The following is a 57,671-nucleotide window of genomic DNA, read 5'->3' as shown; positions in this document are numbered from 1 at the left end:
ACACCAGCGTAGATAAATATTTCGTTGTTGGTTCAACACTGCAAACCGACCGTACCATCGAATGGAAAGACGGTAAAACATACCCTTACTTCACACTAGATGTGTCGTCAGAATCTCATCCGTATTACACAGGCAAACAACGTGTGGTTCAGACTGAAGGACGTATTGCTAATTTCAATCGTCGTTTTGGTCAGTTTAAGAAGGACTAAGGAATAAATCATGAAAGTAGTTAAATCTCTAAAAAGTGCAAAGAATCGTCATCCGGATTGTCAGATAGTGAAGCGCAGAGGGCGCTTGTACGTTATTTGCAAAACGAATCCTAGATTCAAGGCGGTACAGAAATAGAGAGAGCTTATCGGTTGGCTGTCGTTTTGTTTAATTGATAGTGTTGCTTTGTGTGTTTTATATGGATGAAATAACTGCATTTTTAAGTATTGTTGGTTAAAAATTTGTCTTTATTTTACACTTTGTAACGTTTTTGACTTTTAATTGACTTATAACTCAATTACCCTTCGCTCGCTTTTTGACACCTTTGTCACATTTGCATAGGAATAAAAACAAGGAGGGAACAGATGAGTTCATCTGCTTCAATTAAACAAAACACGCCTAAGAAACCGCTGTTTACGCGTTTCTTAGATACTGTCGAATATTTGGGGAACCTATTACCCCACCCGATTACACTATTTGCCATTTTCTGTTTAGCCATTTTGGTGATGTCGGGTATAGCTGGTTACTTCGAAGTTTCAGTTATGGACCCTCGTCCTGAGGGCGCAAGTGGTCGTTCGGCAGACGGTATGATCCACGTTGTCAGCTTACTTAATGCTGATGGCCTACAACTTATCGTTACTAACCTAGTGAAAAACTTTGTTGGTTTCGCACCGTTAGGTACAGTACTTGTAGCAATGCTTGGCGTTGCAATTGCAGAATACTCAGGCCTACTTTCAGCAGCGATGCGTGGTCTTGTAATGGGTGCTTCTCAGCGCATGGTTACAGTGACGGTCGTTTTTGCGGGTATCATTTCTAACACAGCATCAGAGCTTGGCTACGTGGTATTAATTCCACTGGCTGCAATGCTTTTCCATTCATTAGGTCGTCATCCTCTTGCTGGTCTTGCAGCTGCATTTGCTGGTGTATCCGGTGGTTACTCTGCAAACCTACTTATCGGTACGGTTGATCCACTGCTTTCAGGTATCACTGAAACTGCAGCTCAAATGATCGATCCAAACTACACAGTAGGCCCAGAAGTAAACTGGTACTTCATGTTTGTCTCTACTTTCTTTATTGCAGGCATGGGTGCATTTGTTACTGAAAAAATCGTTGAGCCAAAACTTGGCAAATACAACGAGGAAGAAGCCTCAGAAGATCTGTCTAAAGACAAAATGGGTGGCCTGACAGACCTAGAGAAGAAAGGTCTGAAAATGGCGGGTATTGCTATTCTGGCAGTATCTGCGCTATTGGCTTGGACAATCGTTCCAGAAGACGGCGTTCTACGCTCTGACGCAGGGACTATTGCAGGCTCACCATTCCTGAAAAGTATCGTTGCTTTCATCTTTGTATTCTTTGCTATCCCTGGCTTTGTATACGGTAAAGTTGTAGGCACGATGAAAACTGACCGCGATGTTATCGATGCGATGTCTAAATCTATGTCTTCTATGGGCATGTACATCGTACTGGTATTCTTTGCAGCGCAGTTTGTTGCTTTCTTTAAATGGACGAACTTTGGTCAGGTATTCGCAGTTGCGGGTGCAGACTTCCTGCAAAGCATCGGTCTGACTGGTCCAATGTTGTTCTTTGCATTCATTCTAATGTGTGGCTTCATCAACCTGATGATCGGCTCTGCATCGGCACAGTGGGCAGTAACAGCGCCAATTTTCGTACCAATGCTTATGCTGGTTGGTTACGCTCCTGAAACTATTCAGGCTGCTTACCGTATCGGTGATTCGACAACCAACATCATTACACCAATGATGAGCTACTTTGGTCTGATCCTAGCGGTTGCAACTCGCTACATGAAGAACCTAGGTATCGGTACGTTAATCGCGACCATGTTGCCTTACTCAATCTGCTTTATCGTAGGTTGGAGTGTGCTGTTCTACCTATGGGTATTCGTATTTGGTCTACCAGTAGGTCCAGGCGCGGCAACTTACTACACGCCTTAATAAAAAGCACCTCACACAGCTCCAAAAAAAAGCCTGCGAACTTCGCAGGCTTTTTCCGTTTCTAAGGCCTGATTAACGCTTGGCGAGAATTCTATCTAAGTGATTGGCAAATTCTCTACGTTCTGTTTGTGACAGTGAAGCGGGACCACCGGTTTGGATACCACTAGAACGCATGGTGTCCATAAAATCACGAATGTTGAGGCGAGCTTTAATGGTGTCTTTGGTATAAAGCTCTCCACGAGAACTCAATGCCAGTGCGCCCTTGGTTATCACTTCATCGGCGAGTGGGATATCGGAGGTGATCACCAAATCGTTGGCTTCCACTCGTCTCACAATCTCGTTATCGGCAATATCAAAGCCTGCCGGTACTTGAAGCGAATGGATATTTGCTCTTTTCGGAACCGGTACAACGTGGTTGGCGACGAAAGTACATTCAACACCAGTGCGTTCTGCTGCACGAACAATTGTCTCTCGAATGACTTTCGGGCAAGCATCTGCATCTACCCAAAGCTTCATGATTTTTTCTCGCTCAGTTTTTTTTCTAGCTCTTCTACGCGTGCAGTCAATTGTGCGATTGTATTTTCAAGCGTAGTCAGGCGATCTTCTTCCGACGTTTTTTGTGCGGCGATTTCAATTTTTGGAACACGATTAGCGTTCTTCCAGCTCTTAATCGTAGCGATGAGTGCAGGCATAGGAACGGGCGTTTTCATTCGTGCTTTAACTAGAGCCACACTCGGTTCTTTGCCCTCTTGTTGGAGCTGTTCCATTACTGTTTCCAGTTCTTTAGTGACGTCTTGGGTTAACATTTTCAATCCTTAACAACGATATTGTTATCATAATACGTTGAGCGGCCGCATTTAGCGAATGGCAATTTGGATTGTGCTTTGTAAGAGATCTCTTACAAGGGGTGTGAGAGAAAACGATTTCTTTAGCAGATAAACAGAAAGACCTCGCTTTAATGCATTGATATATATGGATTTAACCTTTATTTAACAATTAAATCCTGAAAAAATGTTAGTGGGCATGATTGTGATTGCAAAAGAAAAGAGTAAATTAAACCTTGTCAGCAGGATGCAGACACGGAACAGGAAAGCACCACGGATTAGGTCATCGTCAGGAAGACGATTTGGTCACTTGGGATGAGTGAACAAGCAAGGAGCACTGGACATTGTAAGGACACAATCATCAATAGGATGTTGATGACTAAGGACAGGCAATGGACCCCTCATAGGATTGAGGTAGGACAGCATCAGGACGATGCAATGGACACCGCTCAAGGAACAAGTGAAGTGCGCTAACGGGGAATGTTGGCTATCAGGATTGATAAGGACACCGCTAGGACGGCGACGAAGGACAGGACTGATGGATTCAGTCACTATTATGGATGATGCATGGAGCATTATTTAGTAGCCGGACTGCTGCGAGTAAGATCATGACCCCGATACTTATGTGTCGGGGTTTTTCTTATTTAAAGTAAATGCTTTAAATTTGGTCAGTATGACGTCATTGGTGAGAAGAGGCGATTAATTGCGCTCGAATGGCTGGTACAACCAAAAATAAGGAAGTCGTTAAGAACTGACAGCATTGTCAGACGATTCCTACGTGGCATTTAGTGACTTTAATAAAATCATTATCATAAGATAAGAATAATATAATAATAAATTGCAATTCAACATGTTGTTAATTAAGCAATTATCGAATAGTGCCCATTCCAATCAGTTGGTTTACTTTTGGCTTTTCTACATAGTTTTATGCCCCGCAGGTGATGAATCGTATCTTTAGAATATGCGATATGCGGGTATTTTTGGTTTGTTGTAATCAAGGAAATGATGTGGCCATAGTGACCAGAAGAATGCTTCTTCTACCCTACGATGAGTCGTTACAACTCGAGTTTGTAATGCTTAACTGCTGCGCAAAAAACCGCGCCGAAATGAACGGTCCGCATACTGTAGCGTCTGCTAAACAGCTATTTGAAAAAATACTGGATGATAGAAATATTTATAGTCTGGCTGTACTCGAAAGTTCCAGCCGTGATTATATGGGGCATATCTTTATTTCTCAGCTCGATTCCGAGCCAGAATTAGGATTTATCTTTGATAAAGTTTACTGGGGGAAAGGGTTAGCGACAGAAGCGTTGAAGGCTTTCTTCCCGAAAGCTTGTCGAGAGTTAGGCCTGCACAAAGTTACCGCGAATGTTAACAGTGGTCATCACGCTTCATTGGCGGTTTTGGAAAAGCTTGGCTTTGTTGTCACCCGTGAAAGTAAGGACTTATACGGTCCTTACTTTGAAATGACCTTTACAAGCGATGAGGCGGTAGGTGAAAGCTCTGCGGCCTGAAACCAACCATAGTTAATTCCCCTTGGTAACAGTCATCGCCAAGGGATGAAAACTCAAATTGATACACAGTATGCCAACGCCAGAGTCCATCTGGCGTTTTTAGTTTATGCGAACCAAAAGCGATGCTCACCAATTGGAGATCCAACTGTTCACATTTCCTTGTTATTGCTGCTTTTGCCAGTTCAGATTGATGGCGCTGTTGCCAAAATAGAAAACAGAAAAAGCACAGTCCTAATATTGCCAGTAGATCTCCGATCATCCCTAATCCTTTATTAACCCTTTGTCGCTTGCTGCAAATTGACGAGAGCTCGCGTCAACTCTTCGGATGGACTGGAGTGCAGTAATGGCAGTAAGACCATTCTCAGTTCTGGCAGCATGACTAAATCAGCAAAGAGTTGGTTAAACAGGGTTTGATTGCCTGTTTGAGCGAGGCGCAATAAGAACTGTTCTGCGATTTCTGCGTCTGATAACAGATGCCATGTACGGCCTGCAATGCCAATCAGTACTTCTTGGTGGCTGAGACGAGGGCTTTGCAGAATCGCTTTTAATACAGGAAGAGCGATGTTTGTAGGCGCTCCTGCTAATGCTCGAATGAGTGCAGACAGCAAGAATAGATCGGGTTCGTTACTTTCTATCTCTTTGTGCGCTTTTTCCGCGATACGCTCTGCAAGACGCTCTTGAAGAACTACGTGTTCTAGTGCCCCTAACAACGCATACAAAGGCTCATTTGGTAGGTGGTGAATCGCTTTACGCAGGGTTACGGCATTTTGTTCTTTGCCTAAGCGAGCTGCCATGTCGGTAATGCCTTGTAGACCGACAGTCTGCCAGTTTTCCCATCCAAGACCACCAGAAAAATAGTGCTGTGTATGTTCGTAATATTGGCTGGTGGGCAGATCCAAACTAGAGCGAATTAAACTATGGAATACCGCCATTTTGTCTTCAGAAGGTTTGAAGGTGTATGGGTTATTGGACAGCTTTTGTTGCTGATCTTCCGACATATCGTCACTTAGGCGTGTCCCCATGGCTTCAACCACGTATTTTATGAAGTTACCAATATCAGACTGCTTCAATACGCCGCGTTCATCGAGCTCGAACTTAAGAAACCAAATCCAAGGTTGCTTTTGCTCATTCCAGTAAGCAATAGCCAGATGTGCTTTGCGTTGCATCGGGAAAGGATACGGACACTGTCCTTTTTCCACATCGGCAAATACTTGTGGCTCAATGGCCTTGATGCGACGACCAAGGTCGAAGATTTGATAATCACAGTTGCTGTTGTGCAGCAATTGAGTGAGGGTCTGAATGTTTTCCATTAAATACGACGTCCTAACGTTCTTTTCACAAGAGATGGTATCATTCTCGGCTAATTCAAGGTTCGATATGTAAAAGTTAATGACTACAAGCACAAAATTGGCGGAATTACTTCACCAACTTGAAGCGCAACTGCACAAGCTCCAACTTTGGCAACAAACGATGCCATCGCCACAAGCATTACAAAGTGTGGAGCCGTTCGCGATAGATACCCTTCATCCACATGAATGGTTACAGTGGATATTTATTGCCCGAATGCGCGTTTTGGCTGAAAGTAACCAGCCTTTGCCACGTGGCTTTTCAATGGAACCCTATTTTTCAGAGGTGTGGAAACAAGAGCCGCAATACGCTGAGCTATTGAGAACCATCCAAACTATCGACGAACTATGCAAGTAACCTCAATGTCAGAACAAGAAACATCACAAGCCGTTTCTCCAGTTGAATTGGAGATTGTTTATCAAGATGACTACTTTGTCGCGGTGAACAAGCCTGCCGGTATGCTGGTACATCGTAGCTGGTTAGACAAACATGAAACCCAGTTCGTCATGCAAACGTTGCGTGATCAAATTGGCCAGCATGTTTTTCCGCTGCACCGTTTAGATCGACCAACGTCTGGAGTATTGGTATTCGCACTTTCCAGTGAGGTCGCATCTCAAGTGATGCCGATGTTTGCTGAGCATAAAATGGAAAAAACCTATCATGCCATCGTGCGTGGCTGGATTGAGGAAGAGGGCGTTTTAGATTACGCGCTTAAAGTCGAATTGGATAAAATTGCGGACAAGTTCGCTTCGCAAGAAAAAGAAGCGCAAGAAGCAATCACAGTCTATAAACCTCTGGCAAAAGTTGAAGTACCGTACTCTACTGGGAAGTTTCCAACCACACGCTATTGTCTAATGGAAATGAAACCCAAAACGGGGCGTAAGCACCAGCTTCGTCGTCATATGGCCCACCTACGCCATCCGATAGTGGGTGACACTTCTCATGGTGATGGTAAGCACAACAAACTGTATCGAACTGAATTTGATTCTCACCGTTTGTTATTGCATGCATCAGAGCTTCGTTTTGTTCATCCGTTTACCAATGCAGAAATCGTGATGAAAGCGAATATCGATGAGACATGGCAGCAGTTATTTGCTCGATTTGAATGGGATGAAGCGCTCGTTAGCAAAATGAGCTGACGTTTGCACTCATTCGCAAAAACAAAATGAAAAAAGGGGTTAGTGAATTTACCAACCCCTTATTATTTTTATCTATTTCAATCGTTACTTAAGTTTTTCTAGATCCGCTTCGATCTCTGCGATCTTACTGGATACGACTTTTTCTAAATGGCGAAGATCAGACAAGATTTTCTGTTTGACGTCGACTTCAGCCACCTTGGTTGGCTTGGTGATTTTATTTAGCTCATCGATAACTAAAGTGAGGTTGCGATTGATTTCGGTGACTTCTTTGTATTGGTGGCTGCCACTGTCTACAAGTACATTTTTGATTTGGCGTGGGTATTTAAATTTGACACTTTTGGCGAAGAGCTCGCCTTTTTGTTTTTGGAAGTAGATCTTCAGCACATCTTTATGTGCCTCTTGGCGAAGGGAATAACGTTCAATCTGTTTTGGGTCTTGAATGCCCAAACCAGTGAGGTGTGGAAACATAGGCTACCTCTATATACGGAAATGATACCAGTTTTACTTTAGCAGCCTATGTAGGTGCTAGATAGCTGATAATTAGTTAAATTGCTCAACTTGTGGGCAAGATCGCTATCGCTCTTGCCCACGTTATTAGAGTTCCTTTACTTAATCGGTTACCGCCTCAGAAAGTGTCTCAATGAGCTGCTCTCGCAACGCATTTTGTTGCTCTTCACTGAGTCTTCCGCCAGTTCCGCTGGTGAGAATGAATAAGTCTTCCGCTCGCTCTCCGATAGTCGTAATTTTTGCGCCATGAATATTAATGTTCAAATCCGCAAAAGTACGGCCGACTTTGGCCAGCAAGCCCGGGGTATCTAGCGCAACAAACTCCATCAAGGTGTGTTTCTTACCTCTGGTCGGTAAGAAGTCCACTTTGGTTTTGACATTAAAGTGTTGGAGTTTATGCGGTGTACGGCGGGTTTTAATCTTTGTTGGCCGACCGTCTTCTAACACATGAGTTAGGTGTTTGATTACCGCAGCATGGCGAGACTCATCGATCGCTTCACCGTGTTGGTCAAGAACAATGAAGGTATCGATGACATGTCCGTCTTTACTTGTCATGATCTGCGCGTCATGCACGTTGAAGTTACGTCTGTCGAGTTCTGCCACGACGGTAGCAAATAACGCAGGTTGGTCTTTGCTATAAACGAAAACTTCAGTACCACCACGAGTGGCTTTTTTACTGATCAACACCAATGGCTTGGTCAGATCGTCCATACGCAGTAAGTGTTCACAGTGCCACGCAATCTGAGTATGGGTGTGACGCAGGAAGTAATCGGCCTTGAAGCGCTGCCACAACACTTCTATCTCACGCGCTGAGAACCCTTCCTTGCGCAACATCGCTGACGCCATTTGTTGATTGTGGCGGATGCGTTCACGCACATCAACTGGGTTCTCCAAGCCACGACGGAGAGCACGCTGGGTAGAGTAAAATAGCTCCGCAAGTAGAGTACGTTTCCAGGCGTTCCAGAGTTCTGGATTGGTCGCGCTAATATCCGCGACTGTCAGACAAACCAAGTATTCAAGCGACTCTTCATCACGAACCTTTTTGGCGAATTCAGTAATCACGTCCGGATCGTAGATGTCTCGTCGTTGAGCGGTAACGGACATCAACAAGTGGTGTCTTACTAACCAGCTGACGAGTTTCGCTTCTGGTTTCGATAGACCATGCTCTATACAGAAATCGTACGCTTCTCCCTCACCAATCACCGAGTGATCGCCCCCTCTTCCTTTACCAATATCATGGAAAATTGCCGCAATGATCAGCAGTTCTTTCTTTTGCATGCGAGGGTAGATATCGCAACAAATTGGATGCTTCTCATGATTAGCTGGGTCGTTAAATGTATGAATGTGCTTAAGCAAGCGGATGCTGTGCTCGTCAACGGTATAAGCGTGGAAAAGGTCAAACTGCATCTGGCCAACAATTTGGCTCCACTGCGGCAGGTAAGCGGCCATGACGCCAAGGCGGTGCATCAAACTAAATGCTTTGTGCAATGCATTCGGATGTCGGCACAACGCTATGAATTTTTCACGCGCAGCGGGAATGGTATGCAGAAACTTGTTCAAGCGGCGGCGAGCGGTTCGCAACTGACGTAAAGTAGGGGGGCTGACCCCTTCAATACTAGAGTCATTCGCGATGTGTAAGAACATATCGAGGATGGTTTCTGGTCGAGCTTGAAACAAAGCTGGCTTTCGGGCTTCAATCAATGAGCCGCGTCGCTGAAAATCACCATCTAATATTTCTGCATTTTCCGTGATGCCACCATTGATGATGGCTTGGTCAAACAGTTTGAGCAACATTTTGTTCAGTTCTGCCACGCGACGAAGGGTGCGATAAAATTCCTTCATCATCATTTCGACCCCACGATTACCCTCGCCAACGTAGCCAAGGCTCTCTGCAACTTGGGCTTGATGAGCGAAAGTCAGACGGTTATCGTAGCGACGCAACTCTAAGTGCAAAGCAAAACGAACACGCCATAAGAAGTCCTGACACTCGACCAACTCTCGATACTCGGCATCAGTCAGAAAACCATAACGACTCATCTCTAGCAAAGAGGTAGCACCAAAGTGTCGGCGAGCAACCCAGCTAAGCGTATGAATATCGCGCAGGCCGCCAGGGGTTGACTTGATATCAGGCTCTAGATTGTATGTGGTGTCGTGATAACGAGCATGACGTTCTCTCTGTTCTTGTATTTTGGCGCGATAAAAGGTTTCACTGGGCCAAAATGAGTCAGATAACACGACTTTTTTCAGTGCCTCGAAGGTGTCTTCGCTTCCACACAGCAGTCGCGCTTCCTGAAGGTTGGTGGCGACCGTAAGGTCATTGCGACCAATTTCAGAACACTCACTAACGGTTCGAACGGAATGACCAACTTCTAGTTTAAGGTCCCATAAAAGCGTAATAAACTCGCTGATTTTTGCTTCTAGTGAGCCTGGTAGTTTCTTATTCGAAAGAATGAGGATATCAATGTCTGAGAGGGGGTGAAGTTCTCCACGACCATATCCGCCCACTGCAACCAAAGAGATATTGTAAATATCGTTGAAGCCAAAGTGTTGCCACAAACGCTTGAGAAGTAAATCCATGTACTCCGCTCGGGCGAGAACCAAGCTTGTAACAGGATGGTGATTAAGGAATTCTTGTTTTTGTTCCGAGCCAAATCTCTCTAGCTCTTGTTTTAGTTCCCCGATATTGATCTGTTCATCGGTAAACGTAAGAGGGGACTGAAGTGACATATTTGCTATCCGTGCAAGCTAAAACTATTAGCAATCTAACAAATTTGATGCAGATAAAAAATATCCCCGCTTGAGCGGGGATATCATTGATTGAAATTATTACGCGTTTTTCATCAGGCGAGGAATGGTATCGTCGCTGCGAAGAGTCAGGACTTCACAACCATCTTTCGTTACCACAATGGTGTGCTCATACTGAGCTGAATTTTTGCCATCACCTGTGTATACCGTCCAGTCATCTTGTGCATCGACACTGCAACCAAACTTACCTGCGTTAATCATTGGCTCGATAGTGAAACACATACCTTCTTTTAGGACACGACGATCTTTGTTCTTGTAGTGAACCACTTGTGGCTCTTCATGGAACTCATCACCAATGCCGTGACCACAGAAATCCTTCACAATAGAGAACTTGTTGCGAGGGTTGTTCTTATTGTTTTCTTTAATGTACTTTTCAATAGCCGTACCAATGTCACCAACCGTAGCTCCTGGTTTTACCTGGCGCATGCCAATGTAAAGCGCTTCTTGAGTTACCATGCAAAGACGTTTATTAGCAGGCGATACTTCACCAACTAGGAACATCTTCGAGGTGTCACCGTGGTAACCTTGAGGACGAACGCTCAGGTCTGCGTTTTCATCGTTAGGGACGATGACGGTAATATCGACGTTAATAATGTCGCCGTCTTTTAGTACCGCTGGTTTTAGTTGGCCGTTACTGCCAATCTCATCTTTCTCGGCTGGAATGCCGTGACAGACGATATGGTTGATAGAGGTACAAATCGATTTAGGGAATCCATGGTAATCAAGCGGTGCCGAGTACGCGCCTTTTTCTAGTGCGTATTCATGACAAATTTTGTTGAGTTCTTCTGTCGTCACGCCGACCTTGATGTACGGTTCGATCATCTCCAGAACGTCTGCGGCAAGCTTGCCCGCAATGCGCATGCGTTCGATTTCTTCAGCAGTTTTAATCTTGATTGACATTGGCTTTCTCTACTTATTCCTAAGCACGTAAACGTGCGAATGGCCGCATTCTAACAGACATCGGGCGATGAACCCAAGCCAGTTAAGAATATGAGTCATTCTTACTTGAAGTGTAGTAAGAGAGTTAAGGCTGAGTCGGGAAGCATCCTGCCTAAAATGAAAAGTATAAGAAACAATTTTTACTAGCCATCTTGAGCTAAAATATGATATAAAGCGCGCCGGAATAGAGGTCTGTTCTCTTTGCTTAGTGAAAGCTAAAGCAACGAAGCTGGTTTCATCCGACAAACTTTTATCTTTAAATCACACACATTCCGTCACATATTCCGGGGTGCTGAGCAGAAGCTTGGTCGGAGTTATGGGGGATGTGGAGGCCTAACCCCATAGAGGATTTTAAAATGGCAACTGTATCAATGCGCGATATGCTAAAAGCTGGTGTTCACTTCGGTCACCAAACTCGTTACTGGAACCCAAAAATGAAGCCGTTCATCTTTGGCGCTCGTAACAAGGTTCATATCATCAACCTAGAAAAAACTGTACCAATGTTCAACGACGCTCTAGCTGAACTAGCTAAAGTTGGCGAGAAAAAAGGTAAAGTTCTATTCGTAGGTACTAAGCGCGCTGCATCTGAAGCTGTTAAAGAAGCTGCTATCGCAAGCAACCAGTTCTACGTGAACAACCGTTGGTTGGGCGGCATGCTAACTAACTACAAAACGGTTCGTCAGTCTATCAAGCGTCTAAAAGACCTAGAGGCTCAGTCTCAAGACGGTACTTTCGACAAACTAACTAAGAAAGAAGCTCTAATGCGTACTCGTGAAATGGAGAAGCTAGAGAAATCTCTTGGTGGTATCAAAGACATGGGCGGCCTACCAGACGCTCTATTCGTAATCGACGCTGATCACGAGCACATCGCAATTAAAGAAGCTAACAACCTAGGTATTCCAGTATACGCTGTGGTAGATACTAACTCTAACCCAGACGGCGTTGACTACGTTATCCCAGGTAACGACGACGCGATCCGCGCAGTACAGCTATACCTAAACGCTGCTGGTACAGCAGTAACTGAAGGTCGTAACAAAGACGTAGCTGTAGTTGCTGAAAAAGACGGTTTCGTAGAAGCTGAATAATAGCGGCTCTAGTCACACTTGGTCTATGTGAAACCTTTGTGTAGCATAAACTAAGTTATAGTTAGTAATGGGGGCCAACAATGTTCGGCCCCTGTTTTTTACCTTATTTCGAATCAAACGAGGAATACAGAATGGCAACTGTAACTGCTGCTCTAGTTAAAGAACTTCGCGAGCGCACAGGCGCTGGCATGATGGAATGTAAGAAAGCGCTTGTAGAAGCAAACGCAGACATCGAACTAGCAATTGAAAACATGCGTAAATCAGGCGCAGCGAAAGCAGCTAAGAAAGCTGGTAACGTTGCAGCTGAAGGCGCAATCATCATCAAAGAAGAAAACGGCGTTGCTGTTCTTCTTGAAGTTAACTGCCAAACTGACTTCGTTGCTAAAGACGGTAACTTCACTGCATTCGCAGAAGACGTTGCAACTGCAGCTCTAGCTTCAAAAGCTTCAGTTGAAGAACTACAAGCTCAATTCGAAGATACTCGCGTAGCTCTAGTAGCTAAAATCGGTGAGAACATCAACATCCGTCGTGTACAGTACGTTGAAGGTGCTGCAATCGCTTCTTACCGTCACGGTGAGAAAATCGGTGTTGTTGTTGCTGGTGAAGGCGACGCAGAAACTCTTAAGCACGTTGCAATGCACGTTGCAGCATCTAAGCCAGAGTACGTTAACCCAGAAGACGTACCAGCTGACGTAGTTGCTAAAGAGAAAGAAGTTCAAGTTGAAATCGCTATGAACGAAGGCAAGCCTGCTGAGATCGCAGAGAAGATGGTTATCGGCCGCATGAAGAAATTCACTGGCGAAATCTCTCTAACTGGTCAAGCATTCATCATGGAGCCTAAGAAAACTGTAGGCGAAATGCTGAAAGAAAAAGGCGCTTCAGTTTCTACTTTCGTTCGCCTAGAAGTAGGTGAAGGTATCGAGAAAGCAGCTGAAATGAGCTTCGCTGAAGAAGTTGCTGCGGCTCAAAAAGGTTAATCCTTAGAGACTGCATAAAGATTAGACCGTAGCCAAGGCTGCGGTCTTTTTATGAGCGGTAGACGATTAGCCGTGATGAATAGCTATAAATGTATTTGTGTCTATTCATGACTGTTAATCAACAACTCTCTTTGGAAGGTAAACTCCATGACTACGAACCCTAAACCAGCGTATCAACGTATTCTATTAAAACTGAGTGGTGAAGCTCTTCAAGGTGAAGACGGTTTTGGCATTGATCCAGCGGTCCTAGATCGCATGGCCCAAGAAGTTAAAGAACTGGTTGAACTAGGTGTTCAGGTGGGTGTAGTTATCGGTGGCGGTAACTTGTTCCGTGGTGCAGGCCTGGCAGCTGCTGGTATGAACCGTGTTGTGGGTGACCACATGGGTATGCTTGCAACGGTAATGAATGGTTTGGCAATGCGTGACGCTCTTCACCGTGCTTATGTAAATGCTCGTGTAATGTCAGCGATTCCATTAAACGGTGTATGTGATGATTACAACTGGGCAGACGCAATCAGCCAATTGCGCGGTGGTCGAGTGGTGATTTTCTCAGCGGGCACGGGTAACCCATTCTTTACTACTGACTCTGCTGCATGTTTACGCGGTATTGAAATCGAAGCAGATATAGTTCTAAAAGCAACGAAAGTTGATGGTGTATTTACTGCTGACCCAGTAGCAAACCCTGACGCAGAGCTGTATGATAAGCTAACTTACGCAGAGGTTCTGGATAAAGAGCTTAAAGTAATGGATTTGGCTGCGTTCACACTTGCTCGTGACCACAAAATGCCTATCCGCGTATTTAACATGAACAAGCCAGGCGCACTACGTCGCGTGGTGATGGGTGAAGCAGAAGGCACGCTGATCAACTCTGGCGACGCATAATTCTAGACACCATCCAAGAGGTGTTGGATGGTGTTTCGCTTTGCTCAACCCTTTTAAGCTTTCTTCAGGAAAGATGATATTTTTAAGGTGAAACCGTGATTAACGAAATTAAAAAAGACGCTCAAGAGCGCATGGACAAAAGCGTTGAAGCGCTAAAGAACAACCTTGCAAAAGTTCGTACTGGTCGTGCACACCCAAGCCTACTTTCTGGTATCTCGGTAGAGTACTACGGTGCTGCTACTCCTCTAAACCAAGTAGCGAACGTTGTAGCTGAAGACGCTCGTACTCTAGCAATCACCGTTTTCGACAAAGAGCTAACTCAAAAAGTTGAAAAAGCGATCATGATGTCTGACCTTGGTCTAAACCCAATGTCTGCAGGTACTATCATTCGCGTTCCACTTCCACCGCTAACAGAAGAGCGTCGTAAGGACCTTGTTAAGATCGTTCGTGGTGAAGCAGAAGGTGGTCGTGTTGCAGTACGTAATATCCGTCGTGACGCAAACAACGATCTTAAAGCGCTTCTAAAAGACAAAGAAATCTCTGAAGACGAAGATCGTAAAGCACAAGACGAGATCCAAAAACTGACTGACGTTGCAGTTAAGAAGATCGACGAAGTTCTTGCTGCAAAAGAAAAAGAGTTGATGGAAGTTTAATACTCCCACCTACATCACTGTTGGAAAACGCTGTGCTCACAGCTCAGCGTTTTTTTATGTTAGTCTGTCCAACTGATGGAATTCAATTAACTCCTTATGCAAAATTCTCAAGCCTTCTCTGACTCCCTTCCTAAACATATTGCCATCATAATGGACGGTAATGGTCGTTGGGCTAAGTCCAAAGGAAAACCTCGTGTATTCGGCCACAAGAAAGGCGTGAGTGCGGTTCGTAAGACGGTCGCGGCAGCTTCTCGGCTCGGTATAAAATCGATGACGTTATTTGCTTTCAGCAGTGAAAACTGGCGTCGTCCCGAGGAGGAAGTTGGCCTTTTGATGGAACTGTTTATTTCAGTTCTGTCCAGTGAAGTAAAAAAATTACATAAGAACAACTTACAGTTGCGAGTGATCGGTGATACAAGCCGATTTAGCGAGCGTCTGCAAAAGAAGATTATCGAAGCAGAAAAACTAACGGCGGAAAACACCGGCATGGTGATTAACATTGCAGCAAATTATGGCGGCAAATGGGATATCACACAGGCAACCAAAGCTTTAGCACAAAAAGCACGTAATGGTGAAATACGTGTAGAGGATATAAACGAGCAATTAATCACCGAACATTTGACCATGGCTGACTTACCTGAGGTGGATCTTCTTATCCGAACCAGTGGTGAGTGCCGTATCAGCAACTTCATGTTGTGGCAAATGGCATATGCTGAGATGTACTTTACACCAGAATACTGGCCAGAATTCGATGAAGACAGCTTAGTAGAAGCGGTAACTTGGTTTATCAACCGAGAGCGTCGTTTTGGCTGCACTGGTGAACAAGTAAAGGCATTGATGGCAGCTCAATAAGGACTAGTTAGTTTGAAACAGAGAATAATAACGGCACTAATTTTAGCTCCCCTGGTTATTTTAGGCATTTTTAAGTTACCCCTGATGGGCTTTATCATCGCATTGACAGCGATAACCTTGTTAGGATTTTGGGAGTGGACCCAGTTTACAGGCAGTCGCTCTCGAATTGCAGCCCTTATTCCGGCAGCATTTATCACCGGACTTAGTTTTTTATACATTTCTCCTGAGGCAAATAGTCTCAACCACTTATCGACGCCTCATTATGTGATGCTTGGTCTTGGATTTGTATGGTGGATTATTGCCAGTTTAATGGCTATTACCTACCCAAAAACCACAAAAACTTGGCAGAGTAGCCTTGTTCTGAGGCATCTTTTTGGTTTCCTGACGTTACTTCCGTTTCTTTGGAGCGTCATTATTCTGAGAGCGACAGATATCACGGTAGATCCATACCACGGCGCAAAGCTCGTTCTTTTCGTTTGTTTCTTGGTATGGGCTGCAGACAGTGGTGCTTACTTTGCTGGTAAAAGTATGGGTAAGCGCAAAATGGCTCCAAATGTTAGTCCCAATAAGACCATTGAGGGCTTGATTGGAGGCATCATTGCCGCTCTGCTTGTTGGTTGGTTATTTGCTGACTGGTTTGATATTCACTTCACGAGCTCAGTTCATATGGTCATCATTACGCTTATCACGGTTGTCATTTCCGTGCTCGGTGATTTGGTGGAAAGTATGTTCAAACGCATCTCAGGCATTAAAGACAGCAGTAATATCATTCCAGGTCACGGCGGCGTGCTTGATCGCATCGATAGCCTAACCGCTGCATTTCCCGTCTTTGCTCTTCTTTACTACGTATTCTAATTTATCGGGAGCGGCTTTACGCTCCTGAGTTTTTATAACGGTCTTACAACATGCAAAAGTTAACGATTCTTGGTGCAACAGGTTCAATAGGTGCAAGCACACTGAAAGTGGTCGAACAGAATCCAGAGCTATTTTCTGTCGTAGCACTGGCTGCAGGTACTAACGTTGAAAAGATGGTAGCACTTTGTCGTAAATGGCAGCCTAAATACGCAGTAATGGCGGATCAGTGTGCGGCAGCTGCACTGAAGTCTGAACTGTATTCTTTAGCACCACGTACAGAGGTACTTGGTGGTGTTGAGGCTCTTTGTCATGTTGCTTCATTAGATGAAGTTGATAGCGTAATGGCGGCGATTGTTGGTGCTGCTGGTTTATTGCCTACGATGGCCGCGGTAAAAGCAGGTAAACGAGTGTTACTGGCAAACAAAGAAGCGTTGGTCATGTCAGGACAGCTATTTATTGATGCGGTTGAGCAGTACGGTGCAGAGTTACTTCCCGTCGATAGTGAGCACAATGCTATTTTCCAGTGTTTACCAGAAAAAATTCAAACCAGTTTAGGACGATGTAATCTAGACGAGCATGGGATTTCTCATATTTTACTGACAGGATCTGGTGGGCCATTCCGTTACACCGATATTGCTGAGTTAGAAAAAGTCACGCCAGCACAGGCGATTGCACACCCAAATTGGTCTATGGGGCCAAAAATCTCGGTTGACTCTGCGACAATGATGAACAAAGGTTTGGAGTACATCGAAGCGAAGTGGCTATTTAACGCGGCACGCGAGCAGCTTAAAGTGATTATTCATCCGCAGTCAGTGATTCATTCCATGGTGCAGTATCGTGATGGCTCAGTTTTGGCTCAAATGGGCGAGCCTGATATGGCAACGCCAATTGCACTTACCATGTCTTACCCATCTCGAGTTAATGCTGGAGTTAAACCGCTGGACTTCACACAGGTTGGAGAACTGACGTTCTTGCAACCTGATTTTGCACGATACCCATGTTTGAAACTGGCGATTGATGCTTGTTACGAAGGTCAACATGCGACGACTGCACTGAATGCTGCGAATGAAGTGGCTGTTGATGCATTTCTAAATAATCGCCTTGGTTTTACTGACATAGCTCGCATCAATGCATCTGTTTTGAATAAAATCAGTGCAAGCTGCAAAGCTGAGAATGTGAATAGCTTGGAAAGCTTGTTAGAGCTAGATAGAATGGCGAGAACTATCGCCCTTGAATTGATATGCGAGCGTGGCTAATGACTGGTATTTTGTGGAATCTCGTTTCTTTTATCGTTGCACTTGGCATTCTTGTGGCTGTGCACGAGTTTGGTCACTTTTGGGTTGCCCGTCGTTGCGGCGTTAAAGTTGAAAAGTTCTCAATCGGTTTTGGTAAGTCAATCTGGAAAAAGATGGGCAAAGACGGAACCGAATATAGTATCGCTATGATCCCTCTTGGCGGCTATGTCAAAATGGTGGATAGCCGTGTTGATGACGTTCCCCAACATGAAAAGCACTTAGCTTTTGATCAAAAGCCGCTTTGGAAGCGCACCTCAATTGTCGCTGCTGGTCCCATCTTTAACTTCTTATTTGCTATCTTTGCTTATTGGCTGGTCTTTCTCATAGGTGTGCCAGCGGTTAAGCCTGTAGTGGGTGATGTTACGCCCAATTCAATTGTTGCTGAGGCAGGAATTGAATCTGGGATGGAACTAAAAGCAATCTCTGGTATCAAAACTCCGGACTGGGAATCAGTCAATATGGGATTGATTTCTCACATTGGTGATGATTTGATGACGGTAACCGTGCAATCAAACGGTGAAATCGGCTCTGAGGTGACAAAAACGCTCGACCTTCGTGATTGGAAATTTGATCCGGAAACAGAGTCTGCGATGCGCTCTCTAGGTTTTGAACCGTATACGCCGGAAATTTATACAACGATTCAGCAAGTTACAGAGGGTGGTGCTGCTGAGAAAGCTGGTGTAATGCCAGGAGACGAAATCGTTTCGATTGCTGGTAAAACGGTTACCGTTTGGGATGATGTGGTAGAGGCAGTTCGCTCTAACCCTAATACACCAATCGAGTTGACTGTTCTACGTGACGGTTATCATCAGTCGTTAACGTTGACCCCGGGCAGTCGTGAGCTGGCTAACAAAGAAGTCATTGGCTTCGCGGGCATCGCCCCTGAAGTCGCAGAATGGCCCGAAAGTTATCGCTTCGATTTACAGTTTGGTGTATTCGAATCAATTGGCAAAGCGATTGATAAAACGGGTCAAGTTGTCGGACTGACAGTCAGCATGCTTAAGAAACTGATTGTAGGCGACGTTGGCCTGAATAATCTGAGTGGCCCTATTTCGATTGCGAAAGGGGCTGGGGCGACGGCAGACTATGGTCTGGTCTATTTTTTAGGTTTTCTCGCTCTAATTAGTGTTAACCTAGGTATTATTAACCTCGTGCCTTTACCAATGTTGGATGGCGGTCATTTGTTGTTTTTTGCAATTGAAGCGGTTATTCGACGCCCAGTTCCAGAAAGAATACAGGAAATGGGATACCGAATTGGTGGTGCGATCATCTTCTCGCTCATGGCGTTAGCGCTATTTAATGATTTTACTCGTCTGTGAGAGTTCAGAGACAAAGCAGTAGCAAGGAATAATTAGAACAAGTATGGCGATTAAGCGAATTCTATTTGCAAGTTTACTGGCGACCAGTGTGTCTGCAAATGGAGCAGAGAACTTCGTAGTTCAAGATATTGAAATCGATGGATTGCAGCGTGTTGCACTAGGTGCTGCGTTGCTGAAAATGCCTGTACGTGTCGGTGATACCATTGGCCAAGGCGATGTTGCAGAAATTATCCGCGCACTGTACGCATCTGGTAACTTTGAAGATGTAAGAGTACTGCGTGATGGTGGGGTGCTTGTTGTTCAAGTAAAAGAGCGTCCGACAATTGCCAGCATCTCATTTTCAGGTAACAAAGCAATCAAGGACGAGCAGCTACAAGAAAACCTGAACGCATCAGGTATTCGTGAAGGCGAAGCGCTTGACCGTACAACGCTGAGCAATATCGAAAAAGGCTTGGAAGACTTTTACTACAGCGTAGGTAAATATAACGCGACAGTAAAAGCGGTCGTTACTCCATTGCCGCGTAACCGTTCCGATCTGAAGTTTGTCTTCACCGAAGGTGTATCGGCAAAAATTCAGCAAATCAACTTTATTGGGAATGAAGTCTTTTCTGACGAAGAGCTATTGTCCCGCTTCAACTTGAATGTTGACGTACCTTGGTGGAACTTCCTAGCTGATGAAAAATACCAAAAGCAGGTACTTGCTGGTGATATAGAAGCTCTGAAGTCTTTCTATCTTGATCGCGGTTACCTGAAATTTAACGTTGATTCAACACAGGTTGCAATCTCTCCTGACAAGAAAGGGGTATACATTACTCTTGGCTTGGAAGAGGGAGAGGTATATACCGTTAAGGACGTAAAATTCCGCGGTGATCTTGTGGGTGAACAAGATGCGTTCGAAAGCATGGTGCCATTTCAAAGCAACGAAACTTACAATGGTTCGCTTGTAACTTCGATGGAAGAAGGCATCAAGCGCGTTCTTGGTGAGTCTGGTTATGCGTATCCGCAGGTAAATACCATTCCTGAATTTGACGATGAAAACAAAGAAGTCTCGTTGGTTGTAAACGTTGAGCCGGGTAATCGAATTTACGTGCGTGATATTCGCTTTACGGGTAACAACTCGACAAAAGATGAAGTGCTTCGTCGTGAGATGCGTCAGATGGAAGGCAGCTGGTTGAACTCAAAGTCGATTGAAACGGGTAAAACTCGTCTTAACCGTCTTGGCTACTTTGAAAACGTTGAAGTACAAACCGTTCGTGTTCCAGGAAGTGATGATCAGGTAGACCTTGTTTACTCAGTGAAAGAAGCGAACTCAGGTAGTGTAAACTTTGGTGTTGGCTATGGTACAGAATCTGGTGTGAGCTTCCAGGTTGGTCTACAACAGGACAACTTCTTAGGTAGTGGTAATCGCGTTGGCGTTAATGCCATGATGAACGATTACCAAAAGAACATCAGCTTGGATTATCGCGACCCATACTGGAACCTCGATGGTGTAAGTTTGGGTGGTAAAGTTTTCTACGATGAGTTTGAAGCCTCTGAAGCGGGTATTGTTGACTATACCAACCAAAGCTATGGCGCAAACCTGACATGGGGTTTCCCTTTCGATGAGCTTAACCGCTTTGAGTTTGGTGTTGGTTATACCCATAACAAGATTGGTAACTTATCGCCTTACTTACAGGTAGAGCAGTTCTTGCGTGCGCAGGCTGACAATATTGATTCAGATGGTTCATTGAAAACCAACGATTTTGACTTCAATATCTCCTGGACACGCAATAACCTGAACCGTGGTTACTTCCCGACCGCTGGTAATCACCAACGCGCGTTTTACAAAATGACAGTACCTGGCTCTGACGTTCAGTACTTCAAAATGCAGTACGATGTTCGTCAATACATGCCACTGACCGAAAAGCATGAGTTCACGCTCTTGTTCCGTGGTCGCCTAGGTTATGGTAACGGCTATGGCGAAACGAATGGTAATGATAATTTGTTCCCATTCTACGAAAACTACTACGCAGGTGGCTTTACATCGCTACGTGGTTTTGGCTCTAACTCGGTAGGTCCTAAAGCGGTGTACCGTGATTACTCGGGCTCAAACAATGGTGCTGATACGGCAACAGACGATGCTGTAGGTGGTAACGCCGTGGCATTAGCAAGCTTGGAACTTATCGTTCCAACGCCGTTCGCATCGGATGAAGTTCGTAGTCAAATTCGTACCAGCATCTTCTTCGATATGGCAAGCGTCTGGGATACGGAGTTTGACTATCGCGATTCAGGTGCGGAATATGGTGATAAATACTATTACGACTACTCAGATCCAACCAATTACCGCTCATCTTATGGTGCGGCGTTGCAATGGATGTCTCCAATGGGGCCTCTAGTATTTTCACTAGCGAAACCAATTAAGAAATATGATGGCGATGATGAAGAATTCTTCAGCTTCACTATCGGTCGAACCTTCTAAAGAGGAAAATATTTTGAATAAAATGATCAAAGCGGCTGGGATTGGCCTTCTTGTACTTAGCTCATCAATGTTTGCAAACGCGGCAGAAGCGGCACAGAAAATTGCATACGTAAATACAGCTCAAGTTTTTCAAGCACTTCCTCAGCGTGAAGTTGTTTTGCAAAAAATGCAGAAAGACTTTAAAGGTAAAGCCGACGAACTTAAGAAAATTCAATCTCAAGCGAAAACGAAGATTGAGAAGCTGCAGCGCGATGGCGAGCTACTAGGTCAAGACGAAATTGAAAAGCTACGTATCGATATCGCAAAACTAGACAGTGAGTACAAAGTGAAAGCGCAAGCACTAGACAAAGCAAGTGCTCGACGTGAAGCAGAAGAAAAAGCGAAGCTGTTTAAAACGATTCAAGATGCCGTGACAAAAGTTGCTAAGAACAAAGGTTACGATCTCGTTATTGATATCTCTGCTCTTCAATACGGAAAGCCAGAATACAACATCTCTGAAGACGTAATTAAAGCTCTAAAATAAGAAGTTATGAAGAAATTAACATTAGCCGAGTTGGCAACCATTACTGGTGGCGAATTATTTGGTGATGACACACTTGTTGTTAACCGTGTTGCTCCAATGGATAAAGCACAAGAAGGTGACGTGACCTTTTTGTCCAACCCAAAGTATGCAAAGCACCTATCTGAGTGTAAAGCAACGGTAGTGATGGTAAAAGCAGAGCACAAAGACAAGTGTACTGGTAATGCACTTGTGGTTGCGGATCCTTACGTTGCGTTTGCTCACGTTGTTCAGGCAATGGATACAACACCAAAACCTGCGCACGATATCGCACCAAGTGCAGTGATCGCATCCGACGTTAAGATGGGTAAGAACGTTGCAATTGGGGCAAACGCTGTCATTGAAACAGGTGTAGAACTTGGCGACAACGTGATGGTTGGTGCAGGTTGCTTTATCGGTAAAAATGCCAAGCTAGGTAACAACACCAAACTTTGGGCTAATGTGACTATCTACCATGAAGTTTCTCTGGGCGATGATTGTTTGGTTCAATCAGGCACTGTGATCGGCTCTGACGGTTTTGGTTATGCTAATGACAAAGGTGAGTGGATTAAAATTCCGCAACTTGGTTCTGTGCGTATCGGAAACCGTGTTGAGATCGGCGCATGTACGACAATTGACCGCGGCGCATTAGAAGATACGATTATTGAAGACAACGTAATTCTAGATAACCAGCTTCAAATCGCGCATAACGTTCACATCGGATATGGTACCGTGATGCCTGGTGGTACTATTGTGGCGGGCAGCACTACTATAGGTAAGTACTGTCAGATCGGCGGCGCGTCGGTTCTTAATGGCCACATCACCATTGCAGATGGTGTCGCTATCACCGGTATGAGCATGGTAATGCGCAGTATCGAAGAAAAAGGTCTTTATTCATCGGGGATTCCACTACAGACGAACAAAGAATGGCGTAAAACCGCAACTCGAGTTCACCGTATTGATGAGATGAATAAACGCTTGAAAGCCGTTGAGAAACTGCTAGAGCCAAAAGAAGAATCTTAGTTCCATATTCTGAGCAAAGACTCGCGAAATGCGAGTCTTTTTCTTCTATAATGACGCGCTATTAGTATATTAAATATCAATCACAGTAAGTAAGTGGTCAGAAATAGCGTATTAACGAGCTAGAAAGAGCATCTGTTTACTACGATTGATATAACATCAAGCTGGTATACACTTTGCAGGCATTTTATTTTTTTGCGGCTATTGCCGCTGCCGTGCCATCTTGGTTATAGAGAATTTATATAGGAATACGACTTTGACTACTGAAAAGAAAACGATGAACATCTCTGAGATTCAAGAGCTTTTACCTCATCGCTACCCATTCTTATTGATCGACCGTGTGACTGACTTCCAAGAAGAAAAATACCTTCACGCGCTTAAAAATGTGTCGGTTAACGAACCTCAGTTCACAGGTCACTTTCCTCAACTACCCGTATTCCCAGGTGTTTTGATTCTTGAAGCGATGGCTCAAGCTACGGGTCTATTGGCATTTAAATCATTTGGTGCACCAACAGAAAATGAACTGTACTACTTTGCTAGCGTAGATGGCGCGAAATTCCGCAAACCAGTAGTACCAGGTGACCAACTGGTGATTGAAGTAGAATTTCTGAAAGAACGCCGTGGTATTGCTGCATTTCGTGGTGTAGCAAAAGTAGACGGTGAAGTCGTATGTTCAGCTGAGCTGAAGTGTGCTCGTCGAGAGTTTTAATATGATTCATGAAACCGCTAAAATCCACCCAGCAGCGGTGGTAGAAGAAGGTGCCAAAATTGGCGCTAATGTGACTGTTGGTCCATTCACTTACATTACCTCAACGGTTGAAATCGGTGAAGGCACAGAAGTCATGTCTCACGTTGTCATTAAAGGTCTTACCAAAATTGGTAAAGATAACCGTATTTTCCCGCACGCTGTCATTGGTGAAGAAAACCAGGACAAGAAATATGGCGGCGAAGAGACAACGGTGGTTATCGGTGACCGAAATGTGATTCGCGAAGCGGTTCAGGTTCATCGTGGTACCGTTCAAGATAAAGCAACCACCGTTATCGGAGACGATAACCTTCTGTGTGTTAATGCTCACATCGCGCATGACGTTGTTGTAGGAAATCACACTCACATCGGTAACAACGCGATTCTGGGCGGTCACGTGACGGTTGGTGACTACGCTGGGGTCATGGCGCTTTCCGCTATTCATCCATTCTGTACAGTGGGTGCTTACGCTTATGTTGGTGGCTGTTCTGCGGTTGTTCAGGACGTTCCAGCTTATGTGCTTGCACAAGGTAACCACGCTACGCCATTTGGTTTGAACTTAGTGGGGCTAAAGCGTAACGGTTTCGAAAAGCCAGAAATTCGCGCTCTACAAAAGGCGTACAAAGAGATTTACCGTTCTGGTAAAACGCTGGAAGAAGTGAAGCCAGTTTTGGCTGAAATGGCGCAAGAGTTTCCTGCAGTGAAGCGTTTCTCTGACATTCTGGAAACCACGGAACGTGGTATCATTCGTTAATTCACGGATGTTCAAATAAATTGAAAAGATCGCGCCCCTAATTGGGCTGCGATCTTTTTGTGTTTTATGGATAGGGAATTACCTTATCCATAGTACATAGAGCGGGAACGATATGGAAAAACCATTACGTATTGGCATCATTGCCGGAGAGCTTTCTGGTGACATTCTGGGCGAAGGCTTTATTAAAGCGGTGAAAGCGCAGTATCCAAACGCCGAGTTTGTCGGTATTGGTGGCCCTAAAATGATTGCCCAAGGCTGCGAATCCCTCTTCGATATGGAAGAGTTGGCCGTAATGGGCTTGGTTGAAGTCCTGGGACGCTTGCCTCGCTTACTAAAAGTCAAAGCAGAGTTAGTTAAGTACTTCACTCAAAATCCACCAGACGTCTTTGTTGGTATTGATGCGCCGGATTTCAACTTACGACTTGAGTTGGACTTGAAACAAGCAGGCATCAAAACGGTTCACTATGTCAGTCCTTCTGTGTGGGCGTGGCGCCAAAAGCGTATCTTTAAGATTGAAGCCGCGACGAATCTGGTTTTGGCCTTTCTTCCTTTCGAAAAAGCGTTTTACGATAAGTTTAATGTGCCATGTGAATTTATTGGTCACACGCTGGCCGATGCTATTCCACTCCGTTCCGAGCAAGCTCCGGCTAGAGAGTTGCTTGGTTTAGAGCAAGATAAAAAATGGTTAGCAGTACTGCCTGGCAGCCGTGGTAGTGAATTAAAAATGTTATCACAGCCGTTTATTGAAACCTGCAAACTGCTGCATCAGAAATACCCAGACTTGGGATTTGTCGTGGCACTGGTAAATCAAAAACGTCGTGAGCAGTTTGAGCAAGCATGGCAAGAGCATGCGCCCGAACTGGACTTTAAGCTGGTGGATGATACTGCGCGTAACGTGATTACCGCTTCTGATGCGGTCATGCTGGCATCAGGTACCGTTGCATTGGAGTGTATGCTTCTAAAACGTCCAATGGTTGTGGGCTATCGTGTTAATGCATTAACGGCGTTTTTGGCTAAACGTCTGCTGAAGACCAAATACGTGTCACTGCCAAACATCCTTGCAGATGACGCTCTGGTAAAAGAATATTTACAGGATGAATGCACACCAGAGAACCTGTTCGAAGAAGTTTCCCGTCTATTGGAAAGCGATAATAGAGAGATGATCGACAAGTTTACCGAAATGCATCACTGGATCCGCAAAGATGCTGATCAACAAGCCGCAAGCGCGGTATTAAAACTGATTGAGAAATAGAGAACTACATGGTTGCCAAAGCTAAGTCTACCAAAACCAAGACGACAAAGACAAAGGTCGAACTACCACCGTTTGAAACGCCACAAGGTTACCAGCTTATCGCTGGTGTCGACGAAGTAGGGCGTGGCCCTTTGGTCGGGGATGTCGTGACCGCTGCGGTTATTTTAGATCCAAACAACCCAATCGAGGGATTAAATGACTCCAAAAAGCTCAGCGAGAAAAAGCGCTTAGCTTTGCTTCCGGAAATTAAAGAAAAAGCGCTCGCTTGGGCGGTTGGTCGTTGTTCGCCACAAGAAATTGATGAGCTTAATATTCTTCAAGCGACCATGGTCGCCATGCAACGTGCGATTGCTGGCTTAAATGTTCAGCCAGATCTTGTGCTTATTGATGGTAACCGTTGCCCTGAGTTGCCAATGGATGCACAAGCGGTGGTCAAAGGTGACCTGCGAGTCGCTGAGATTAGCGCTGCGTCTATCATTGCTAAGGTCGTACGTGATACGGAAATGGAAGAACTCGACAAACAATACCCTCAGTTTGGCTTTGCAAAGCACAAAGGGTATCCAACCAAAGCGCACTTTGAAGCAATAGAACAACATGGTGTGATTGATGAACATCGCAAGAGCTTCAAGCCGGTAAAGAGAGCACTCGGCATAGAATGCTAAACTAATTGGATGGGTGTTATAAACCCGACTCCCTTTAGGTTAGAATCCCAAACAAAATAGAGTTACACGGTACCTGTTAATGTCAGATCCCAAGTTCATTCACCTTCGAGTTCACAGTGATTTTTCGATGGTGGATGGTATCAGCAAAGTTCCACCGATAGTTAAGAAAGTCGCCGAGCTTGGCATGCCTGCAATGGCATTGACCGATTTCACTAACCTGTGTGGTTTGGTGAAGTTTTACGGCACAGCACATGGCTGCGGTGTAAAACCGATCATCGGCGCAGATTTCAAAATGCAATCTGATGAGTTCGGCGAGGAGCTGACACAGCTAACGGTATTGGCAGCAGATAATGTCGGTTACAAAAACCTGACGCTGCTTATCTCCAAAGCGTATTTACGTGGCCATATCCAGCATCAGCCAGTGATTGATAAGGCTTGGTTAGCCGAGATGTCAGAAGGGTTAATCGTCCTTTCTGGCGGTAAAAATGGTGATATTGGCAAAGCGTTGCTGAAAGGTAACCGCAATTTAGTCCAGAGCTGTGTAGAGTTTTACAAACAGCACTTTCCAGACCGTTATTACCTAGAATTACTCCGTACTGGCCGTCCGGATGAAGAAACCTACTTGCACTTTGCCGTTGAACTGGCAGAGCAAGTGGATCTGCCTGTGGTCGCAACAAACGAAGTGGTCTTCCTAAGCTCTGATTTGTTTGATGCCCATGAAATTCGTGTAGCGATTCATGATGGCTACACATTAGAAGATCCACGCAGGCCAAAAAACTACAGCCCACAGCAGTACCTTCGCAGTGAGGAGGAAATGTGTGAGCTGTTTGCGGATATTCCTGAAGCACTGGAAAACAGTGTTGAGATAGCCAAGCGTTGTAACGTCACCGTTCGTTTGGGTGAGTACTTCCTGCCGGCCTTCCCAACTGAGGGAATGAAAGAGACTGAATTCTTGGTCATGAAGTCGCGCGAAGGTCTGGAAGAGCGTCTGGAGTTCCTGTTTCCTGATGAAGAAGAGCGCAAAAAGCGTCGTCCTGAATACGATGAGCGTTTGCAAATCGAGCTGGATGTTATCAACCAGATGGGCTTCCCGGGATACTTCCTGATCGTAATGGAGTTCATCCAGTGGTCGAAAGACAATGATATTCCGGTAGGTCCAGGGCGAGGTTCGGGTGCTGGCTCTCTAGTGGCATACGCACTGAAAATCACCGACCTTGATCCCTTAGAATATGACCTTCTATTCGAACGTTTCTTGAACCCAGAACGTGTATCCATGCCCGATTTCGATGTCGACTTCTGTATGGATAAACGAGACCAAGTGATTGATCACGTGGCTGAAATGTACGGACGTGATGCGGTATCTCAGATCATTACCTTTGGTACCATGGCCGCCAAAGCGGTAATCCGTGATGTGGGGCGTGTTCTTGGCCATCCATTTGGTTTTGTCGACCGAATCTCGAAGCTTATCCCGCCAGATCCGGGCATGACGCTGGATAAAGCATTCAAAGCTGAGCCGGCACTACCTGAGCTCTATGAGGCAGATGAAGAAGTCAAAGAACTCATCGATATGTGCCACATATTAGAAGGTTGTACACGAAACGCAGGTAAGCACGCGGGTGGTGTTGTTATCTCACCAACGACGATTACGGATTTCGCGCCAATTTATGCAGATTCCGAAGGTCATTTCCCGGTTACACAGTTTGATAAGAATGACGTTGAAACTGCGGGTTTGGTTAAGTTTGACTTCCTTGGCCTTCGTACACTGACCATTATTGACTGGGCGCTTGGGTTAATTAACCCACGCTTAGAACGTGAAGGTAAAGACCCGATTCGCATCGAGTCAATCCCGCTCGACGATCAGGCATCGTTCCGTTTATTACAAAACTCCGAAACCACAGCCGTATTCCAGTTGGAATCGCGCGGTATGAAAGAGCTTATCAAGCGACTTCAGCCTGACTGTTTTGAAGATATTATCGCACTTGTGGCACTGTTCCGTCCGGGACCGTTACAATCAGGCATGGTAGATAACTTTATCGACCGTAAACACGGCCGGGAAGCGATCTCTTACCCTGATGAAAAGTGGCAACACGAGTCACTAAAAGAAATTCTCGATCCGACTTACGGCATCATCCTGTATCAGGAACAGGTTATGCAGATCGCGCAGGTTCTGTCTGGCTACACGCTGGGTGGCGCTGACATGCTTCGTCGTGCGATGGGTAAGAAAAAGCCGGAAGAGATGGCTAAGCAGCGTGCCACCTTCGAAGACGGCGCGGTCAAGAACGGCGTCGACGGCGAGTTGGCGATGAAAATCTTCGACTTGGTAGAAAAGTTCGCTGGCTACGGCTTTAACAAATCGCACTCTGCCGCATACGCATTGGTTTCCTACCAAACGTTGTGGCTAAAAATGCATTATCCAGCAGAGTTTATGGCTGCGGTAATGACCGCCGATATGGATAACACTGAAAAAGTGGTTGGTCTGGTCGACGAATGTTTCCGTATGAAGCTTACCGTGCTGCCTCCGGACATTAATTCAGGGTTGTACCGCTTTAATGTTGATGAAAACGGCGCTATTGTTTACGGTATCGGTGCGATAAAAGGCGTGGGTGAAGGGCCAATTGATGCGATTTTGGAAGCGAGAAACAAAGGTGGTCACTTTAAAGACCTGTTTGATTTCTGTGCTCGTATCGATCTCAAACGTGTTAACAAACGTGTCATTGAAAAACTTATTTACGCAGGCGCTTTAGACAGACTTGGTCCACATCGTGCCGCGATGATGGCATCACTGAATGATGCTGTTAAAGCCGCGAGCCAACACCATCAGGCAGAAGCATTTGGTCAGGCGGATATGTTTGGTGTACTGACTGATGCACCTGAAGAAGTGGAGCATAAATATACCCAGGTTCCACCTTGGCCTGAAAAAGTTTGGCTAGAAGGTGAACGCGAAACTCTCGGTTTATATTTGACTGGGCACCCCATTAACGCGTATTTGAAGGAACTAAATAAATACACCAGTTGTCGACTAAAAGACGCGACACCAACACGTCGTGATCAATCAGTGACGGTAGCTGGTTTAGTAATAGCCGCTCGTGTGATGACAACCAAGCGTGGAACACGTATTGGTATCATGACATTGGATGACCGAAGTGGTCGAATGGAGGTGATGCTATTCTCCGATGCGCTTGATCGGTATGCTGAACTTCTCGAAAAAGACAGAATTTTGGTCGTTTCAGGACAGGTCAGCTTTGATGACTTCAATGGTGGCCTTAAAATGTCGGCGCGTGAAGTTATGGATCTCGGCAGCGCGCGTGAAAAATACGCTCGTGGTCTGTCGGTATCGATTGATGCAAATCAGATCAATGATCAATTCTTTGAGCAGTTCAGTCGTATTTTAGAACCGCACAAAGCCGGAACCGTACCCGTCAATGTATACTACCAGCGTGCCGACGCCAGAGCGCGGTTAACATTGGGCACCGAGTGGCGAGTAACGCCAAGTGATACATTAATAGACGATTTAAAACAGTTACTTGGAACAAACCAGGTAGAACTTGAATTTAACTAAAAAATTCAGCGTATTATCTTAGGCGCTGAGTATACAAGGATTCATAGATGAGCCTAAACTTTCTTGAATTTGAAAAGCCAATTGCAGAACTTGAAGCAAAAATTGAAGCCCTGCGCGATGTATCTCGCCACGGTGGTGATGCTGCGGTTGACCTGGATAAAGAAATCGAACAGCTTGAGAAGAAAAGTCTGGAACTGAAGAAAAAAACATTCAGCAACTTAGGCGCTTGGGAAACAGCTCAACTGGCTCGTCACCCATTACGTCCATACACTTTGGACTACATTCAGCATGCATTTGAAGAGTTTGATGAACTAGCGGGTGACCGTGCTTTTGCCGATGACAAAGCTATTGTTGGCGGTATTGCTCGTCTGGAAGGTCGACCTGTGATGATCATCGGTCACCAAAAAGGCCGTGAAACCAAAGAAAAAGTGAAACGTAACTTTGGTATGCCAAAGCCTGAAGGTTACCGTAAAGCATTACGCTTAATGGAAATGGCAGAGCGTTTTAAAATGCCAATCATCACATTCATCGATACAGCTGGCGCATACCCAGGTGTTGGTGCAGAAGAGCGTGGTCAATCTGAAGCGATCGCGAAAAACCTGAAAGTGATGTCTGGCCTTAAAGTACCAGTAATTTGTAACGTTGTCGGTGAAGGCGGTTCAGGCGGTGCACTGGCGATTGGTGTGGGTGACTACGTGAACATGCTTCAGTACTCAACTTACTCAGTTATTTCTCCTGAAGGTTGTGCTTCTATCCTATGGCGTGATTCAGATAAAGCACCTCAGGCGGCAGAAGCAATGGGTCTGACAGCCCCACGTCTTAAAGAGCTTGAGCTTATTGATGAGATCATCGAAGAGCCACTAGGCGGTGCACACCGTAACCACGTTGAAATGGCTGCAAACATGAAAGCAACATTGCTTCGTCAGTTGGAAGATCTAGAACAGCTTGACGAAGAGTCGCTACGTGAGCGTCGTTACCAGCGTCTGATGAACTACGGTTACTGCTGATATCTGGTTAGATAACGGATAAAATAGAAAGGGTTGGATGTAAGTCCAACCCTTTTTTGTCTCGATCGGATTGCTTATGGAATCGCTTTATCAGCATTTTACACAATTACTTACTGCCAATTACCAGCCTCAGACGAAAGTTGTCTTAGCGTTCAGCGGAGGCGTGGATTCGCGTTTATTGCTGGCGCTACTAAGTCGCTATCAGCATGAATACGCAATACCATGCCAAGCGGTATATGTTCACCATGGATTAAGTATCAATGCGGACGACTGGGCTGATAAGTGTAAAGCTTGGGCAAAGCAAGCGGGTATTTCTTATTCAACAGAGTATGTACACCTAGATATTCATAATGGCGAAAGCATTGAATTACTTGCCCGCGAAGCGCGTTACCAAGCGTTAGCAAAATATATTGAGAGCGGCGACCTTCTTCTCACTGGGCAACACGCCGATGACCAGATTGAAACCTTTTTTTTAGCTCTTAAACGTGGGAGCGGCCCTAAAGGACTGTCATGCATGGCAGAAAGTGCGCCTTTTTCTGTTGGCACTTTAATTCGACCATTACTGACGACCCGCCGTGAACAAATCGAGCAAATTGCACACTCGTTAAGATTGGAATGGGTTGAAGATGAAAGTAATCAGGATACTCGCTACGACCGAAACTTTTTGCGTCACTGCGTGGTGCCCGAGTTGTCTCAGCGGTGGCCGAGTCTTCACCAAGCCGTACAACGCAGTGCGTCTTTATGTGCTCAGCAAGAAACGTTATTAGATGAACTACTTAACGACGTTTTTTATCGTGCGTTGCAAGCAGACCTCAGCCTGGATATTGCAGAGTTAGCATCACACAGTGAACTTGCCCGCGCTCGTTTGATCCGTATGTGGTTAGCGAAGCAGAACGCTCAAATGCCAACTCAAGTGCAGCTTGGCCTGATTTGGAAAGAAGTGGCGTTAGCCCAACAAGATGCCAACCCAAAGCTTAAGTTAAAACAGGGCGAGGTTCGTCGATTCCAGAATAAGCTGTACTGGGTCTGCGACAAACCAGATGTTGCCGGTTGGCAGGTTAATATTCGAGTCGATTGTGCGCTTGTGCTTCCTGAAGGTTTGGGTGAACTCACGTTAAGTACCACAACCGAACACCCCACTATTGCTCTACCGCCGCAGCCGGAACTGTTGAACGTCACGTTTAATCCTGAGGGGTTATCTGCACATCCAGTGACGCGTAATCACAGTCGTAAACTAAAAAAACTGTTTCAAGAGTACCATGTACCGAGCTGGCTACGTCGCCAGATACCGATCCTTATGTATCAAGATCAGGTGGTTGCGGTAGCCGACTTGTTTGTTGATAAGACATTTAGTGGTCAAGACTGTGAGCTAATTTGGCGTAAGCCTGTGTAATTCGTGACACAATCTTTAGCATAAAACGCACTTCTAAATAAAAATGATCAGGTGAAGCAATGAAGAAAGCAATCATGGGCGCAATGATGGCGCTAAGCATGTTATCAGGACAAGCATTAGCCGCGGGCGATGTCGCAGCTGGGCAGGCAAAATCGGCAGTGTGTGCTGCATGTCATGGTGCGGATGGTATGGCAATCATTCCAGGGTATCCAAATTTGAAAGGGCAGAATGCTCAATACATCATAAGCTCTATCAAAGCTTACAAAAATAAAGAACGTACAGGTGGGCTTGCTCCAGTTATGCAGGCACAAGCATCACTGCTTTCTGATGATGATATTGCCAACTTGGCGGCATACTACTCTAGCTTATAGTCGTTACCTAGAACTCACGATACCCAAAACCAGAACAATGTTCTGGTTTTATAATTTTCGTTCTAATAAATTTCATCAAACTCAAGATTTTACGATACCAAAACGAGACAAAGATTGAATGTTGTAAGACGGTAAACGATAATATCCGCATACGATTAAAGCTTAAGGGATGAACATGAAGAAGATTGAAGCGATTATCAAGCCATTTAAACTGGATGATGTTCGAGAAGCGCTAGCTGAAGTTGGCATTACAGGGATGACCGTTTCTGAAGTCAAAGGTTTTGGTCGTCAGAAGGGTCACACGGAATTATACCGTGGTGCAGAATACATGGTGGACTTTCTGCCTAAAGTGAAATTGGAAATCGTAGTTACTGAAGATGTAGCAGACAAATGCGTTGAGACCATTATTGAAACCGCTCAAACTGGTAAAATTGGCGATGGTAAAATTTTCGTCACTGATGTTGAGCGTGTTATCCGCATTCGTACTGGTGAAGAAGACGAAGACGCGATTTAACATTTCACTACAAATTTATTTTTGATTAAGCTAAAAGGGAGCCTGATATGGCTCCTTTTTTATTCTATAACCGTCAGTCAGGTTAAACACATTCAGGTACGCCTTTATGCTTAAGCGTTTTGTTCTGTCGATAGTCTTTTTTTTCATGGCCGTTGTTCTGGGTTTTCATATCATTTTCACGGTTCCAGACCGTCCGCAAATTATTACACAAACAGGCGAAGAGATTACTGAAGATATTCAATGCATCGAGTTTAACGATTCGCAAGTGTTAGATGATCAGGGTGAACTCAATGTCTTGATTTGGAATATTTACAAGCAGGGCAAAGACAATTGGCAAAGTGCACTTGATACGCTTTCAACTGACAAGCAATTGTTATTACTGCAAGAAGCCAGCATGACTGAACCGTTCAAGCGGTGGCTGGTGGACGGTGACTGGATGAGCAATCAAGTGAGTGCTTTTAAAGCACTGGGAAGTGGGGCTGGCGTTATAAACATTGCGCAAAGATTACCCGAGAAAGCTTGTGCTTATACTTCCACAGAGCCTTGGCTTCGTTTACCAAAATCCGCACTCTACAGTCAGTATCGTTTGAGTAACGGCAGTATTCTTGCTGTCGTTAATATACACGCGATTAATTTTACCGTTGGAACGGATGAATACCGCTCTCAAATAGCAGCATTGGAAGGGTTGCTTACCCAGCACCCCGGGCCAATTATATTTGCTGGTGATTTTAACAGTTGGAATGAATATCGTCTGGAAGCCATGAAGCAAGCGTTACAGAAAGCAAACTTACAAGAAGTGTCATTTTCACCGGATCACCGAACCCAGTTTATTACTGGTCAGCGTCTCGACCATGTGTTTTATCGAGGGCTTGTGCTCAAAAACGCGAAAGCGCCGCAGAGCGACGCTTCCGATCATAATCCATTACTGGTCTCGTTTACCCTAGACAATACCAATCACAGTGAGTAAATGGTCGGAAATAGCGTAGGAAAAATGCTTGAGAACAAGGCGGAGTTTTCCAATTAGTAGTCCGTCTACAATTGAAAATTACAACGCTGTTACCGAGTATTTTAACAGGCTAGGGCGGCCAGTTATTTACTAAGATTGGTATCTTTTAGGTTACGACGATATAAAGCGCCCAAATGACGTAAAACATTACCCATGGCAGACTTGCGATAACCAAAGCTTGTCCACGTTCAAACTCTGTCCAGGTCAGTACAACGCCGTAACCTAAAACGATGTACCAAGGTAGCAGCAATGGCAGTGAACTTGCGAAATGAGACCATTCATTGGTTAGCGGCAGTTTCAGCAGGCCATTGAGGCTGTTGAGATCGGCAGCGTATGTCATCACCTCACCATGTTTGAGTATCAAGCTCGCGTAGCTTGCAACATCACCAAGCACCGCTGGAAACAGAATCGCACAAGCTGCGGCGAACCACTTCCAATAGCCGTACTGCTGTGTACTGGCTTTAGTCGCGAGGAAAAACCAAAAAGCGAGTAGAAGCAGGGTGGCAAATCGGTTCACCACATCATTGATGATCGCGCTCGCCATTAACGTGTTTGGCTCCAACAAATCGATCTGCTGAGGATCGATTTGTTGTAACTGTGGGGTGAGCTGTTCACTTAGCCAAGTGAAGTCTACGTTAGAGAAATACGCTCCCCAGAACAGAAATGGGCTGACCATCAAAAGAATAAAGGGTTGCCAGCCCCAACCACCACGTTGGTATAACGCTAAAAAGCATGAGGTAGGTGAACGAAATACATCCAACAACATCACAAGCGGATTGCTTGATGGGCTCATACACTTACCTTAGTGACGTCAACGTACAACTTAAGCTTTTGACCTGGCTGTAGGTATTTTTTCTGTTGGAGAGAGTTCCATTTCACAATGTCAGTACTCTTCACTTTGAATTTGCTTGCGATACCGCTGATCGTGTCGCCAGAACGAACATTATAGAACACCGTACGAATGACTGAGTCAGACGCCGCTTTCTTCCAAATGACGATCTTTTGGCCCTTTCTTAACGTGTCCTTTGGTCCCATGCCATTCCATTTAGCAAGAGATTTGTACGACACGCTATTGTCACGAGCAATTGACCACAAGCTTTCACCAGATTGCACTACGTGCGTCAGCTTAAGCTGGCCGCGCGCTTTAGATTGTGTTTTGCTTAAGCGGTTGTTCGCCGATAATGCGTATTTCGAGTCATCTTTGGTGGATGTCGGGATCAGCAGATGTTGGCCGATACGGATATTATCACTAGACAGACCATTCGCACGGCGAATTACTTTCGTCGTTGTGCCATATTTACGTGCCAAAACACCGAGCGAGTCACCCGATTTTACCTTGTAGCGAGCAACTTTAACGCCTTTGCCACGGTTCTCTGCTACCTGAGCAAGGAACGCATCTTTCTTTTCGATCGGGATCAGCAGTTTTTGTGGACCGTTCGGTGACGTAGACCACTGGTTGTAAGCTGGGTTGTAGCTTTGCAGCTCTTTGACACCGATGCCTGCATAGTCAGCTGCGATCGCGAGATCGAGTTGCTCTTTAGGATCTACGAGTGCTAATACCGGCTTGTTAGGGATAGCAGGAATATTAAGACCATACTTATCCTGATTTGCGACTACATCAGCAAGCGCTAAGAGTTTAGGTAAGTAGCTGCTGGTCTCTTTAGGTAAATCCAAAGAGAAAAAGTCAATTGGCTTACCAAGGCTCTTGTTTTTGCGAATAGCTCTGGATACACGACCGCCACCGCTGTTATAGGCTGCGATAGCATGCTCCCAGCTACCATCAAACTGCTTGTTCAGCTGAACTAGGTAGTCTAATGCCGCTTCAGTCGAGGCTGCTACGTCGCGACGTCCGTCATACCAGTAATTTTGTTCAAGCCCCATCATTTTTCCGGTACCTGGAACAAATTGCCAAAGGCCTGCTGCACTACCATGTGAGTAGGCAAAGGCATCGAACGAGCTTTCAACTACTGGCAATAAAGCCAGTTCCATCGGTAAACCTCGTTTTTCGATCTGCTCAGCGATCATGTACAGAAATGGTTCTGCACGTTGTGAAACTGTTTTAAGATGGTTTGGGTGTTTTAGATACCAAGTACGGTAGTAATCCACCTTTTTATTGTGTGGGATGTCCATTTCAAGCTGCATGGCGATACGTTGCCATACATCTTCTTGTTCCTGAGGAGAAAGCACCTTTGGTGTATCTTTGACAGTTTTTGTCAAAGATTGCTTACTTTTTGCTTGTTCTTTAGCTGCTTTTTGTTTAGCAGCTAGCTCTGATTTGTTGGTCTCTGGTGTTGACGTTGTTGAATCTGGAGAGGTCATCTGACAACCAGAAAGCAATAACGCCAAAGCCAAACTGTACTTCAAACGCATGGATTCAGCCTATTTAGGGCCTTTTTATCTTCTCCAGCCTGTCGCGTAGCAAGTGCTACGTGGCAATCGCAAGATAATAGACATATTTCTTTAAACACTAATAAAAGAGGTCAAAACCTCTGAATATGCAATGGGTGGACATAAAATTAGACTTATATTCTTCCCAAAACGCAGAGAAGCGCCGAAAGCGCCTCTCTGAAAAATCAATCCATGATAATACTGGGGTCTTGTAAACTTACAAGTAAAAATTGGTTAAAATTCGTTCTTCCACACTCTTAATGCCGTAAAAACAGAGCATGGATCGTCATTTTTTATGCGATTCGTCACAGACTTAATGACTTCTGGGTGATTGGTTCGCAAAAATGGATTGATCCATTTCTCTTGACGTAACGTGGTTGGCAGGGTAGGGATGTTCAATGCACGTAGTCGGTTTACATCATCGCGGTACTGGCGAAGCTTCTCATTGTCTGGCTCGACAGCAAGCGCGAACGCTACGTTGCTGGCCGTGTACTCATGCGCGCAATAGACTTGGGTTTCATCAGGAAGCGCGGCGATTTTACTCAGTGAATCAAACATTTGTTCTGCTGTGCCTTCAAAAATACGACCGCACCCTGCAGAAAATAGCACATCACCGCAAAACAATTTGCCATCACCAACATAGCCTATATGACCTAGCGTATGACCTGGTAAGCCCAGCACCATAAAGAGTTCACCGAACAGCTCTAATTTGTCACCTTCTTCCATGGGCGCGGTTAACGTTGGGATAGGCTCTGCTTTAGGGCCGACAACGGTAACGTTAGGAAATACATGAACTAAATCTGGAACACCACCAATGTGATCATTGTGGTGGTGCGTAATCATGATCGCTTCTAAAGTTAACTCGTTAGCTTGTAAATAGTTTAATACAGGCTTTGCATCACCCGGATCAACAACGGCACAACGTTTATCGCTATTTTGTATCAGCCAGATGTAATTATCATTAAATGCGGGTATGCTTTTGATCTCTAACACGATTCGTTCTCCGTCACCCATTATAGTTAGGTGGTTAATGAAACCAGCACTCAGCAACAAAACTATACCACACCCGTCAACTTGGTCCGATCTGAATAATGGACCTTGGGTACTTGAGTCAATCCAAACTCGGTTCGATGAGTGGTGTCCGAAACTCTTCGGTTACCACATGCTCAAACTGGGCGGGTTGAGCTGTGAGCTAACCAGCAGTAATTGTAACATTCAACACCAAGTTAACGTAGATATCCAGAACCCGTTGCATAATGTCGTCGCGGATGGTTACGAATTGCCCTTCTTGGAAAAAAGCTTTGATGTAGCAATTCTGGCTCATCAGCTAGACTACGCAAGAGATCCTCACCGTCTGCTAAGAGAAGTAGACAGAGTGATGATGGATGACGGCTATCTGATCATTACTGGCTTTAATCCATTTAGTTTTACTGGCTTAGCGAGTCTGTTTCCATGGCGTAAAAACAATTTGCCTTGGAGTGGTCGAATGTTCTCATCTAACCGTGTTCAGGACTGGCTGGGGCTGCTTAACTATCAGGTAATCCATCGTGATCGTTATGCACTTTTCCCTATGACACGCTACCGCACAATGTGGACTTGGTTTGAAAATAGTTTAGGGGAATGGGCATCGCCAGCGGGCAGTTTGTATTACATCGTTGCGCGTAAACGGACATACCCTCTCAAGCCAATCAAGCCGCACTGGCGTTTAAAGAAAAAACTCACGCCACTTGGGATCATGAATCGAGAGGGGGCTGGAGTGAAAAAGATATCAAGTGAGAAGCGCTAAGAAGCTTGATAGCCAGTATCTTCTTCAGTCGGGTTTTCAGCCGCTGTTCGGGCTAATTCATCACAGATTTCGTTTTCTCTGTGGCCTGCATGACCTTTTACCCAATGCCATTCTACTTGATGGCGGGCCGTTTCTTTATCGAGCGCCTGCCATAAATCTGCGTTCTTCACCGGCTTTTTATCCGCTGTTTTCCAACCACGTTTTTTCCAGTTATGAATCCACTGCGTAATGCCTTGTCGGACATATTGGCTATCGGTTGTTAATGAGACTTCGCAAGGCTCTTTTAGCGTTTGCAGCGCAACAACTGCAGCAAGCATTTCCATGCGGTTGTTAGTCGTTAGGTTATAGCCTTTAGATAGTGTCTTTTCCACATCTTTGTAGCGTAAAACGATGCCGTAACCACCCGGTCCTGGGTTACCTAAACAAGATCCGTCAGTGAAAATCTCAACGTGTTTGGTCATATTTTTTGGTACTATTAGCCGAAACATTTATTAAAGCATAGTCTGACACATATAAGCTTATGAATACCAGCAGCAATTCTGAATATAATCGCATTGTGGTTCTCGATACTGAAACCACAGGTATGAACCGAGAAGGCGGTCCTCACTACATGGGGCACCGTATTATTGAGATCGGTGCCGTGGAGATCATAAACCGCAAGTTGACCGGGCGTCACTTCCACGTTTACCTAAAGCCTGATCGTGAAATTCAGTCAGAAGCGGTTGAGGTTCACGGTATTACAGATGAGTTCTTAGTCGATAAACCGGAGTATGCCAGTGTGCATAAAGAATTTATCGATTTCATCAAAGGGGCTGAACTGGTTGCCCACAACGCGCCCTTCGATACTGGCTTTATGGACTACGAGTTTGAAATGCTCGATCCGAGTATCGGCAAAACGAATGATTTCTGTAAGGTGACCGATACCCTTGCTATGGCGAAGAAAATCTTCCCGGGCAAGCGAAATAACCTCGATATTTTATGTGAACGTTACGGCATTGATAACTCGCACCGGACACTCCACGGAGCTTTGCTCGATGCGGAGATTCTGGCTGACGTTTACTTATTTATGACGGGTGGCCAAACAAGCCTTGAATTTAACGCCAACAAACACGAAGGAGGCGTAGAAAGCGTTCGCCGAGTCGAGGGAAGAAAAGCGCTAAAGGTTTTGCGAGCAAGTGCCGATGAATTAGATGCGCACCAGAAAAGGTTAGAGCTGGTGAACGACAGTATTTGGCTTCAATAGGAGAAACTATGCTGAGGGCTTTGTCGGTTGCTATCCTGGCAATCTGGAGTTGTCTTGCGAGTGCAGCGAGTGAAACTACGATGTCTCTATTAGATAATCGTTTTCGTGTCGATCCTAGTATTGAGCAAATCACATTTCTGGTCCATCGCGAGCAAAGTTCTCAACCCGTTGTCTTAGTTCGCCCTGACGGTAAAAAATACTATGCTTGGGGGGCTTACGATAATGTTCGTTGGTATCAGGAACCTGCACTCGATATAGTGTCGATCGATCAACCCATGCCGGGCCCATGGCAAGCGGTGGGTAAAGTCACACCTAAAAACAACATTCGCTTAATTTCTCATTTGAAGTTAAGCACAGACGCTTTTCCGAATCATTTGTACCACGGTGAAGCGCTCAAATTTACCTCACGACTCACATCAGACGACAAACCACTTGTGTTAAGAGACTTTCTCGACCGAGTAAATCTCCAGGTCACCTTTACCAAGTTTGTTGAAAACGAAGATGAACTGATTAACGAGGAGCGACCTGTTCCATTAGTGATTGGTGATTTTCAGGATGATGGCCGAGATTTGGATGAGCGAGCTGGCGATGGTGTATTTACCGTTCAGTTGCCTATTGAAGTTCAACCGGGAAAATATCGTGCACGTATTGTATCGGGTAACGGCGTCTTCTTGCGTGCTGAAGAGCAGGTGGTACTTGTCTATCCGAATCCTATTTCGCGTACCTTTATTCAATCTCGTGAACAAAGCCAACCTCATCAGCTGGTGGTCAGTGGAGAGCAGGGTATGATTGCCCCGGGTTCCATCTTAGTTAGCGTGGAAAAAAGTGCGCCCGATGGTTTTAAGGTCTACGGACAAGGTCAAGTTTCTCAAGATGGTCTAAAAGCTACGCTGAATTTAACTAACGATTCTGAGCTGGGTAAGCACTCATGGCGTGGCAATATCTTTGCTACCGATTTTGCTACTCAACGCCCGCTGATTTTTCCAATTCAGGAGCAGACATTCAGTGTGGTTGATGACGTTGATTTGGAGGCTGCGCGTAAAGCCAAAGAAGCCGAACTGGCCGAGCAGCACCGAATCGACATGGAAAAGCGCATCCTTGCTGAACGTGAAGCAGAACGCAAGCGTAGTATGTTGATTATCGCAGTAGGCAATGTGGTGATGTTAATTGTCGGTATCTTATTTTGGCTGGTATGGCGCAAGCTAAAAGCCAAAAGAGAAGCCAAACCTGAAATGCAGCTGCAAATGCCAAAGAATTAGAAAAAGCGGAACCAATTGGTTCCGCTTTTGGTTTGGCTAGCGTTAGAATCACTGACGTCACTCTGAATGTATATTGATGAACAAGGTAAGTATTAAGCTACTTCGGGAATCGGCTTCGGAGTTTGTTCCAAATCGGGTTCTTTTTGTACGGTTGGAACTTGCCCTTCGCCAACGGCGCTGATGTAGCATCCGCTGAGTTTGATGGCGAGATACATATCGGCACGCAGTAAGATTCCGCCCTCGCTCGTGCTAATACCGGTTAGTTCACACCATTGTCGTAAGCGTCGTTTTCGGCCTGCTAGAATCAATCGTATACCTCGTTTCTTCAGCATTTCATGAAGATCTGACAGCGTTGCCATCACGCTTAAGTCAAGGTGAGTAAAGCTGGATACGGCGTCTACCACGACACAACTGACGTCTTTTGTATGTTCTGCTTGTTCCAATACCCGGCGTTTAAAATAAGGGGCGTTAAAATACGTCAGTGGTGAGTTAAACCGGTAAATCACCATCCCTGGTATCGGAGTTGCTTTACCTGTGCCATCGACAGTTCGTATTGTGCCTTTCTCATCTAAGCCGAGGATTTGGTCGCTTGGGCGCATGACAATCCGCAAAAATTGAAACAATCCCAAAAGCACTGCCAAAGTAATTCCTGGAATCACGCCTATGACCAATACGGATATGAAGGTGATGCTCGCAAGATTGAAGGCATCTTTGTCCCGCTGGCGCAATGTCCATATTGCTTTTATATCAAGTAGTGATAATGAAGCGATGATCAATACCACGCCAAGTGAAGCGATAGGGATAAACTGTAAAGGTTCATAAATAAAGACCGCAATGACCGCGATAGTGAGCGCCGCAATAATAGAAACCAACTGTGATTTACCGCCATTGGCATCGTTCACAGCGGTGCGAGAGTCCGCACCACTAATAGCAAAACCTTGTGAAAATGCCGACGCGATGTTGGCAAAGCCTAATGCTCTGAATTCTTTGTTTGGGTCTATGTCATAGCCGTTTTTTGCTGCGAAGCTACGTGCAGTGAGCATCATGCTCACAAAGCTAACGATAGCAAGGTTCAAAGCCGGGACCACCAGTTCACGCACCTCCCCCAGTTCAAACCTTGGTGTTTGAAACTGGGGAAAGCCACCTTGTGTAATACCTACCACTGAAACGCCTATGTCTTGTAAGTGAAGTAACCAAACAGAGCCAGTCGTGACCAGTATGGCAAGCATGGCTGCTGGCCAGGCTGGACGAAAGCGCTTAGTTACCAGATAAACTATGACAGTGGTAATACTTAACGATACGGTAGGCCAGTGAAGTTCGGTTAAGCGTTGAGGCGCTTCCCATAAACGCTCCAATAGATAGCGTTGTTCGTATCTCCAGCCGACAACTTTAGCAAATTGGCTGACAATGATGGTCAGCGCAACGCCGTTAAGTAATCCAAGGAGGATTGGGCGGGAGAGAAAGTCCGCAAAAATGCCTAACTTAAATCGGCTCGCCACTACACACCAAATACCCGTCATGGCGGTCATGGTCATCACTAACTGCCAGTGTTTGGTTGGGTCGCCAGCAGCAAGCGGAGTGACAACAGCGGCAATCACCGCACAGGTGGCCGCATCTGGACCAACAATGAGTTGTCGTGAAGTGCCCATTAAGGCATAAACTAACATCGGTAACACACATGAATAGAGTCCGACAACAGCAGAAACACCCGTTAATTGTGCGTAAGCGATTGCGACAGGTAAGGCAACGGCAACAACAGAAAAAGCGGCTCGAAAGTCATTAGTGAACCATTCACGCTGATAATGCTTAAGCTGAACTAGACCAGGGAACCACTGCGAGAATAATTTTTTGGCCACAGATGCACCCCTAAAAAATGGTTTATTTACAGTAAAGTATACATCGTTCTGTTACTACGTCCGTGAGCTATTTATCACTCAAAAGCGCGTAATCGTCTTTTCAATGCCAATCTAAGTCCAGAATATAAAAAAACCGAGAGCCATTTGGCTCCCGGTTTGCTTATTACAACGGCTTTATTTTCTTAGGCAACGCTGTCCATCTGAGGATAATACGGCTTTGCTGCCAGTTGTTCTGGCTCAAAGTCATCGACATTGATGGTATCCAAACGGTGCTGCTCTGCTTCGCGCAGAAGTTCCGCTTCTTCCTGAGTGATAATGCCTTGCTCTAATCCTTCCTCCGCAATCATATCCAAGCGTAAGAAAGGACGACGTTTACCTTGCGCTTTACATACTTTGTCGAACACGGGCTCTGCTTGCAGAATCACAGATAATGCTAATTCAATCTTGCCTGCTGGGTTATGTTCTGTCGGTACCAGATACTGACCACGACCGATGCGTGAACGCGTTGCGCTAGGTGTTTGCAAAATACGCGCTACTTTGCTGTCGAGTTTGTCACTTGGTGCTTTGCGTACACGACCAAACGGCATGATCAAGGTTCGAAGTGTACGAGCGATTACTTTGTTCGGGAAGTTAGCCAAAAACTCATCAACGGCAGTTTCTGCTTGCTTCAAGCTGTCTTGCAGAGCCCAGTGAACCAAAGGTAAATCTTCCACTGGACGGCCATCTTGTTCAAAGCGTTTTAGTGCCGCTGAACTTAAGTAAAGTTGACTAAGGATGTCACCAAGACGAGCAGATAGGCGCTCTTTACGTTTCAGTGAGCCGCCAAGCACTGCCATCGAAATGTCTGACAGAAGTGCTAAGTTAGCACTGTAACGGTTGAGTTGTTGGTAGTAACGCTTAGTCGCGTCTTTGGTTGGTGCTGATGAACCCAAGCCATCGCTCAAACCAAACCAAATACTGCGTACAAGGTTACTCATGGTGAAGCTCACGTGACCTGCGAGTGCTTTATCAAACTGCTCAATAGCGTTACTTGCGTTAGAGTGCGCTGCATTCATCTCTTCCAGAACGTATGGATGACAACGAATTGCACCTTGACCGAAGATGATCATCGAACGGGTCAGAATGTTCGCGCCTTCAACCGTCACGGCGATAGGTGCACCTTGGTAGCCACGAGCCAGGAAGTTTGAAGGGCCAATACAGATACCTTTACCACCGACGATATCCATAGCATCAATGATGCTCTGTTGACCACGATGGGTGCAGTGGTACTTAACGATTGCAGAAATAACAGACGGTTTCTCACCAAGGTCGATACCAGCCACGGTTAAGTTACTTGCTGCGTCCATCACATAAGCGTTACCACCGATGCGTGCCAATGGTTCTTCAATGCCTTCCATATGTCCGATAGGCTGTTTGAACTGACGACGAATTCTTGAGTAAGCACCTGTTGCCAGTGCTGCTGTTTTAATGCCTCCGGTTGAGTTTGAAGGAAGTGTGATACCACGGCCAACAGACAAACACTCAACCAACATACGCCATCCTTGGCCTGCCATCTTCTGACCACCGATAATGAAGTCGATAGGAACGAAGATATCTTTGCCTCGTGTTGGACCGTTCTGGAATGGTACGTTAAGAGGGAAGTGACGATTACCTATCTCTACGCCTTTAACCTTAGTAGGGATTAGCGCACAGGTAATACCGAGATCTTCTTTGTCGCCAAGCAGACCCTCAGGGTCACGCAGTTTAAAAGCAAGACCAAGCACAGTTGCCACAGGAGCAAGCGTGATATAACGCTTATTCCACGTCAGGCGCATGCCCAATACCTCTTTGCCTTCCCACTGACCTTTACACACCACACCGTAGTCGGGTATAGATCCCGCGTCGGAACCTGCTTCTGGGCTAGTTAAGGCAAAACATGGGATTTCTTTACCTTCGGCTAGACGAGGGAGGTAGTAGTCCTTTTGTTCTTCTGTACCGTAGTGTTGGAGTAGTTCACCAGGACCTAAAGAGTTAGGTACACCAACAGTAGAAGATAAAACGCCGGAGACACCTGTCAGTTTTTGTAATACCAGTGATTGCGCGTAAGCAGAAAACTCTAGACCACCGTATTTCTTCTTAATGATCATGGCAAAGAATTTTTTGTCTTTCAGGTATTGCCAGACTTCAGGCGGCAAGTCGGCCAGTTCATGAGTCACCTGGAAGTCGTTAACCATGGCACATACTTCGTTGACGGGGCCATCAAGGAAAGCTTGTTCTTCCGAGCTGAGTTTAGGTGCTCGAATAGCATGCAGTTTTTGCCACTCAGGTTTACCCTTAAAGAGTTCAGCTTCCCACCAGACCGTACCTGCATCTAAGGCTTCTTTCTCAGTTTGAGACATAGCTGGGAGGACTTTTTTGAAAGCAGCTAAAGCCTTACGACTGATTAGTGACTGACGAATGCCTGGTACGGCAAATATAGCGATGGCAAGGGTGTAAATTGCCCAGCCCCAAATGCCTGCAGAACCAGCGATAGTCAGCACTAACATAGCAGCGGTTAGAAGGCTGACGGATTTTACGAGTGACATTCGGTGATAGAGCGTAAAGCCTAAGACGATTGTCATCGCAACGATTGAAAGCAAGATGTCCATATGTGTTTTCCTTTTCAGACTTTATAAGTGTTGTATGTCTGTTTTCTGATAAGAGGTCTAACCAGTTCTCCTAATTGTAATCAATATATTAATAAAATGTAAAACCCAAGGTTGAGTAAAAAGCGATCTAAGTAGAGTAATAATTCTAAAAATGCGATTTGGGTGCTGTTATATTGAGCAAGTTACTAAGTTTATTACTGCTACCAATCCAAATCTGTTGCTTCGCTATCGACACTAATTCTCGTTTGTGGGTAAACTCTCAGTAATGAAATGTCTGATACCAGATTGGTATCAGAACCATTTGCTGAGGTAATGTGGAAGCATACCGAGGGCCGACATAATAAAGAGAACGTCTTATGTACCAAGATCTGATTAAAAGTGAATTGAACGAAGCTGCTGAAGTGCTCAACAAATTTTTAAACGATGACCATAACATCGCTCAAATTGAAGCGGCTGCGAAAATGATTGCGGATTCTTTTAAGCAAGAGGGTAAGGTGCTTTCATGCGGTAACGGTGGTTCACACTGTGATGCAATGCACTTCGCTGAAGAATTGACGGGTCGTTACCGTGATAATCGACCGGGTTATGCAGGCATTGCGATTTCTGACCCAAGTCACCTTTCTTGTGTGAGTAACGACTTTGGTTACGACTTTGTTTTCTCTCGTTATGTTGAAGCGGTTGGTCGTAAAGGTGATGTACTGTTTGGTTTATCGACATCTGGTAACTCTGGCAATATTCTTAAAGCTATTGAAGCCGCGAAAGCAAAAGGCATCAAGACCATTGCACTGACAGGTAAAGACGGTGGTAAAATGGCAGGTCTGGCAGACGTTGAAATTCGTGTGCCTCACTTTGGCTATGCGGATCGTATTCAGGAAGTCCATATTAAGATTATTCACATCGTCATTCAGTTGATAGAAAAAGAGATGGAATAATTAACGCGGTAGTTTCTGTTTTCAGATTGGTATTTTAGGTAAGGAGTTCTTTAAACCATGTGTGAATTGCTCGGCATGAGCGCCAATGTTCCAACGGATATTTGTTTCAGCTTTACCGGGCTGATGCAGCGTGGAGGTCGAACTGGCCCTCATCGTGATGGTTGGGGAATCACTTTCTATGAAGGTAAAGGATTTCGGACGTTTAAAGATCCGAAGCCAAGCTGCGATTCAAAAATTGCAGAACTGGTTCAGAACTACCCAATTAAAAGCCGTGCTGTGGTCAGCCATATTCGACAGGCCAATCGTGGCGGAGTAAATTTAGAAAATACGCACCCATTTACACGTGAGTTGTGGGGTAAGTACTGGACATTTGCTCACAATGGTCAGTTGTCAGATTACCAGGATTTACATACAGGTCGGCACCGCCCGGTCGGTCAAACTGATAGTGAGCTGGCGTTTTGTTGGCTGTTAAAGCAAATGGAAGATCGATACCCAGAGCCTCCTGAAGATATGGAGTCGGTTTTTCGTTATGTTGCAAAGTGCTGTGATCAACTGAAAGAAAAGGGTGTATTTAATATGCTGCTGAGTGACGGTGAGTATGTTATGACGTATTGCACTAATCACCTGTATTGGATCACGCGACGAGCTCCATTCGGTAAAGCGGCATTACTGGATGAAGATGTTGAAATTAACTTCCAGGAAGAGACAACACCAAATGACGTTGTGTCTGTGATCGCGACTCAGCCACTGACTGGTAATGAAGCATGGCAGCGAATGAAGCCGGGCGAATATGGTCTGTTTCATTTAGGTGAATTGATTGATAGCAATGCAGCTGCGCTGGCAGATGTCGCTTTCGCACCAAAGAAAGTAGCAAGCCAGGCCCCGACGGAACCTCTTGAATAAAGCGGTAGTGTGAATACTCGTGAATAGCAGCAAGCCACCGATTACAGGTCGCTTGCTGCTTCGTTTGTTGCTCATTTAGGTGATGATTAAAACTCGTAGCGATAACCGACTTTTGCGCTCATTCCCCGTTCAGGGACAGTGTGTCGAAGGAAGGATTGGTGAGATCGTATTTCCTGATTGGTTACGTTATCCAGTGCAACAAAGAAATGGCTGGAAGTCGTCTCGTGAAGCTTTTCATAATCAAATCGCAGATTCAGCCTGTAACTGGACGCTGAAGGCATCTCATATTTAGCCACTTTATCCTGTTTTGCATAGTACATGTAATTTGCCGAAACAATCCAGTTCCCCTGAAGCCATCGAGCTTCAGCACCATACCTTGACACCGGCAGTCTAGGCAGGTAATCCCCAAGCAGCTGTCCCATGAAATACTCATCGATTTGTTCCATTGAAGCGCCTCCGATCATCAGCTCCATGAAATCCTGGCCTTTCGGGTATCGATATACAGGCTCATTGACGACTCGATCATATAGACCATTGAATGCCAGCAAGCCATAAGCGCCGAGGTCAAAGTCGTATGCGATATTAATTTCCGTACCATGGTTCTTAAAGTCGGCCTGACTCCACTGATAAACAGGGCTGTTGTCTCTTTGCATGCCTGTGAATCTGCGGTAGATGAAGTCCTCATAGTCATTTTGGTAATAGGTGGCGCTCAGCGATAAACGCCCTATATCCAACCCAGCAGATAACTCTTCACTGGTGTTTTTTTCCGTCTCTAGCAAAGAATTTCCCTGTTCTTCGATCTGCAGTGCTAAGTGGTTGTTACTGGCATAAAGTTCATTCTGACTTGGTGCCCGTTCAGCCCATGTTTTCCTTGCACTGAAAGATAAACCAAAAGGCAGCTGCCAAGACAAAGCGGCGGTATAGTTCTCAAGGTCAAATTCTCGGTCTTTAACCACAGCGCCAAGGCCACGACCTGGCTGATAATGGCTAAGGTCAGTTTTATAATCGATTGAATCGGCGCGGGCTCCGAGCTCCAGACTAATATTGTTGTAAGAAAAGACTTCCTGAGCGAAATAGGAGAATTTTGTGGTTTCTACCGATGGTAGAAAATTATCTATCCCAGAGGTATTTAACTCATTGTGGTAATGCTGTACCCCCCAGATCCCTCTGAGCCAATTGCCAGCACTGTGACCGATCTTTAGATTGGTATCTTCCGTCTCCACATTAAAGTGATTAATTTCCGTTGCTCCCATCCGTTCATGCTCGTTGGAATTGCTGAACTTATGATCCAACGTAACGCCATCAAAGAAAGGCGTCTCTAAGTCGACATTGCCATACAACTCTAATGCAAGGGTGTCAGAGTGAATTCGAATAGGCTCGACGGTGACATCCGCCCCAACTTTCGAATCAAGGTTCATAAATCCTGGAATGCCTCGTTCGCCATCACTATAAGACAAGGCAGCGCCAAACTGCACTGCGTCTTTGATAAGACTGGAACCAACAACGAGGTGGTTTTGATGAAAACTGGTGTTTTTTAATCTTCTGTCATAGGTTGGGGAAAACTCTGTGATGACTTGTTGATCCTCCGGTGTCACATCAACAGGTAGACCTTCAACGAAATCCCATTGCGGGTTAACATGCACCTGACAGCGTCCTTGTAATGGTGTGTCGCCAGCCAGCTTATCCCAGTCTCGGCAAACCTCATCCTTATTTTTCGATGGAATAAACATATCCCGACCTTTCCGATGCAGACCACTAACATTCCATGTGAGTGAATCAGAGTAACCTTTAACCTTAAACAATAATTCAGCGGGTGTATTATGCCCGCCGCTGGTTTGAAATGCTCCGCTGAACGTTTCCTCAGGTAAACTTTTTTGAATACGACCGTCATCAATGATAACCGCGCCAGCGATAGCATTATCCCCGTATAAAATAGAAGCGGACCCTTTGATCACTGTGATGCTCTCAGCAAAGAAAGGCTCGACATCGACTCTATGTTGCTCGCTGATAGAAGACATATCTGAGACGGTTGATGAATTGACCATGATTTGAACACGGTGTCCGCCAAGCCCTCGAATGATTGGTCGCGATGCTGTCGGGCCAAAGCTGGCTCCCTGAACGCCGGATATCTGTGAAAGCGTTTCCCCCAAGGTACTTGCTTGTTTCTCTTTCAGTTTCTGCCCGGACAAAGTCTCCGTTTCATACAACGATAGTTCAGGTTGCGTCGTGTTTACCAGCTCCCCAATGACAGTCATCGTCTCCGAGTTATTTGCCCATAACAGGGGGCTGATTAAGAATAAAACGCTAAATTGGTATCTCATTATTGAATACATCTCTACTACTGCTGATATAGTTTTATGTTATAACATAACAATTGTGTATTGGACATAACAATGGTGTGATAAACATGATAATTTTCAGCTAGATAGATATTTATCAGGAGAGTCAGACGAGCGAGTCTTCAGAAGGCTAAGTCAATTGATGTTTACTTTGTAGAATTCTGTTAGAGGAATACAGTGGGGGACGGATGCGTTGAGAGAGAGTCGCTGAGGGGGCATATCAGCTCCTGTCGAAGCTGATATGAGGCATAAACAGTCTTATTCGTCAGCGTAGCCAGAAGCGCCAAGCTCTTTGCCGTCTAACCAAGCTTTGCCGTCTTGCATCTTCAGCCTATCTTCAACCAGCCATTTGGTGACGATTGGATAGATGGTGTGTTCTTGAGTTTGAACACGAGCGGCAAGGATATCCGCATCATCATCTTCAAATACAGGCACTTTTGCCTGCAGAACAACCGGACCACCGTCTAGCTCTTCTGTTACGAAGTGAACACTGGTGCCGTGCTCTTTATCTTGAGCGTCAATCGCACGTTGGTGAGTGTGCAACCCAGGGTATTTTGGTAGCAGGGAAGGGTGAATATTGATCATCTTACCCATGTAATGTTGCACAAACTCGCTGCTGAGAATGCGCATGTAACCCGCAAGAATGACTGCATCAGGCTGGTATTGGTCGATCTGTTTCATCAGTTCTGCATCAAATGCTTCACGTGACTCAAATGCCTTTGGGTCGACAAAATGGCCTGCAACATTAAATTGCTTCGCGCGCTCTAATCCGTAAGCGTCCGCTTTATTTGAGAAAACGGCAGCGACTTGCGCGTTAGGCATATTCGCGTCACACGCTTCCAGTATCGCTTGTAGGTTACTGCCACTACCAGAAATTAGGACCACTATATTTTTCATGATGTTGAGACTGCCTTACTAATGTAGATTTTATAAATTATACCAATCACAGTAAGTGTTCAGAAATAGCGAGGAAAAATGCTTGAGAACAAGGCAGGATTTTTCGATAAGTAGTTATTCTACAATCAAAAATTCTAACGCAGCTATCGAGTATTTTAACAAGCTAGAATGACCAGTTATTTACTACGATTGGTATTACCTACTATTTAAATAGTTTTCGAGTTCCAGATAGCAAAATGAGGACATAGCGTCCTCATCTTTTTACTTTTTGAGCAAGAATCGCAAGTTATTTGATTTCAACTTGTTCTTCATTTGCTTCCGCTTGAGCGATTTCACCGATCACCCATGCGTTTTCGCCTTCTTCTTGCAGAAGTGCAACCGCTGCTTCTGCTTGATCTTTAGGAAGAGCAACGATTAGGCCAACACCACAGTTAAATGTACGGTACATTTCGTGTGTTTCTACGTTTCCTTTCTTTTGTAGCCATTGGAAAATTACTGGCCATTCCCAGCTCTTACCGTCGATCAATGCTTTAGTGCCTTCAGGTAGAACGCGAGGGATATTTTCCCAGAAACCACCACCAGTGATGTGAGAAATTGCATGAATGTCGTGCTTCTCAATCATTTTAAGTGCTGATTTGATGTAAATCTTTGTTGGTTCTAGAAGATGCTCACCGATAGTGCGACCTTCTAGTACTTCGTTTTTGTCTGCGCCAGATACTTCAAGGATCTTGCGAACCAAAGAGTAACCGTTTGAGTGAGGGCCGCTTGAGCCGACAGCGATTAGCGCATCACCTGCCGCTACTTTCGTACCGTCGATGACTTCTTCTTTTTCTACAACGCCAACACAGAAGCCCGCAACGTCGTAGTCTTCACCTTCGTACATGCCTGGCATTTCAGCAGTTTCGCCACCGATTAGGGCACAACCTGCTTGCACACAGCCGTCTGCGATACCAGAAACAACGTCCGCTGCTGTATCGACATCTAGCTTGCCTGTCGCGTAGTAATCTAGGAAGAACAATGGCTCTGCGCCTTGCACGATAAGATCGTTTACACACATCGCAACCAAGTCGATACCGATAGTGTCGTGCTTGTTCATACCCAGTGCGAGGCGAAGTTTTGTACCTACACCGTCAGTACCAGAAACCAATACAGGTTGTTTGTATTTCGTCGGCAATTCGCATAAAGCGCCAAAACCACCGATACCACCCATCACTTCAGGGCGACGAGTACGTTTTACCGCACCTTTAATACGATCTACAAGCGCGTTGCCTGCATCAATATCAACACCAGCGTCTTTATAGCTAAGAGAAGAGTTATTACCACTCACAGGGAAGTCCTCGGTATTTAAGTTGGATATGAAAACGGCGCTATTCTACCAGTGCTTAAATACAGATAGCAAACGTTTGCGTCAGTTTTTTTCTTTAGTGATATATCCTGATTTACCAGTGGAAATAATGTATAATCTGAAGGTTTGTTTAAATATTGCCAACTATAGCCGGAGATGGACATGAAAGTTGTTGAAGTAAAACACCCTCTAGTAAAACATAAAATTGGTCTAATGAGAGAAGGTGACATCAGCACAAAACGTTTTCGTGAGTTAGCGACCGAAGTCGGTAGCCTACTTACTTATGAAGCGACAGCAGACTTTGAAACAGAGAAAGTTACTATCGAAGGTTGGAATGGTCCAGTAGAAGTTGACCAGATTAAAGGTAAGAAAGTAACCGTCGTGCCAATCTTACGCGCAGGTCTAGGTATGATGGATGGTGTTCTTGAGCATATGCCAAGTGCACGTATCAGTGTGGTAGGTATCTACCGTGATGAAGAGACGCTTGAGCCAGTACCTTACTTTAACAAGCTTGCTTCTAACATTGATGAGCGTATCGCACTTGTTGTTGACCCAATGTTGGCTACTGGCGGCTCTATGATCGCGACGATCGACCTTTTGAAAGAAAAAGGTTGTAACCAGATTAAAGTTCTTGTTTTGGTAGCGGCACCTGAAGGCATCGAAGCGCTAGAAAAAGCACACCCAGATGTTGAGCTATACACAGCGGCAATCGACGAGAAACTAAACGATAAAGGTTACATCGTTCCTGGTCTTGGTGATGCGGGTGACAAGATTTTCGGTACTAAATAAGCGTATAAAATAACGCAGAATCAGTTCTGAACAAAATCAAAGGCTTGGTATTTACCAAGCCTTTTTTGTATGTGTCGAATTGAACCAGCGAATTAGTTCGCTTTTTCTTCTTCGATCTGAGCGTTATCTACAACATGGTTTTCGCCTAGATCGTGAGGAAGCACTAGGTTAAGAATGATTGCCACGATACCGCATAGGCTAACGCCTTGTAGGCTGAATTCACCAATACCGAAAGCCATGCCGCCAATACCGAATACTAGAGTAACGGCAACGATAACTAGGTTACGAGACTTGTGGAGATCAACGTGGTTTTTGATCAGCGTGTTCAGGCCTACGGTTGCGATAGAACCAAACAGTAGGATCATGATACCACCCATTACAGGAACTGGGATGGTTTGAAGAATAGCGCCTAGCTTACCCACCAAAGCCAGAACAATAGCGGTCACTGCTGCCCATGTCATGATTTTCGGGTTGAATGCCTTAGTTAGCATTACTGCACCAGTGACTTCACTGTAGGTTGTATTTGGTGGCGCGCCGACCATTGCCGCTGCCATCGTCGCTACCCCGTCACCCGCGATAGTGCGGTGTAGACCTGGCTTTTTAAGGTAATCTTTGCCCGTCACGTTAGAAATGGCCAGCATATCACCTACGTGCTCGACTGCTGGTGCGATAGCAACCGGAATCATAAACAGAATCGCGTTGATGTTGAACTCAGGCGTGGTGAAGTTTGGCATTGCCAGCCACGCAGCTTGAGCAACTGGAGTAAAGTCGACCACACCATAGGCGAGAGATACAGAGTAACCAGCTAAAATACCACCAACAATTGGTACTAGCTTCAGGAAGCCTTTCGCAAACACACTCAGTGCAATAGTCGTTAGTAGTGAAACGGCAGAGATAATGAACGCTGCATCGCCATTGATCAATTGAACTGCACCATCGCCAGTTTTACCAATCGCCATATTCACTGCGGTTGGAGCTAAGCCTAGGCCGATAACCATAATCACTGGACCTACAACCACAGGTGGCAGAATCTTATGAATAAATCCTACGCCACGCACTTTGATCGCCGCGCCTAGGGCCACATACACCATACCTGCTGCCATTAAGCCACCCATTGTTGCACCAATACCCCAAGTTTGGATACCGAACATAATAGGAGCAATAAACGCGAAAGAAGAGGCAAGGAAAATTGGGACTGAACGTTTAGTGATTAATTGGAAGAGGAGGGTACCGACACCGGCGCCGAAGAGTGCTACGTTTGGATCGAGGCCAGTCAGAAGTGGCACGAGAACCAAAGCACCAAAAGCGACAAAGAGCATCTGAGCGCCTTGTAACGCATTTTTCATAATCATTTCCTATTTAAAGATACGCAGACAAATTCGGCGAATAATATCACTCGGCAAACGTTTGCGGCAATGACCAGATCAAATTTTTCGATGATTTTAACTGGCTAAAATAGGCTTTTAGAGCAGTTTTCTTAGAAAAGTGCCTGTTTTACGAGCTAAAGTGCATATTTGTTAGAGGAACCACAAAGTAAAGGATGTAATTGTGTGCTGATCATATCGTCTGGCTTAATGTTGAAAATGGGTATTTTGGTTTATCTAGGCCTCCGGGGGACTCACTTTTTGTATACGCATATAGATTGATAAAAATAAGGACGACTTGTTAACCTACCCTGAATACTGTGCCGCAAATGGCGTAAGTCGGTCAAATTTCAAGCTATTTACCTATAGCTCGCCTTGCTCAAGGTTTGATAGTTGCTTATTATGCTTTCTCTTATTTAGAGGAAATTGAAAACTATGCGCTATTTAGCTCTTATACTGATAGGTTGGTTGTCCCTGCCCGTTTACGCATTAACGCAGGTAGATATCTATCGTGCTGAAGTGGTTATCGACAGTGAGCAAAACAACGGCGAGTCTTTGGCTCGTGAACAAGGTATGAAAGAGGTGATTGTTCGAGCGACTGGTTCTCAATCTTCTTTAAGTAACCCTGTTATTCAAAAGGCGTTGGGCTCAAGCTCACGTTACATTTCTCAACTTGGCTACGGTCAGGTTGACGGCAAACCAAGTTTGAATATGCGCTTCAGCAGTGGTCAGATTCATTCTCTTTTGACGCAAGCACAGCTGCCATCGTGGTCGCCTCATCGCGCAAATATTCTCGTCTGGGCGATTGAAGAGCAAGCGTATGAACGTACCATTGCTTGGGAGCATTCAGACTCACCGCAGGTTTCTGCATTGCGCGTCGCAGCGGAAACACGAGGCCTACCGATTACTGTCCCTGTGGGTGACTTTGATGATGTTACCGGTGTTGATGTCTCTGACCTATGGGGCGGATTTGTTGAACCAATAGCAAAGGCTAGTCAACGTTACCCTGTTGATGCAGTACTGGTACTTAAAGCTCAGGGCGATCAAATTCGCTGGACGTTATATGACCAATCACCATCTGCGATTCTTGTATCGCAGCGCTCTCCTAGTAGTGGGGCGGCGTCAGGTGTGAATGCGATGGCAGAAGTGGTCGATGAGATTACTGACTATTACGCAGGTAAGAGTGCCGTGGTTATGTCGGGCGAGTCTTCTGATGGGGTCACGATGAAAGTGGTCAACATCCATTCAGCGAAAGATTTTTTCCATTTAGAAAGTGCGTTAAAGAAGCTTAACTCAGTTGCTGGCACTGAAGTTAAGCGAGTTCAGGGGGATGAACTGACGCTTAAACTTCACCTATTGGCTTCTAAAGAGGCGTTTGAAAAAGAAGCGTCATCGATTTCGCAATTAGGTGAGTACCAAGAGCCAGTAACGCTAGTGGAAGAAGTCGCGACTTTACAGTCTGCTCAAGAGCCAATGCAGACAGAATTGGTAGAGGAAGAGCTACCATTGGCTTCAGATGTTGTGACCGCTGACGTGTCAGTTGAGGAAGTGAACGAATCTGAGCCTGTCGTGGTCCAGCCGGTACAAGAGCAGTATGATGTCATTTATGAATGGGCTGAGGGTCAACGTTCATAGAAGAATAGGATGCTAACGTTTTTAAACAAAAAGAGTCGCAAATTGCGACTCTTTTTTTGTTTAATCATAGGCCTTATTTGTTGAACTTCGTTTTTTCTTCTTTCTCCACTTGGGATAAGCGTTTGAGTTTGAGGCCCAACTCTTTGCCTCTTGCTCTCGCAAACAGAATGTTGCCAAAAAAGCCCAACGTGGTCAGCAGGAGCTCGACTGCTGCAAGCCAACGTTCTCCACCATCAACATATAAGATGGTTAATGCATGAAGAAAGTACAGCATTAACACAAAGTTTGCCCAAGCGTGAGTATAGGGTTTTCCTGCTAATATGCCTGGTAAAGGGAGTAATAACGGAATACACCATGCAATCGCTAGCGTTGTACTGTTTAAGTGAGGGTGAGGAGACAGCGCGAGTTGCCAAATCGCTACCCAAGCCAGTAAAGCCAAGTTGCCAAACAAAGCCAAATAACGATAGCTTTTCGTTTTTGCACTAAGTGCCGGTTGGTCAAAAGATTCAGACATCGATTTACTATCCTTGAATTTACTAACGGTCTTTCAGCTTTATGGCTGCAGTTGCCAGTCGTTTACCCAATTTCTGTGCCAGGCGAGCCTCATCATTTGTGAGAGTTGGCTCTTTGCCGACACTGCTCGCGCCATACGGTGTACCACCTGACTGAGTTAAGTGCAGCTCTGGCTCTGCATAAGGAATTCCCAATAACATCATCCCGTGATGCAACAATGGAGTCATCATGCTTTGTAGTGTGGTTTCCTGACCACCATGCATCGAAGAGGATGAGGTAAATACACACGCTGGCTTATCGATTAAGTCTCCGCTTACCCACAAAGGTGTGGTTTGATCCCAGAAGTGCTTTAACGGCGCTGCCATGTTGCCAAACCAGACGGGACTGCCAAATGCAAGGCCATCGCATTTTTTCAGCTCTTCTAGAGTAACAATTGGATCGGAAGGGGTATGTGAGTGAGGAGACAATTCTTCAACAGTACGCAAAATTGCTTCGCATTGAGGAGTCGACTCGACTCCCCTTGCTATCTGTCTTGCCAGCTGTTTTGTTGCGCCGTGGCGACTGAAGTACAAAATAAGGATCTGGCAATCCATTTATAGAATATCCAACACTTGCTCTGGTGGGCGACCGATTTTCGCTTTGCCATTTGCTACAACAACAGGACGCTCAAACAGTTTTGGATTTTGTGCCATTGCTTCGAACAGTTGTTCGTCACTGACTGACGCGTCACCTAAGCCTAGCTCTTTGTAATCGGCTTCTTTGGTACGCATCATGTCACGAACAGTCGAGAATCCTAGTTGAGCGTAGAGTGCTTTTAGCTCTTCCACAGTAAGTGGATTCTCCAAATATTTTACGACTTCTGGTGTAACACCATTTTGTTCGAGTAGTTCAAGGGTTTGACGGCTCTTTGAGCAACGAGGGTTGTGATAAATCACGACTGACATGGTTTTCTCCATTTCGTTATTGTAATGCCATGAATCGATCTCTTTGGATCATGAGTTGGTCAATACGAGCATCGTATCGTGCTTGTTCTAAACTGCCCAACTTGGCCATTTTACTTGCTTCACTATAATATTGAATCGCTTTATTCCAATTCGCTCGCAACGCCAAAATTTCAGCGCGGGCAGCCAACTCCTCATCGTTACGTCCCAACTCGTTATAGGTTTTCGATAATAGCTGCCAGCCATTGGTATCTTCAGGGTTATCATGGGTGTATCGTTGAAGAATACGCACAGCCTGATCATCTTTATTGGCGTCAAGCAGGGCATTCGCATAGTTAATCGTCAGAACTTGATTCTGTGGATTACGCGTGAGTGCTTTACTCAGCATGTCTACTGCTTTCTCTGGTTGTTTTTTCTCGATAA

55 protein-coding genes (2 of these 55 only partly in view) are annotated in these 57,671 nt (G+C 45.2%); 34 read left to right on the top strand and 21 right to left on the bottom strand.

Annotated elements, in window-relative coordinates:
- The 3 genes from L3V31_RS05685 to L3V31_RS05675 form a co-directional block, all read left to right on the top strand.
- Positions 1-209 carry the 3' portion of a type B 50S ribosomal protein L31 gene (locus L3V31_RS05685; protein ID WP_237315155.1) on the top strand. Its footprint begins 46 nt before the window's first position, so only the last 209 of its 255 coding nucleotides appear in the window; its start codon lies beyond the left edge, outside the window; the stop codon is at positions 207-209.
- Between the two features lie 10 nt (positions 210-219).
- Positions 220-345 (top strand): type B 50S ribosomal protein L36, encoded by a 126-nt coding sequence (ykgO, locus tag L3V31_RS05680; protein WP_004744821.1) that lies wholly within the window; start codon positions 220-222, stop codon positions 343-345.
- 227 nt (positions 346-572) lie between these two features.
- Positions 573-2,159, top strand: a complete 1,587-nt coding sequence (locus L3V31_RS05675; RefSeq protein WP_237315154.1) for an AbgT family transporter — start codon at positions 573-575, stop codon at positions 2,157-2,159.
- 72 nt (positions 2,160-2,231) lie between these two features.
- Here L3V31_RS05675 and L3V31_RS05670 read toward each other — a convergent pair whose 3' ends face one another.
- Together L3V31_RS05670 and L3V31_RS05665 are read right to left on the bottom strand one after the other, a co-directional pair.
- Positions 2,232-2,675 carry a YaiI/YqxD family protein gene (locus L3V31_RS05670; RefSeq protein ID WP_237315153.1) on the bottom strand — a complete coding sequence of 148 codons (444 nt, stop codon included), beginning with the start codon at positions 2,673-2,675 and terminating at the stop codon, positions 2,232-2,234.
- On the bottom strand, positions 2,672-2,965 hold the full coding sequence (locus tag L3V31_RS05665) for a hypothetical protein (protein ID WP_237315152.1): 294 nt from the start codon (positions 2,963-2,965) through the stop codon (positions 2,672-2,674). The genes L3V31_RS05670 and L3V31_RS05665 overlap by 4 nt, the downstream gene beginning before the upstream one ends.
- A gap of 1,046 nt (positions 2,966-4,011) precedes the next feature.
- Between L3V31_RS05665 and L3V31_RS05660 the strand changes: the two genes are divergently transcribed.
- The gene (locus L3V31_RS05660; protein ID WP_237315394.1) at positions 4,012-4,497 is read left to right on the top strand and encodes a GNAT family N-acetyltransferase; all 486 of its coding nucleotides are present in this window, start codon (positions 4,012-4,014) and stop codon (positions 4,495-4,497) included.
- Here L3V31_RS05660 and L3V31_RS05655 read toward each other — a convergent pair.
- Both L3V31_RS05655 and L3V31_RS05650 read right to left on the bottom strand, forming a co-directional pair.
- Positions 4,457-4,756 carry a DUF3301 domain-containing protein gene (locus tag L3V31_RS05655; protein ID WP_237315151.1) on the bottom strand — a complete coding sequence of 100 codons (300 nt, stop codon included), beginning with the start codon at positions 4,754-4,756 and terminating at the stop codon, positions 4,457-4,459. The genes L3V31_RS05660 and L3V31_RS05655 overlap by 41 nt on opposite strands.
- A gap of 13 nt (positions 4,757-4,769) precedes the next feature.
- The gene (locus tag L3V31_RS05650) at positions 4,770-5,807 is read right to left on the bottom strand and encodes a DUF3549 family protein (RefSeq protein ID WP_237315150.1); all 1,038 of its coding nucleotides are present in this window, start codon (positions 5,805-5,807) and stop codon (positions 4,770-4,772) included.
- 79 nt (positions 5,808-5,886) lie between these two features.
- On the opposite strand from L3V31_RS05650, the gene L3V31_RS05645 reads away from it, so the two are divergent.
- Both L3V31_RS05645 and truC read left to right on the top strand, forming a co-directional pair.
- Entirely contained in the window at positions 5,887-6,201 is a 315-nt protein-coding gene (locus tag L3V31_RS05645) for a YqcC family protein (protein WP_237315149.1), read from the top strand.
- 5 nt (positions 6,202-6,206) lie between these two features.
- A complete protein-coding gene (gene truC / locus L3V31_RS05640) occupies positions 6,207-6,983 on the top strand; it encodes a tRNA pseudouridine(65) synthase TruC (protein ID WP_237315148.1) in 777 nt (258 codons plus the stop codon).
- A gap of 84 nt (positions 6,984-7,067) precedes the next feature.
- On the opposite strand, the gene L3V31_RS05635 is transcribed toward truC, so the two are convergent.
- The 3 genes from L3V31_RS05635 to map form a co-directional block, all read right to left on the bottom strand.
- The gene (locus L3V31_RS05635; protein ID WP_237315147.1) at positions 7,068-7,451 is read right to left on the bottom strand and encodes a DUF3461 family protein; all 384 of its coding nucleotides are present in this window, start codon (positions 7,449-7,451) and stop codon (positions 7,068-7,070) included.
- A 141-nt stretch (positions 7,452-7,592) separates the two neighbouring features.
- Positions 7,593-10,217 (bottom strand): bifunctional uridylyltransferase/uridylyl-removing protein GlnD, encoded by a 2,625-nt coding sequence (gene glnD / locus L3V31_RS05630; RefSeq protein WP_237315146.1) that lies wholly within the window; start codon positions 10,215-10,217, stop codon positions 7,593-7,595.
- Positions 10,218-10,316: 99 nt separating this feature from the next.
- A complete protein-coding gene (gene map / locus L3V31_RS05625; protein WP_237315145.1) occupies positions 10,317-11,195 on the bottom strand; it encodes a type I methionyl aminopeptidase in 879 nt (292 codons plus the stop codon).
- A gap of 395 nt (positions 11,196-11,590) precedes the next feature.
- Between map and rpsB the strand changes: the two genes are divergently transcribed.
- From rpsB to L3V31_RS05520, 21 genes are all read left to right on the top strand, one after another.
- Positions 11,591-12,319: a 30S ribosomal protein S2 gene (gene rpsB, locus L3V31_RS05620; RefSeq protein WP_237315144.1), complete on the top strand. Its 729-nt coding sequence runs from the start codon at positions 11,591-11,593 to the stop codon at positions 12,317-12,319.
- Between the two features lie 131 nt (positions 12,320-12,450).
- Positions 12,451-13,296 (top strand): translation elongation factor Ts, encoded by an 846-nt coding sequence (gene tsf, locus L3V31_RS05615; protein WP_237315143.1) that lies wholly within the window; start codon positions 12,451-12,453, stop codon positions 13,294-13,296.
- A gap of 147 nt (positions 13,297-13,443) precedes the next feature.
- Positions 13,444-14,178: a UMP kinase gene (gene pyrH, locus L3V31_RS05610; RefSeq protein ID WP_237315142.1), complete on the top strand. Its 735-nt coding sequence runs from the start codon at positions 13,444-13,446 to the stop codon at positions 14,176-14,178.
- Positions 14,179-14,273: 95 nt separating this feature from the next.
- Positions 14,274-14,831, top strand: a complete 558-nt coding sequence (gene frr, locus L3V31_RS05605) for a ribosome recycling factor (RefSeq protein ID WP_237315141.1) — start codon at positions 14,274-14,276, stop codon at positions 14,829-14,831.
- Between the two features lie 96 nt (positions 14,832-14,927).
- Positions 14,928-15,683, top strand: coding sequence for an isoprenyl transferase (locus L3V31_RS05600; RefSeq protein WP_014232761.1), 756 nt, complete (start codon positions 14,928-14,930; stop codon positions 15,681-15,683).
- Positions 15,684-15,695: 12 nt separating this feature from the next.
- Positions 15,696-16,538, top strand: a complete 843-nt coding sequence (locus L3V31_RS05595; RefSeq protein ID WP_237315140.1) for a phosphatidate cytidylyltransferase — start codon at positions 15,696-15,698, stop codon at positions 16,536-16,538.
- 50 nt (positions 16,539-16,588) lie between these two features.
- Positions 16,589-17,794 carry a 1-deoxy-D-xylulose-5-phosphate reductoisomerase gene (gene ispC / locus L3V31_RS05590; RefSeq protein ID WP_237315139.1) on the top strand — a complete coding sequence of 402 codons (1,206 nt, stop codon included), beginning with the start codon at positions 16,589-16,591 and terminating at the stop codon, positions 17,792-17,794.
- Complete coding sequence (rseP, locus tag L3V31_RS05585; RefSeq protein WP_237315393.1) at positions 17,794-19,152, top strand: sigma E protease regulator RseP; 1,359 nt, start codon at positions 17,794-17,796, stop codon at positions 19,150-19,152. Before ispC ends, rseP begins: the two co-directional genes overlap by 1 nt.
- A 43-nt stretch (positions 19,153-19,195) precedes the next feature.
- The gene (bamA, locus tag L3V31_RS05580; protein WP_237315138.1) at positions 19,196-21,610 is read left to right on the top strand and encodes an outer membrane protein assembly factor BamA; all 2,415 of its coding nucleotides are present in this window, start codon (positions 19,196-19,198) and stop codon (positions 21,608-21,610) included.
- A 13-nt stretch (positions 21,611-21,623) separates the two neighbouring features.
- The gene (locus tag L3V31_RS05575) at positions 21,624-22,133 is read left to right on the top strand and encodes an OmpH family outer membrane protein (protein WP_014232756.1); all 510 of its coding nucleotides are present in this window, start codon (positions 21,624-21,626) and stop codon (positions 22,131-22,133) included.
- Positions 22,134-22,139: 6 nt separating this feature from the next.
- Entirely contained in the window at positions 22,140-23,171 is a 1,032-nt protein-coding gene (gene lpxD / locus L3V31_RS05570; protein ID WP_237315137.1) for a UDP-3-O-(3-hydroxymyristoyl)glucosamine N-acyltransferase, read from the top strand.
- A 253-nt stretch (positions 23,172-23,424) separates the two neighbouring features.
- On the top strand, positions 23,425-23,877 hold the full coding sequence (fabZ, locus tag L3V31_RS05565; RefSeq protein ID WP_014232754.1) for a 3-hydroxyacyl-ACP dehydratase FabZ: 453 nt from the start codon (positions 23,425-23,427) through the stop codon (positions 23,875-23,877).
- Between the two features lies 1 nt (position 23,878).
- Positions 23,879-24,667 carry an acyl-ACP--UDP-N-acetylglucosamine O-acyltransferase gene (gene lpxA, locus L3V31_RS05560; protein WP_237315136.1) on the top strand — a complete coding sequence of 263 codons (789 nt, stop codon included), beginning with the start codon at positions 23,879-23,881 and terminating at the stop codon, positions 24,665-24,667.
- A gap of 112 nt (positions 24,668-24,779) precedes the next feature.
- Positions 24,780-25,919 (top strand): lipid-A-disaccharide synthase, encoded by a 1,140-nt coding sequence (gene lpxB / locus L3V31_RS05555; RefSeq protein WP_237315135.1) that lies wholly within the window; start codon positions 24,780-24,782, stop codon positions 25,917-25,919.
- Positions 25,920-25,927: 8 nt separating this feature from the next.
- On the top strand, positions 25,928-26,581 hold the full coding sequence (gene rnhB, locus L3V31_RS05550; protein WP_237315134.1) for a ribonuclease HII: 654 nt from the start codon (positions 25,928-25,930) through the stop codon (positions 26,579-26,581).
- A 79-nt stretch (positions 26,582-26,660) separates the two neighbouring features.
- The gene (gene dnaE, locus L3V31_RS05545; RefSeq protein ID WP_237315133.1) at positions 26,661-30,140 is read left to right on the top strand and encodes a DNA polymerase III subunit alpha; all 3,480 of its coding nucleotides are present in this window, start codon (positions 26,661-26,663) and stop codon (positions 30,138-30,140) included.
- 47 nt (positions 30,141-30,187) lie between these two features.
- Complete coding sequence (accA, locus tag L3V31_RS05540) at positions 30,188-31,147, top strand: acetyl-CoA carboxylase carboxyl transferase subunit alpha (RefSeq protein WP_237315132.1); 960 nt, start codon at positions 30,188-30,190, stop codon at positions 31,145-31,147.
- Positions 31,148-31,223: 76 nt separating this feature from the next.
- Positions 31,224-32,540: a tRNA lysidine(34) synthetase TilS gene (tilS, locus tag L3V31_RS05535; RefSeq protein ID WP_237315131.1), complete on the top strand. Its 1,317-nt coding sequence runs from the start codon at positions 31,224-31,226 to the stop codon at positions 32,538-32,540.
- Between the two features lie 59 nt (positions 32,541-32,599).
- Entirely contained in the window at positions 32,600-32,911 is a 312-nt protein-coding gene (locus L3V31_RS05530) for a cytochrome c (protein ID WP_237315130.1), read from the top strand.
- Positions 32,912-33,086: 175 nt separating this feature from the next.
- Positions 33,087-33,425, top strand: coding sequence for a nitrogen regulatory protein P-II (gene glnB, locus L3V31_RS05525; RefSeq protein ID WP_014232746.1), 339 nt, complete (start codon positions 33,087-33,089; stop codon positions 33,423-33,425).
- A gap of 106 nt (positions 33,426-33,531) precedes the next feature.
- Positions 33,532-34,392 carry an endonuclease/exonuclease/phosphatase family protein gene (locus L3V31_RS05520; protein ID WP_237315129.1) on the top strand — a complete coding sequence of 287 codons (861 nt, stop codon included), beginning with the start codon at positions 33,532-33,534 and terminating at the stop codon, positions 34,390-34,392.
- A 145-nt stretch (positions 34,393-34,537) separates the two neighbouring features.
- Here the strand turns inward: L3V31_RS05520 and L3V31_RS05515 are convergent, their stop codons facing one another.
- From L3V31_RS05515 to gloB, 3 genes are all read right to left on the bottom strand, one after another.
- Positions 34,538-35,224 carry a YIP1 family protein gene (locus L3V31_RS05515; RefSeq protein WP_237315128.1) on the bottom strand — a complete coding sequence of 229 codons (687 nt, stop codon included), beginning with the start codon at positions 35,222-35,224 and terminating at the stop codon, positions 34,538-34,540.
- Positions 35,221-36,801 carry a LysM peptidoglycan-binding domain-containing protein gene (locus tag L3V31_RS05510; RefSeq protein WP_237315127.1) on the bottom strand — a complete coding sequence of 527 codons (1,581 nt, stop codon included), beginning with the start codon at positions 36,799-36,801 and terminating at the stop codon, positions 35,221-35,223. Before L3V31_RS05510 ends, L3V31_RS05515 begins: the two co-directional genes overlap by 4 nt.
- A gap of 252 nt (positions 36,802-37,053) precedes the next feature.
- Positions 37,054-37,812 carry a hydroxyacylglutathione hydrolase gene (gloB, locus tag L3V31_RS05505; RefSeq protein WP_237315126.1) on the bottom strand — a complete coding sequence of 253 codons (759 nt, stop codon included), beginning with the start codon at positions 37,810-37,812 and terminating at the stop codon, positions 37,054-37,056.
- A gap of 37 nt (positions 37,813-37,849) precedes the next feature.
- Between gloB and L3V31_RS05500 the strand changes: the two genes are divergently transcribed.
- Positions 37,850-38,605, top strand: a complete 756-nt coding sequence (locus L3V31_RS05500) for a class I SAM-dependent methyltransferase (protein WP_237315125.1) — start codon at positions 37,850-37,852, stop codon at positions 38,603-38,605.
- Here the strand turns inward: L3V31_RS05500 and rnhA are convergent.
- On the bottom strand, positions 38,602-39,066 hold the full coding sequence (gene rnhA / locus L3V31_RS05495; RefSeq protein ID WP_237315124.1) for a ribonuclease HI: 465 nt from the start codon (positions 39,064-39,066) through the stop codon (positions 38,602-38,604). The genes L3V31_RS05500 and rnhA overlap by 4 nt on opposite strands.
- A 59-nt stretch (positions 39,067-39,125) precedes the next feature.
- Here rnhA and dnaQ point away from each other — a divergent pair, with 59 nt between their 5' ends.
- Both dnaQ and L3V31_RS05485 read left to right on the top strand, forming a co-directional pair.
- Positions 39,126-39,848: a DNA polymerase III subunit epsilon gene (gene dnaQ, locus L3V31_RS05490; RefSeq protein WP_237315123.1), complete on the top strand. Its 723-nt coding sequence runs from the start codon at positions 39,126-39,128 to the stop codon at positions 39,846-39,848.
- A gap of 8 nt (positions 39,849-39,856) precedes the next feature.
- On the top strand, positions 39,857-41,107 hold the full coding sequence (locus L3V31_RS05485; RefSeq protein WP_237315122.1) for a TIGR03503 family protein: 1,251 nt from the start codon (positions 39,857-39,859) through the stop codon (positions 41,105-41,107).
- A gap of 92 nt (positions 41,108-41,199) precedes the next feature.
- Here L3V31_RS05485 and L3V31_RS05480 read toward each other — a convergent pair whose 3' ends face one another.
- Both L3V31_RS05480 and fadE read right to left on the bottom strand, forming a co-directional pair.
- Positions 41,200-42,963, bottom strand: coding sequence for a SulP family inorganic anion transporter (locus L3V31_RS05480; RefSeq protein WP_237315121.1), 1,764 nt, complete (start codon positions 42,961-42,963; stop codon positions 41,200-41,202).
- Between the two features lie 182 nt (positions 42,964-43,145).
- Entirely contained in the window at positions 43,146-45,590 is a 2,445-nt protein-coding gene (gene fadE / locus L3V31_RS05475; RefSeq protein ID WP_237315120.1) for an acyl-CoA dehydrogenase FadE, read from the bottom strand.
- A 356-nt stretch (positions 45,591-45,946) separates the two neighbouring features.
- Between fadE and lpcA the strand changes: the two genes are divergently transcribed.
- Positions 45,947-46,522 (top strand): D-sedoheptulose 7-phosphate isomerase, encoded by a 576-nt coding sequence (gene lpcA, locus L3V31_RS05470; RefSeq protein WP_237315119.1) that lies wholly within the window; start codon positions 45,947-45,949, stop codon positions 46,520-46,522.
- Between the two features lie 57 nt (positions 46,523-46,579).
- Positions 46,580-47,425 (top strand): class II glutamine amidotransferase, encoded by an 846-nt coding sequence (locus tag L3V31_RS05465; protein WP_237315118.1) that lies wholly within the window; start codon positions 46,580-46,582, stop codon positions 47,423-47,425.
- Between the two features lie 86 nt (positions 47,426-47,511).
- Here the strand turns inward: L3V31_RS05465 and L3V31_RS05460 are convergent, their stop codons facing one another.
- The 3 genes from L3V31_RS05460 to purM form a co-directional block, all read right to left on the bottom strand.
- Complete coding sequence (locus L3V31_RS05460; RefSeq protein WP_237315117.1) at positions 47,512-49,680, bottom strand: TonB-dependent receptor; 2,169 nt, start codon at positions 49,678-49,680, stop codon at positions 47,512-47,514.
- A 342-nt stretch (positions 49,681-50,022) separates the two neighbouring features.
- A complete protein-coding gene (gene purN, locus L3V31_RS05455) occupies positions 50,023-50,661 on the bottom strand; it encodes a phosphoribosylglycinamide formyltransferase (protein ID WP_237315116.1) in 639 nt (212 codons plus the stop codon).
- Positions 50,662-50,947: 286 nt separating this feature from the next.
- A complete protein-coding gene (purM, locus tag L3V31_RS05450; RefSeq protein WP_237315115.1) occupies positions 50,948-51,988 on the bottom strand; it encodes a phosphoribosylformylglycinamidine cyclo-ligase in 1,041 nt (346 codons plus the stop codon).
- A gap of 180 nt (positions 51,989-52,168) precedes the next feature.
- Here purM and upp point away from each other — a divergent pair, with 180 nt between their 5' ends.
- Positions 52,169-52,795, top strand: a complete 627-nt coding sequence (gene upp, locus L3V31_RS05445) for a uracil phosphoribosyltransferase (protein ID WP_014232731.1) — start codon at positions 52,169-52,171, stop codon at positions 52,793-52,795.
- Positions 52,796-52,887: 92 nt separating this feature from the next.
- Here upp and L3V31_RS05440 read toward each other — a convergent pair whose 3' ends face one another.
- Positions 52,888-54,141, bottom strand: coding sequence for a uracil-xanthine permease family protein (locus L3V31_RS05440; protein WP_237315114.1), 1,254 nt, complete (start codon positions 54,139-54,141; stop codon positions 52,888-52,890).
- Positions 54,142-54,594: 453 nt separating this feature from the next.
- Between L3V31_RS05440 and L3V31_RS05435 the strand changes: the two genes are divergently transcribed.
- Positions 54,595-55,794: a DUF2066 domain-containing protein gene (locus L3V31_RS05435; RefSeq protein ID WP_237315113.1), complete on the top strand. Its 1,200-nt coding sequence runs from the start codon at positions 54,595-54,597 to the stop codon at positions 55,792-55,794.
- Between the two features lie 73 nt (positions 55,795-55,867).
- On the opposite strand, the gene L3V31_RS05430 is transcribed toward L3V31_RS05435, so the two are convergent.
- The 4 genes in view from L3V31_RS05430 to L3V31_RS05415 are tightly spaced (at most 22 nt apart) and all read right to left on the bottom strand, a layout consistent with a single transcriptional unit that may run on beyond the window.
- On the bottom strand, positions 55,868-56,308 hold the full coding sequence (locus tag L3V31_RS05430) for a DUF2069 domain-containing protein (RefSeq protein WP_237315112.1): 441 nt from the start codon (positions 56,306-56,308) through the stop codon (positions 55,868-55,870).
- A gap of 22 nt (positions 56,309-56,330) precedes the next feature.
- Complete coding sequence (wrbA, locus tag L3V31_RS05425) at positions 56,331-56,900, bottom strand: NAD(P)H:quinone oxidoreductase (RefSeq protein WP_237315111.1); 570 nt, start codon at positions 56,898-56,900, stop codon at positions 56,331-56,333.
- A complete protein-coding gene (gene arsC / locus L3V31_RS05420) occupies positions 56,901-57,251 on the bottom strand; it encodes an arsenate reductase (glutaredoxin) (RefSeq protein WP_237315110.1) in 351 nt (116 codons plus the stop codon).
- 16 nt (positions 57,252-57,267) lie between these two features.
- Positions 57,268-57,671 carry the end of a M48 family metallopeptidase gene (locus L3V31_RS05415; RefSeq protein WP_237315109.1) on the bottom strand. Its footprint extends 1,048 nt past the window's final position, so 404 of the gene's 1,452 nt are visible here — the last part of the coding sequence; its start codon lies off the right edge, out of view; it ends in the stop codon at positions 57,268-57,270.

This window comes from Vibrio sp. J1-1, from assembly GCF_021728395.1.
In the GTDB taxonomy this organism is placed as follows: Bacteria; Pseudomonadota; Gammaproteobacteria; order Enterobacterales; family Vibrionaceae; genus Vibrio.
Note: the sequence above shows the minus strand (reverse complement) of the source record. Positions and strands in the feature narration are given on the sequence as shown.

Bases quoted from the DNA above. Each gene is read 5' to 3' on its own strand.
- pyrH (WP_237315142.1), top strand. From the start codon at position 13,444: ATGACTACGAACCCTAAACCAGCGTATCAACGTATTCTATTAAAACTG.
- rseP (WP_237315393.1), top strand. From the start codon at position 17,794: ATGACTGGTATTTTGTGGAATCTCGTTTCTTTTATCGTTGCACTTGGC.
- L3V31_RS05440 (WP_237315114.1), bottom strand. From the start codon at position 54,141: ATGAAAAATGCGTTACAAGGCGCTCAGATGCTCTTTGTCGCTTTTGGT.
- lpcA (WP_237315119.1), top strand. From the start codon at position 45,947: ATGTACCAAGATCTGATTAAAAGTGAATTGAACGAAGCTGCTGAAGTG.
- upp (WP_014232731.1), top strand. From the start codon at position 52,169: ATGAAAGTTGTTGAAGTAAAACACCCTCTAGTAAAACATAAAATTGGT.
- lpxA (WP_237315136.1), top strand. From the start codon at position 23,879: ATGATTCATGAAACCGCTAAAATCCACCCAGCAGCGGTGGTAGAAGAA.
- rnhB (WP_237315134.1), top strand. From the start codon at position 25,928: ATGGTTGCCAAAGCTAAGTCTACCAAAACCAAGACGACAAAGACAAAG.
- L3V31_RS05665 (WP_237315152.1), bottom strand. From the start codon at position 2,965: ATGTTAACCCAAGACGTCACTAAAGAACTGGAAACAGTAATGGAACAG.
- ispC (WP_237315139.1), top strand. From the start codon at position 16,589: ATGCAAAAGTTAACGATTCTTGGTGCAACAGGTTCAATAGGTGCAAGC.
- glnB (WP_014232746.1), top strand. From the start codon at position 33,087: ATGAAGAAGATTGAAGCGATTATCAAGCCATTTAAACTGGATGATGTT.
- L3V31_RS05670 (WP_237315153.1), bottom strand. From the start codon at position 2,675: ATGAAGCTTTGGGTAGATGCAGATGCTTGCCCGAAAGTCATTCGAGAG.
- L3V31_RS05460 (WP_237315117.1), bottom strand. From the start codon at position 49,680: ATGACTGTCATTGGGGAGCTGGTAAACACGACGCAACCTGAACTATCG.
- L3V31_RS05485 (WP_237315122.1), top strand. From the start codon at position 39,857: ATGCTGAGGGCTTTGTCGGTTGCTATCCTGGCAATCTGGAGTTGTCTT.
- ykgO (WP_004744821.1), top strand. From the start codon at position 220: ATGAAAGTAGTTAAATCTCTAAAAAGTGCAAAGAATCGTCATCCGGAT.
- truC (WP_237315148.1), top strand. From the start codon at position 6,207: ATGTCAGAACAAGAAACATCACAAGCCGTTTCTCCAGTTGAATTGGAG.
- L3V31_RS05660 (WP_237315394.1), top strand. From the start codon at position 4,012: ATGCTTCTTCTACCCTACGATGAGTCGTTACAACTCGAGTTTGTAATG.
- L3V31_RS05500 (WP_237315125.1), top strand. From the start codon at position 37,850: ATGAAACCAGCACTCAGCAACAAAACTATACCACACCCGTCAACTTGG.
- L3V31_RS05530 (WP_237315130.1), top strand. From the start codon at position 32,600: ATGAAGAAAGCAATCATGGGCGCAATGATGGCGCTAAGCATGTTATCA.
- L3V31_RS05645 (WP_237315149.1), top strand. From the start codon at position 5,887: ATGACTACAAGCACAAAATTGGCGGAATTACTTCACCAACTTGAAGCG.
- accA (WP_237315132.1), top strand. From the start codon at position 30,188: ATGAGCCTAAACTTTCTTGAATTTGAAAAGCCAATTGCAGAACTTGAA.
- fadE (WP_237315120.1), bottom strand. From the start codon at position 45,590: ATGGACATCTTGCTTTCAATCGTTGCGATGACAATCGTCTTAGGCTTT.
- dnaE (WP_237315133.1), top strand. From the start codon at position 26,661: ATGTCAGATCCCAAGTTCATTCACCTTCGAGTTCACAGTGATTTTTCG.
- L3V31_RS05655 (WP_237315151.1), bottom strand. From the start codon at position 4,756: ATGATCGGAGATCTACTGGCAATATTAGGACTGTGCTTTTTCTGTTTT.
- tilS (WP_237315131.1), top strand. From the start codon at position 31,224: ATGGAATCGCTTTATCAGCATTTTACACAATTACTTACTGCCAATTAC.
- L3V31_RS05435 (WP_237315113.1), top strand. From the start codon at position 54,595: ATGCGCTATTTAGCTCTTATACTGATAGGTTGGTTGTCCCTGCCCGTT.
- wrbA (WP_237315111.1), bottom strand. From the start codon at position 56,900: ATGGATTGCCAGATCCTTATTTTGTACTTCAGTCGCCACGGCGCAACA.
- rpsB (WP_237315144.1), top strand. From the start codon at position 11,591: ATGGCAACTGTATCAATGCGCGATATGCTAAAAGCTGGTGTTCACTTC.
- lpxB (WP_237315135.1), top strand. From the start codon at position 24,780: ATGGAAAAACCATTACGTATTGGCATCATTGCCGGAGAGCTTTCTGGT.
- L3V31_RS05600 (WP_014232761.1), top strand. From the start codon at position 14,928: ATGCAAAATTCTCAAGCCTTCTCTGACTCCCTTCCTAAACATATTGCC.
- purN (WP_237315116.1), bottom strand. From the start codon at position 50,661: ATGAAAAATATAGTGGTCCTAATTTCTGGTAGTGGCAGTAACCTACAA.
- L3V31_RS05635 (WP_237315147.1), bottom strand. From the start codon at position 7,451: ATGTTTCCACACCTCACTGGTTTGGGCATTCAAGACCCAAAACAGATT.
- bamA (WP_237315138.1), top strand. From the start codon at position 19,196: ATGGCGATTAAGCGAATTCTATTTGCAAGTTTACTGGCGACCAGTGTG.
- dnaQ (WP_237315123.1), top strand. From the start codon at position 39,126: ATGAATACCAGCAGCAATTCTGAATATAATCGCATTGTGGTTCTCGAT.
- map (WP_237315145.1), bottom strand. From the start codon at position 11,195: ATGTCAATCAAGATTAAAACTGCTGAAGAAATCGAACGCATGCGCATT.
- tsf (WP_237315143.1), top strand. From the start codon at position 12,451: ATGGCAACTGTAACTGCTGCTCTAGTTAAAGAACTTCGCGAGCGCACA.
- L3V31_RS05650 (WP_237315150.1), bottom strand. From the start codon at position 5,807: ATGGAAAACATTCAGACCCTCACTCAATTGCTGCACAACAGCAACTGT.
- arsC (WP_237315110.1), bottom strand. From the start codon at position 57,251: ATGTCAGTCGTGATTTATCACAACCCTCGTTGCTCAAAGAGCCGTCAA.
- rnhA (WP_237315124.1), bottom strand. From the start codon at position 39,066: ATGACCAAACACGTTGAGATTTTCACTGACGGATCTTGTTTAGGTAAC.
- L3V31_RS05675 (WP_237315154.1), top strand. From the start codon at position 573: ATGAGTTCATCTGCTTCAATTAAACAAAACACGCCTAAGAAACCGCTG.
- lpxD (WP_237315137.1), top strand. From the start codon at position 22,140: ATGAAGAAATTAACATTAGCCGAGTTGGCAACCATTACTGGTGGCGAA.
- L3V31_RS05520 (WP_237315129.1), top strand. From the start codon at position 33,532: ATGCTTAAGCGTTTTGTTCTGTCGATAGTCTTTTTTTTCATGGCCGTT.
- L3V31_RS05465 (WP_237315118.1), top strand. From the start codon at position 46,580: ATGTGTGAATTGCTCGGCATGAGCGCCAATGTTCCAACGGATATTTGT.
- L3V31_RS05515 (WP_237315128.1), bottom strand. From the start codon at position 35,224: ATGAGCCCATCAAGCAATCCGCTTGTGATGTTGTTGGATGTATTTCGT.
- L3V31_RS05430 (WP_237315112.1), bottom strand. From the start codon at position 56,308: ATGTCTGAATCTTTTGACCAACCGGCACTTAGTGCAAAAACGAAAAGC.
- L3V31_RS05510 (WP_237315127.1), bottom strand. From the start codon at position 36,801: ATGCGTTTGAAGTACAGTTTGGCTTTGGCGTTATTGCTTTCTGGTTGT.
- glnD (WP_237315146.1), bottom strand. From the start codon at position 10,217: ATGTCACTTCAGTCCCCTCTTACGTTTACCGATGAACAGATCAATATC.